The sequence below is a fragment of the Actinotalea fermentans genome (assembly GCF_007991475.1).
Taxonomy (GTDB): Bacteria; Actinomycetota; Actinomycetes; order Actinomycetales; family Cellulomonadaceae; genus Actinotalea; species Actinotalea fermentans.
This window is the reverse complement of record NZ_BJYK01000002.1, coordinates 55,931-112,559: the sequence shown is the minus strand read 5'-3', so window position 1 is coordinate 112,559 and position 56,629 is coordinate 55,931. Positions and strand designations below refer to the sequence as shown.

54 protein-coding genes (2 of these 54 cut by a window edge) are annotated in these 56,629 nt (G+C 73.7%); 39 read left to right on the top strand and 15 right to left on the bottom strand.

Translation table 11 applies throughout. The features are described from left to right. A protein-coding gene (locus tag AFE02nite_RS06945) for a DNA recombination protein RmuC (RefSeq protein ID WP_034247753.1) crosses the window boundary here: on the bottom strand, positions 1–465 show its start. The gene continues 825 nt to the left of window position 1, outside the view; only the first 465 of its 1,290 coding nucleotides appear in the window; it begins with the start codon at positions 463–465; its stop codon lies off the left edge, out of view. Positions 466–561: 96 nt separating this feature from the next. Then, complete coding sequence (locus AFE02nite_RS06940; RefSeq protein WP_146819330.1) at positions 562–2,013, bottom strand: HNH endonuclease signature motif containing protein; 1,452 nt, start codon at positions 2,011–2,013, stop codon at positions 562–564. Between the two features lie 111 nt (positions 2,014–2,124). On the opposite strand from AFE02nite_RS06940, the gene ychF reads away from it, so the two are divergent. Both ychF and AFE02nite_RS06930 read left to right on the top strand, forming a co-directional pair. Beyond that, entirely contained in the window at positions 2,125–3,219 is a 1,095-nt protein-coding gene (ychF, locus tag AFE02nite_RS06935) for a redox-regulated ATPase YchF (RefSeq protein WP_034247356.1), read from the top strand. 42 nt (positions 3,220–3,261) lie between these two features. Next, complete coding sequence (locus AFE02nite_RS06930) at positions 3,262–3,996, top strand: tyrosine-protein phosphatase (protein ID WP_034247354.1); 735 nt, start codon at positions 3,262–3,264, stop codon at positions 3,994–3,996. Positions 3,997–4,046: 50 nt separating this feature from the next. Here AFE02nite_RS06930 and AFE02nite_RS06925 read toward each other — a convergent pair whose 3' ends face one another. Then, positions 4,047–4,448, bottom strand: coding sequence for a DUF7715 family protein (locus AFE02nite_RS06925; protein WP_052113819.1), 402 nt, complete (start codon positions 4,446–4,448; stop codon positions 4,047–4,049). A gap of 237 nt (positions 4,449–4,685) precedes the next feature. Between AFE02nite_RS06925 and AFE02nite_RS06920 the strand changes: the two genes are divergently transcribed. Beyond that, positions 4,686–5,561 (top strand): AraC family transcriptional regulator, encoded by an 876-nt coding sequence (locus AFE02nite_RS06920; protein ID WP_034247349.1) that lies wholly within the window; start codon positions 4,686–4,688, stop codon positions 5,559–5,561. Positions 5,562–5,580: 19 nt separating this feature from the next. On the opposite strand, the gene AFE02nite_RS06915 is transcribed toward AFE02nite_RS06920, so the two are convergent. Together AFE02nite_RS06915 and AFE02nite_RS06910 are read right to left on the bottom strand one after the other, a co-directional pair. Then, entirely contained in the window at positions 5,581–6,171 is a 591-nt protein-coding gene (locus AFE02nite_RS06915) for a DinB family protein (RefSeq protein WP_034247347.1), read from the bottom strand. Positions 6,172–6,276: 105 nt separating this feature from the next. Continuing rightward, on the bottom strand, positions 6,277–6,624 hold the full coding sequence (locus tag AFE02nite_RS06910; RefSeq protein ID WP_034247345.1) for a DUF952 domain-containing protein: 348 nt from the start codon (positions 6,622–6,624) through the stop codon (positions 6,277–6,279). Between the two features lie 496 nt (positions 6,625–7,120). Between AFE02nite_RS06910 and AFE02nite_RS06905 the strand changes: the two genes are divergently transcribed. From AFE02nite_RS06905 to AFE02nite_RS06895, 3 genes are all read left to right on the top strand, one after another. Next, a complete protein-coding gene (locus AFE02nite_RS06905; RefSeq protein ID WP_034247343.1) occupies positions 7,121–8,971 on the top strand; it encodes an ABC transporter substrate-binding protein in 1,851 nt (616 codons plus the stop codon). Positions 8,972–9,177: 206 nt separating this feature from the next. Further along, the gene (locus tag AFE02nite_RS06900; RefSeq protein WP_186814488.1) at positions 9,178–10,809 is read left to right on the top strand and encodes an ABC transporter permease; all 1,632 of its coding nucleotides are present in this window, start codon (positions 9,178–9,180) and stop codon (positions 10,807–10,809) included. Then, on the top strand, positions 10,806–11,888 hold the full coding sequence (locus tag AFE02nite_RS06895; RefSeq protein WP_146819329.1) for an ABC transporter permease: 1,083 nt from the start codon (positions 10,806–10,808) through the stop codon (positions 11,886–11,888). Before AFE02nite_RS06900 ends, AFE02nite_RS06895 begins: the two co-directional genes overlap by 4 nt. Positions 11,889–11,922: 34 nt before the next feature. Here AFE02nite_RS06895 and AFE02nite_RS06890 read toward each other — a convergent pair whose 3' ends face one another. After that, on the bottom strand, positions 11,923–12,543 hold the full coding sequence (locus tag AFE02nite_RS06890; protein ID WP_034248571.1) for a PH domain-containing protein: 621 nt from the start codon (positions 12,541–12,543) through the stop codon (positions 11,923–11,925). Between the two features lie 106 nt (positions 12,544–12,649). Here AFE02nite_RS06890 and AFE02nite_RS06885 point away from each other — a divergent pair, with 106 nt between their 5' ends. The 5 genes from AFE02nite_RS06885 to AFE02nite_RS06865 all read left to right on the top strand — a co-directional run bounded on the left by AFE02nite_RS06885 (position 12,650) and on the right by AFE02nite_RS06865 (position 20,645). Beyond that, on the top strand, positions 12,650–14,524 hold the full coding sequence (locus AFE02nite_RS06885) for an ABC transporter ATP-binding protein (protein ID WP_146819328.1): 1,875 nt from the start codon (positions 12,650–12,652) through the stop codon (positions 14,522–14,524). 113 nt (positions 14,525–14,637) lie between these two features. Beyond that, positions 14,638–16,548, top strand: coding sequence for a translational GTPase TypA (gene typA / locus AFE02nite_RS06880; RefSeq protein WP_034248570.1), 1,911 nt, complete (start codon positions 14,638–14,640; stop codon positions 16,546–16,548). Beyond that, complete coding sequence (mshB, locus tag AFE02nite_RS06875) at positions 16,545–17,528, top strand: N-acetyl-1-D-myo-inositol-2-amino-2-deoxy-alpha-D-glucopyranoside deacetylase (RefSeq protein ID WP_146819327.1); 984 nt, start codon at positions 16,545–16,547, stop codon at positions 17,526–17,528. The genes typA and mshB overlap by 4 nt, the downstream gene beginning before the upstream one ends. Before the next feature lie 10 nt (positions 17,529–17,538). Then, on the top strand, positions 17,539–17,937 hold the full coding sequence (locus AFE02nite_RS06870) for a hypothetical protein (protein ID WP_052113907.1): 399 nt from the start codon (positions 17,539–17,541) through the stop codon (positions 17,935–17,937). 47 nt (positions 17,938–17,984) lie between these two features. Continuing rightward, entirely contained in the window at positions 17,985–20,645 is a 2,661-nt protein-coding gene (locus AFE02nite_RS06865; RefSeq protein ID WP_052113906.1) for a VanW family protein, read from the top strand. Here AFE02nite_RS06865 and AFE02nite_RS06860 read toward each other — a convergent pair. Beyond that, positions 20,642–20,872, bottom strand: coding sequence for a putative acetyltransferase (locus AFE02nite_RS06860; RefSeq protein ID WP_034247778.1), 231 nt, complete (start codon positions 20,870–20,872; stop codon positions 20,642–20,644). The two genes, AFE02nite_RS06865 and AFE02nite_RS06860, sit on opposite strands and share 4 nt — an antisense overlap. Before the next feature lie 96 nt (positions 20,873–20,968). Between AFE02nite_RS06860 and fdxA the strand changes: the two genes are divergently transcribed. The 3 genes from fdxA to AFE02nite_RS06845 all read left to right on the top strand — a co-directional run bounded on the left by fdxA (position 20,969) and on the right by AFE02nite_RS06845 (position 23,975). After that, positions 20,969–21,295 (top strand): ferredoxin, encoded by a 327-nt coding sequence (gene fdxA, locus AFE02nite_RS06855; protein ID WP_034247777.1) that lies wholly within the window; start codon positions 20,969–20,971, stop codon positions 21,293–21,295. 8 nt (positions 21,296–21,303) lie between these two features. Then, a complete protein-coding gene (dapC, locus tag AFE02nite_RS06850) occupies positions 21,304–22,431 on the top strand; it encodes a succinyldiaminopimelate transaminase (RefSeq protein WP_034247776.1) in 1,128 nt (375 codons plus the stop codon). Between the two features lie 245 nt (positions 22,432–22,676). Then, entirely contained in the window at positions 22,677–23,975 is a 1,299-nt protein-coding gene (locus tag AFE02nite_RS06845; protein ID WP_034247775.1) for a citrate synthase, read from the top strand. A 13-nt stretch (positions 23,976–23,988) separates the two neighbouring features. Here AFE02nite_RS06845 and AFE02nite_RS06840 read toward each other — a convergent pair whose 3' ends face one another. Together AFE02nite_RS06840 and dapD are read right to left on the bottom strand one after the other, a co-directional pair. Continuing rightward, positions 23,989–25,035, bottom strand: a complete 1,047-nt coding sequence (locus AFE02nite_RS06840; RefSeq protein WP_146819326.1) for a hypothetical protein — start codon at positions 25,033–25,035, stop codon at positions 23,989–23,991. 12 nt (positions 25,036–25,047) lie between these two features. After that, positions 25,048–26,037 (bottom strand): 2,3,4,5-tetrahydropyridine-2,6-dicarboxylate N-succinyltransferase, encoded by a 990-nt coding sequence (gene dapD, locus AFE02nite_RS06835; RefSeq protein WP_146819325.1) that lies wholly within the window; start codon positions 26,035–26,037, stop codon positions 25,048–25,050. A gap of 77 nt (positions 26,038–26,114) precedes the next feature. On the opposite strand from dapD, the gene dapE reads away from it, so the two are divergent. From dapE to AFE02nite_RS06805, 6 genes are all read left to right on the top strand, one after another. Next, positions 26,115–27,230: a succinyl-diaminopimelate desuccinylase gene (dapE, locus tag AFE02nite_RS06830; protein ID WP_052114012.1), complete on the top strand. Its 1,116-nt coding sequence runs from the start codon at positions 26,115–26,117 to the stop codon at positions 27,228–27,230. Between the two features lie 44 nt (positions 27,231–27,274). Then, positions 27,275–28,159, top strand: a complete 885-nt coding sequence (locus AFE02nite_RS06825; protein ID WP_052114013.1) for an LOG family protein — start codon at positions 27,275–27,277, stop codon at positions 28,157–28,159. 2 nt (positions 28,160–28,161) lie between these two features. Beyond that, positions 28,162–29,100, top strand: a complete 939-nt coding sequence (folP, locus tag AFE02nite_RS06820) for a dihydropteroate synthase (protein WP_052114014.1) — start codon at positions 28,162–28,164, stop codon at positions 29,098–29,100. Further along, complete coding sequence (locus tag AFE02nite_RS06815) at positions 29,097–30,362, top strand: hypothetical protein (protein WP_146819324.1); 1,266 nt, start codon at positions 29,097–29,099, stop codon at positions 30,360–30,362. The genes folP and AFE02nite_RS06815 overlap by 4 nt, the downstream gene beginning before the upstream one ends. A 93-nt stretch (positions 30,363–30,455) precedes the next feature. Next, positions 30,456–30,623 (top strand): DUF3117 domain-containing protein, encoded by a 168-nt coding sequence (locus AFE02nite_RS06810; protein ID WP_146819323.1) that lies wholly within the window; start codon positions 30,456–30,458, stop codon positions 30,621–30,623. 36 nt (positions 30,624–30,659) lie between these two features. Further along, positions 30,660–32,204, top strand: coding sequence for a leucyl aminopeptidase family protein (locus tag AFE02nite_RS06805; protein WP_146819322.1), 1,545 nt, complete (start codon positions 30,660–30,662; stop codon positions 32,202–32,204). A 19-nt stretch (positions 32,205–32,223) separates the two neighbouring features. Here the strand turns inward: AFE02nite_RS06805 and AFE02nite_RS06800 are convergent, their stop codons facing one another. Next, complete coding sequence (locus AFE02nite_RS06800; protein WP_146819321.1) at positions 32,224–32,856, bottom strand: O-methyltransferase; 633 nt, start codon at positions 32,854–32,856, stop codon at positions 32,224–32,226. 282 nt (positions 32,857–33,138) lie between these two features. Here AFE02nite_RS06800 and sigE point away from each other — a divergent pair, with 282 nt between their 5' ends. From sigE to AFE02nite_RS06765, 7 genes are all read left to right on the top strand, one after another. Continuing rightward, the gene (gene sigE, locus AFE02nite_RS06795) at positions 33,139–33,750 is read left to right on the top strand and encodes an RNA polymerase sigma factor SigE (RefSeq protein ID WP_052114112.1); all 612 of its coding nucleotides are present in this window, start codon (positions 33,139–33,141) and stop codon (positions 33,748–33,750) included. Beyond that, a complete protein-coding gene (locus AFE02nite_RS06790) occupies positions 33,747–34,742 on the top strand; it encodes a hypothetical protein (protein ID WP_034249398.1) in 996 nt (331 codons plus the stop codon). Before sigE ends, AFE02nite_RS06790 begins: the two co-directional genes overlap by 4 nt. Positions 34,743–34,987: 245 nt before the next feature. Then, the gene (locus AFE02nite_RS06785) at positions 34,988–36,235 is read left to right on the top strand and encodes a S1C family serine protease (RefSeq protein WP_261765519.1); all 1,248 of its coding nucleotides are present in this window, start codon (positions 34,988–34,990) and stop codon (positions 36,233–36,235) included. A gap of 28 nt (positions 36,236–36,263) precedes the next feature. Beyond that, positions 36,264–36,665: a Sec-independent protein translocase family protein gene (locus tag AFE02nite_RS06780; protein ID WP_146819318.1), complete on the top strand. Its 402-nt coding sequence runs from the start codon at positions 36,264–36,266 to the stop codon at positions 36,663–36,665. Positions 36,666–36,732: 67 nt separating this feature from the next. After that, positions 36,733–37,824, top strand: coding sequence for a tryptophan--tRNA ligase (gene trpS, locus AFE02nite_RS06775; protein ID WP_052113637.1), 1,092 nt, complete (start codon positions 36,733–36,735; stop codon positions 37,822–37,824). Further along, entirely contained in the window at positions 37,821–38,363 is a 543-nt protein-coding gene (locus AFE02nite_RS06770) for a 2'-5' RNA ligase family protein (RefSeq protein WP_034245741.1), read from the top strand. The genes trpS and AFE02nite_RS06770 overlap by 4 nt, the downstream gene beginning before the upstream one ends. A gap of 304 nt (positions 38,364–38,667) precedes the next feature. After that, positions 38,668–39,582, top strand: coding sequence for a hypothetical protein (locus tag AFE02nite_RS06765; protein WP_146819316.1), 915 nt, complete (start codon positions 38,668–38,670; stop codon positions 39,580–39,582). 178 nt (positions 39,583–39,760) lie between these two features. Here AFE02nite_RS06765 and AFE02nite_RS06760 read toward each other — a convergent pair whose 3' ends face one another. The 4 genes from AFE02nite_RS06760 to sdhC are packed head-to-tail and all read right to left on the bottom strand — an operon-like array spanning position 39,761 to position 43,258. Next, positions 39,761–40,588 (bottom strand): succinate dehydrogenase iron-sulfur subunit, encoded by an 828-nt coding sequence (locus tag AFE02nite_RS06760; protein ID WP_146819315.1) that lies wholly within the window; start codon positions 40,586–40,588, stop codon positions 39,761–39,763. Next, positions 40,588–42,366: a succinate dehydrogenase flavoprotein subunit gene (sdhA, locus tag AFE02nite_RS06755; protein ID WP_034245738.1), complete on the bottom strand. Its 1,779-nt coding sequence runs from the start codon at positions 42,364–42,366 to the stop codon at positions 40,588–40,590. The genes AFE02nite_RS06760 and sdhA overlap by 1 nt, the downstream gene beginning before the upstream one ends. Positions 42,367–42,422: 56 nt before the next feature. Then, complete coding sequence (locus AFE02nite_RS06750; RefSeq protein WP_034245735.1) at positions 42,423–42,878, bottom strand: succinate dehydrogenase hydrophobic membrane anchor subunit; 456 nt, start codon at positions 42,876–42,878, stop codon at positions 42,423–42,425. After that, positions 42,878–43,258: a succinate dehydrogenase, cytochrome b556 subunit gene (gene sdhC / locus AFE02nite_RS06745; protein WP_146819314.1), complete on the bottom strand. Its 381-nt coding sequence runs from the start codon at positions 43,256–43,258 to the stop codon at positions 42,878–42,880. Before sdhC ends, AFE02nite_RS06750 begins: the two co-directional genes overlap by 1 nt. Before the next feature lie 242 nt (positions 43,259–43,500). Between sdhC and AFE02nite_RS06740 the strand changes: the two genes are divergently transcribed. The 12 genes from AFE02nite_RS06740 (at position 43,501) to deoC (ending at position 56,459) form a co-directional block, all read left to right on the top strand. Further along, positions 43,501–44,595: a mannose-1-phosphate guanylyltransferase gene (locus AFE02nite_RS06740; RefSeq protein ID WP_052113639.1), complete on the top strand. Its 1,095-nt coding sequence runs from the start codon at positions 43,501–43,503 to the stop codon at positions 44,593–44,595. A gap of 80 nt (positions 44,596–44,675) precedes the next feature. Next, entirely contained in the window at positions 44,676–45,893 is a 1,218-nt protein-coding gene (locus AFE02nite_RS06735; RefSeq protein WP_261765523.1) for an amidohydrolase, read from the top strand. A 271-nt stretch (positions 45,894–46,164) separates the two neighbouring features. Next, a complete protein-coding gene (locus AFE02nite_RS06730; RefSeq protein ID WP_146819313.1) occupies positions 46,165–47,280 on the top strand; it encodes a BMP family lipoprotein in 1,116 nt (371 codons plus the stop codon). 125 nt (positions 47,281–47,405) lie between these two features. Next, positions 47,406–48,926 carry an ABC transporter ATP-binding protein gene (locus AFE02nite_RS06725; RefSeq protein WP_034245727.1) on the top strand — a complete coding sequence of 507 codons (1,521 nt, stop codon included), beginning with the start codon at positions 47,406–47,408 and terminating at the stop codon, positions 48,924–48,926. Beyond that, complete coding sequence (locus AFE02nite_RS06720) at positions 48,923–50,233, top strand: ABC transporter permease (protein WP_146819312.1); 1,311 nt, start codon at positions 48,923–48,925, stop codon at positions 50,231–50,233. The genes AFE02nite_RS06725 and AFE02nite_RS06720 overlap by 4 nt, the downstream gene beginning before the upstream one ends. Further along, a complete protein-coding gene (locus AFE02nite_RS06715; protein ID WP_407643082.1) occupies positions 50,230–51,525 on the top strand; it encodes an ABC transporter permease in 1,296 nt (431 codons plus the stop codon). Before AFE02nite_RS06720 ends, AFE02nite_RS06715 begins: the two co-directional genes overlap by 4 nt. A gap of 35 nt (positions 51,526–51,560) precedes the next feature. Beyond that, positions 51,561–51,959: a cytidine deaminase gene (locus tag AFE02nite_RS06710; RefSeq protein WP_034245744.1), complete on the top strand. Its 399-nt coding sequence runs from the start codon at positions 51,561–51,563 to the stop codon at positions 51,957–51,959. Beyond that, positions 51,956–53,245, top strand: coding sequence for a thymidine phosphorylase (locus AFE02nite_RS06705; RefSeq protein WP_146819311.1), 1,290 nt, complete (start codon positions 51,956–51,958; stop codon positions 53,243–53,245). The genes AFE02nite_RS06710 and AFE02nite_RS06705 overlap by 4 nt, the downstream gene beginning before the upstream one ends. A gap of 3 nt (positions 53,246–53,248) precedes the next feature. Further along, positions 53,249–54,106 (top strand): hypothetical protein, encoded by an 858-nt coding sequence (locus AFE02nite_RS06700; protein WP_146819310.1) that lies wholly within the window; start codon positions 53,249–53,251, stop codon positions 54,104–54,106. Positions 54,107–54,244: 138 nt separating this feature from the next. Further along, positions 54,245–54,619 (top strand): hypothetical protein, encoded by a 375-nt coding sequence (locus AFE02nite_RS06695; RefSeq protein WP_146819309.1) that lies wholly within the window; start codon positions 54,245–54,247, stop codon positions 54,617–54,619. Continuing rightward, on the top strand, positions 54,616–55,740 hold the full coding sequence (locus AFE02nite_RS06690; protein ID WP_034248239.1) for an adenosine deaminase: 1,125 nt from the start codon (positions 54,616–54,618) through the stop codon (positions 55,738–55,740). Before AFE02nite_RS06695 ends, AFE02nite_RS06690 begins: the two co-directional genes overlap by 4 nt. Further along, positions 55,737–56,459, top strand: a complete 723-nt coding sequence (gene deoC, locus AFE02nite_RS06685) for a deoxyribose-phosphate aldolase (RefSeq protein ID WP_052113969.1) — start codon at positions 55,737–55,739, stop codon at positions 56,457–56,459. The genes AFE02nite_RS06690 and deoC overlap by 4 nt, the downstream gene beginning before the upstream one ends. A gap of 59 nt (positions 56,460–56,518) precedes the next feature. On the opposite strand, the gene AFE02nite_RS06680 is transcribed toward deoC, so the two are convergent. Beyond that, positions 56,519–56,629 carry the 3' portion of a phospho-sugar mutase gene (locus AFE02nite_RS06680; RefSeq protein WP_034248237.1) on the bottom strand. The gene runs 1,692 nt beyond the window's last position, so 111 of the gene's 1,803 nt are visible here — the last part of the coding sequence; its start codon lies off the right edge, out of view — the gene reads right to left on this strand; it ends in the stop codon at positions 56,519–56,521.

Here is a 56,629-nt window from a genome sequence, read left to right as displayed (position 1 = left end):
CAGGAGCTCGGAGGACTCACGCATCGATCGCAGCTGCTCGGCGAGGGCGGCGGCCGCGTCCGCGCGCGCCCGCTCGGCCGTGCTCACCTCCTGCTTCACCTGGTCGAGCGTGCGGGTCAGCGGCTCGACCAGCCGCCGCACGGCGTCCTGCTGCTGCGCCAGTCCAGACGCACCCGCGGCCTGGGTGCGGCCGAGCCGCTCCTCGGCGACGACCAGGAACTGCTCGGAGTTCGCGCGCAGGGCGTCGGCCGCGAGCGCCCGGAACTGCTCGCTCAGACGCGCCCGGTCCTCCTGGGCCGCGGCCACGCGCTCTGCGGACACCCGGCGCTCGGCCTCGAGCAACGCGCGTGCCTCGGCGACGCGTACCGCCGCTCGCCGGATCCGGGCCTCCGCCCGGACGATGCCGAGCACCCACCCGCCGACGACGCCCACGAGCAGTGCCACGAGCCCGATCACGATCTCCATGCCCCGACCCTCCCAGCCGACACCGACACCGACCTCGACACCGACACCGCACCGCACCGCAGCGCGCCGCCGCAGGTCACAGGCCCGACGCGCGCGTCAGCACGCCACCCGCTCGCACCTCGCCCGCTCCTGCGCGGCCGAGTCTGCGCCGGCCGCATCAACCGCCCCCTTCCCGGGGACCCATGCACGCATCGCCGCTCCGACCCGTCCGCCGACGTCGTCCTCGGGGCGGCCGTCCGCGAGAACGCGGCCACCGGGGGTCGCGACGACGTACCGTGTCCGGCTCTCGCCAGGCCCGCATGCGGCGCCGGGAACGGTGTACCTGGTCACCGCCAGATCCAGCCGGTGCAGCTCGTGGTGGTGGAACGAGCAGGCGAGGGCGCCGTCGACGACGTCGGTCTCCCCGCCGTCGCGGTCCCACCAGACGAGGTGATGTACCTCGCACCACCTCGTCGGCGTCCCGCAGCCTGGCCAGAAGCAACCGGCGTCGCGCACCGTGACCGCACGTCGCTGACCGGCCGTGTACTGACGCCTCGTGCGGCCGAGGTCCAACGGCTGCCCGTCGGCGTCGATCACGACGCGCGTCAGCTCGCAGTCGCACAGCAGTCGGGCGAGCTCGCTCGGTGGCAGCGCGACACCGTCGTAGGTGGCGGGCGGTGCGTTCTCCAGGCGCGCGCCCGTGACCGGCCCCGACGCCGGCGCGGTACCCGCCTCCCCGGCAGCCCGCTGCTCCTCCCGGAGCGCCGCCCAGGTCTCCTCGCGCATGACGAAGGACACCGTCGCCCTGGGACCTACCGGCACTCCGTCCGCCGACGTGACGCCCAGCGCCACGTCGGCCAGGCTCGCGAGTGCGTCAGCCCTCCTCTGTTCGGGCGTGCGATCGTCGTCGGCAGGCGGCTTGCCGGCCATGGCCTCGAGGGCGAGCCGCACCCGATGCCCAGTCACCGCGTCGAGCTGGCCGCTGATCCGTGTGCCGTCGGGCGTCTCGGCGAGGTGGAGGAACCGCCTGCCGCGCTGCACCTGGTGCCCGCGCTCCAGCGCTGCCCGGTCGAGTGCGGCGGCCCACAGCGCCGCGGCCTTGGCGAACCGTCCCGCGTCGACGCGCCCCGCCATCGCCAGCAGCTCCGCCTGCCCCTCCGGTGAGGCCAGGGCAGCACGCACGGGGGCGGACGCGCCGGCCGCCGTGCGCGCGACGACGTCGACGTGCTCGACGGTCACGCGTCCGTCGTCGACGGCGTCCCGGACGGCGGGCATCGACGCCAGCGCGTCGCCGCGACGCACCTCGGTCGCCGCGGCGCGGGCGCCCGTCCGGGAGGTCCGCGCCCGCCACGCCTCGAAGCTGGGGTCGCCGTGCGCGCGCCACGCCCCGCTGTCGCGCTGTGCGACGAGGACCGACGCACGGGCGGTCGTGAGTCGCGCGACCGCCGCGTCGATCCCCGCGACGAGACGTGCGCGCTCGTCGGGAGGCAGCTCGCGGGCGCGGAGCGTCGCGTCGGCGACCGCGCGGACGGCGTCGTCGAGCGCCGCCTGCGCCGCCGCCGTCGTCATGCCGCCTCCAGAATTGGAACTGATGTGCTAATGCTAGCGGAGATGCAGCGAGGAATCGGGACAATTCGCCCACGGCGAACACCCTCCCGGCGGCCCGTAGACTTGCCGCCCGTGGCGCTCACCATCGGAATCGTCGGCCTCCCGAACGTCGGCAAGTCGACCCTCTTCAACGCCCTCACCCGTAACCAGGTGCTGGCTGCGAACTACCCGTTCGCCACGATCGAGCCGAACCTCGGCATCGTCGCCCTGCCCGACCCGCGCCTGCAGACGCTCGCGGACCTCTTCGGCTCCGAGCGGATCGTCCCCGCGACCGTCTCCTTCGTCGACATCGCCGGCATCGTGCGCGGCGCGTCCGAGGGGGAGGGGCTGGGCAACAAGTTCCTCGCCAACATCCGCGAGGCCGACGCCATCTGCCAGGTGGTCCGCGCGTTCGCGGACGACGACGTCGTGCACGTCACCGGCCGCGTCGACCCTGCCGACGACATCGAGACCGTCAACACCGAGCTGATCCTCGCCGACCTCCAGACGCTCGAGCGCGCCATCCCCCGGCTGGAGAAGGAGGTCCGCGGCAAGAAGACCGACGCCGCCGTCCTCGCCGCGGCGCAGGCCGCGAACGCCGTCCTCGAGGAGGGCGTCACCGTCTTCGCCGCGCGTGAGCGCCTCGCCAAGCAGGGCGTCGACGCGACGGCCCTCCGCGACCTCCAGCTCCTCACGGCCAAGCCGTTCATCTTCGTCTTCAACACCGACGACGCGGGCCTCGCCGACGTCGACATGCAGGCGCGCATGCGCGCGCTCGTCGCCCCCGCCGACGCGATCTTCCTCGACGCCAAGTTCGAGTCGGAGCTCGTCGAGCTCGACCCCGACGACGCCGCCGAGATGCTCGCGGACTCCGGTCAGTCCGAGCCGGGCCTGGACCAGCTCGCCCGCGTCGGCTTCCACACGCTCGGCCTGCAGACGTACCTCACGGCCGGTCCGAAGGAGGCCCGCGCCTGGACGATCAAGCAGGGCTGGACGGCGCCGCAGGCGGCCGGCGTCATCCACACGGACTTCGAGCGCGGCTTCATCAAGGCCGAGGTCATCAGCTTCGCGGACCTCGTCGAGGCCGGCTCGATCGCCGCTGCCCGCTCGGCAGGCAAGGCCCGCATCGAGGGCAAGGACTACGTGATGGCCGACGGCGACGTGGTGGAGTTCCGCTTCAACGTCTGAGGCACCCGGAGACCCGGGGGCGCGGGTTGTAGTGTCCGGTCGATGCGTGCCCTGACTGTCGATGGCCTGGTCAACGCCCGTGACCTCGGTGGCCTTCCACTGACCGGGGGCGGTACGACGCCCCGCGGTGTCTTCTTCCGCGGAGAGAACGTCGACGCCGTCACGACCCGCGGCTGGGACGAGCTGTACGCCCTCGGTGTGCGCACGGTGGTCGACCTGCGGCAGGACGCCGAGAGGGAGCGGGACCGGCGTCGTCGGCCCGGCTGGCTGGTCACCGCGCACGTCGACCTGGACGGCCTGGAGAACGCCGACTTCTGGCGGGACTACGCCGACAACGGGCTGTGGGGCACGGCCGTGTACTTCCTGCCGCACCTGGCGACGATGCCCGAGCGGGCAGGCGCAGCGCTCGCCGCGGTCGCCGACGCCGACGCGGGCGGCGTCCTCTTCCACTGCATGTCGGGACGCGATCGGACCGGTCTCGTCGCGATGCTCCTGCTCAGCCTGGTCGGCGTGGAGCCGGACGCGATCGTCGACGACTACCTCGAGACCGTGCGGAACGCCGACGCGCTCGCCCAAGCCACCGGGCGCGAGAACGACGAGCCGGTGCGCGACGCGATCCTGGCCCGCCGTGGATCGAGCACGGAGAAGGCGTTCCGCGAAGCGCTCGCTGGTCTGGACGTCGAGACGCTCCTCGCTGCGGCGGAGCTCTCGGAGAGCACCGTGCAGCGGTTGAGGACGTGGCGGGGCGCGCTCGTCGTCGACGACCTCTCCTGCTGACCCGCAACGGAATGGTGGAGCGCCGCTCCACCGTCTGACCGGCGTCCGCCTCACCGCGCAGCCGCGGGCTGTCGCACGTACTGTCGCCCGCGGTCCGTGCCGATCACGGTCCCGGCCGGGTACCGATCGGCGACCAGGAGCACCTCCATCACGGCCTCGACGACGACGGCGTGCACCTCCTCCTCCGTGCCACCGAAGTCCAGCCAGCCGCCCCGCGCCAGGCTGTCGCGGAAGGCCAGCACCACGTCGTCCAGGCTCGATGGCCACTCCGCGACCTGAGCGGTCGTCGTCGCGCGCTCGGAGTGCAGGCCGGCGAACGCGCGGCCACACCCGCACCCGCGTCCGGTCCCGCGCAGATCGGTCGCGCAGATCACGCCGAACATGACGAGCTCTCCGGGTGTCGCCCAGGTGTAGTCGTCCGCCCGGTCGCCCTGCGTCTCCTCTGTGGCCACCAGTACCCGCATCGTCGCGTCCTTCCTCGCCTGCGTCGGCCCCGCGCCGACGCTCGAACGCTAGTTCGATGGACCGACAGGCAGGGTTCTCGAGCGCTGCTCTGTGGACAGTCGGTGACGTCCCCACCGGCCAGCCGCTTCGGCCGCCCCACGCTGGAGTCGCCGATCGAATGCGGCCAGGATCATCGGGTGCTCGCCGTCGTCCGTCGGTGAGACTGGCCTGCCGAAGGGGGACCCGTGATCGGCACGCTCAACGCCCTGGTCGACCTCGTCGAGCAGCGCCACGACGCGCGCGTGGACGTCCCCGCCTTCGCCCGGGCCCACGCCACGACGGAGTACCACTTGCGCCGGATGTTCGCCGCGCTGGCCGGGATGCCGTTCTCGGAGTACGTGCGGCGTCGCCGGATGACGCTCGCCGCGGCCGACCTGGTGCGCGGGGAGCGAAGCCTGCTCGCCGTGGCCGTGCGCTACGGCTACGGCTCCGTCGAGGCGTTCACCAGGGCGTTCCGGTCGGTGCACGCCATCGCGCCGGCCGACGCGCGCCGCACCGGTGGGCCGCTCACCACCCAACCCGTGCTCAGGTTCCGCCTGAGCGTTGAAGGGAGCACCCCCATGGACGTGACGGTCACCGACCGGCCGGCCTTCCTTCTCGTCGGCCACGCCGTCGAGGTCCCGCTGGTGCACCAGGGCGTCAACCCGCACATCGCCGAGCACGTCGCCTCGATCGCGCCCGAGGAGCACGCGCGGCTCAAGGTTCTGGGCGCCACGGAGCCCGTCGGGGAGCCAGCCGGCATCCTCGCCGTCACGCTGGGTCCCGACCCCGACGCCGCGGAGGGCTCGCCCCTGACCTACCTGCACGGCGTGGCCGTGCGCGACGGCGCCCCGGTCCCGTCCGACCTCGACGCCATCCCCGTCGACGCCGGTACCTGGGCGGTCTTCGGCTCCAGCGGACCGTTCCCCGACACTCTCCAGCAGACCTGGGCCGCGACGGCGACCGACTGGTTCCCCTCGAACCCCTGGCGGCTGCGGCCGGGCCCGTCGATCGTCCGCTACCTCGAGCTCACCGCGACACGCGCCACGTGCGAGCTCTGGATGCCGATCGAGCCCGCCTGACCGGCCGCCGCCGCGGGCCTCAGGCGACGGCGTCGCGCGCGGCCCGCGCGACGCGCTCGCGGTAGGCGACCCACCACGCGTCGTCCACGCCGGGCAAGTTCTCGTTGCCGGCGCTGAGACCGGCGGCCCCGTCGATGAGCTCGCGCAGGATGTCGGCGTGCCCGGCATGCCGGTGCGTCTCGGCGACCATGTGCACGAGCAGCCGGTGCAGCGTCACGTCCTGCCCGCCGTCGCCCCACCACGCGACGTGCCCGACGGCGTCGAGCGGCAGCGCCTCGATGGTCGCGTCGGAGTGCGCCCACGCGCGCTCGGCGAGGCCGAGCACGTCGGCGCGCGTCACGTCTGCCGGGACCCAGAAGTCGGCGTTGGGCTCGGCGTCGTCAGCGAACCAGGGGAGCGGCTCGTCGAAGGGGCGCCCGAAGCACGCCCCGAAGTAGTCGACGTCCACGCTCGAGACGTGCTTGACCAGGCCGAGCAGGTTCGTGCCCGTCGGCGTGAGGGGGCGCCGCGCGTCGTACTCGGACAGGCCGTCGAGCTTCCAGACGAGCGCCTCGCGCGCGCTGCGCAGGTATCGGTGCAGGTCGGCCTTCGCGGCGTCGTCGATGCTCATCGGGCCAGCCTGCCCCCGGGGTGCGACATGCGCACGGGTACCGCGCGGGCGCGCGGGAGCCCAGGACGGCGCGGGAGAGCCCGGGCCCCCGCCGCCCGGAAGGCGTCAGTAGACGAAGCGTCCGGCGGCGTCGAACCGTGCGGGACGCACGTCGACGACCCAGGACCTGTCGATGGGCCCATAGATATGTGGATAGAGCTCCCCGTCCCCGCCGTCCTCGAGCTCCACCCGGACGCCGTCCTGGTGGATGAGGGACTCCTCCAGCACGAGGACGCAGAGGGGTTCGGGGTCGTCGCGGTAGACGAAGCCGGCCACGTCGTCGACCTGCTCGGGGTAGGACGCGTGGACGAAGCCCACCTCGTCGAGGCTGTGCCCGCGCGTGGACGTGCTGTACGTGCCGTCCCGCAGCGAGTCCTGCCAGTCGGCCCGGTGGGCGATGTGCAGCAGGTGCATCCGGCCACAGTAGGCCTGTCGAGAGGGGCGCTGCAGGCCGTCGGAACGCCGACCTGGGCCGTTTAGCGCGCCCTGCCACGGATCGCTCGCGACGTTCGACAAAGGCCGCCGGCGCGGGTCCGGAAGGGTGCGTTTGTCCGGTAGTCCGTGGAATGCCCGTTCGTGCGGTGCTCCGCCCAGTCCCGAGACGGGCCCGCGGCGCGGAGGGCCTTCATCGGCGGTTCCCGAAGGTCTGCGCCCGCCTGTCAACGGTTTTAGTGCCCCGATGACCTGCGAAAGCGCGCTGACCTGCGACGGCGCTGAGACGAGCCGTCCCGGATCATGAGATGTACCGGGTAGTATCGAAAAGGTAACGATCACCGGGGCCCCCCGGCTGTGTCCCGATTGCCGCAATCGGCCGCTGTACGCTCGCCCAATCCAAGGGTGGCTGTCCCTGGCAGTTCCCGCGTCCCCGAACGCGGCTGCGGGCCCTCACCTCATCCGTCAGGAGGAACTTGTGAAGATCAGGCGAATCGGCGCCGTCGGCGCCATCGTCGCGACGAGCGCGCTCGTGCTGAGCGCGTGCTCGACCCCGGGTGGGAGCGAGATCGTCGAGGACACTGCGGTCAACGTCGGCTGGAACCAGCCGTTCTACTCGCAGAACAACCTCACCTCGAGTGGCAACGCGACGACCAACTCGAACGTGCTGTACCTGACGAACGCCGCCTTCAACTACTACGACGGTGACCTGAACCTCGTGAAGAACGAGGACTTCGGCACCTACGAGAAGGTGTCGGACGACCCGCTGACCGTGAAGTACACGGTGAACGAGGGCGTCACCTGGTCGGACGGCACGCCCGTCGACGCGGCCGACCTGATCATGTACTGGGGCCCCCAGAACGACAACTTCGACACCGTCGAGGGCAGCTACGACGACGAGGGCAACATCCAGGAGACCGAGGGTGGCGTCTACTTCGACGGCTCCTCCGTCGCGATGACGCTCGTCTCCGAGTTCCCCGAGATCAGCGACGACGGCCGCTCCGTCACGCTCGTCTACGACAGCCCGCGCTCCGACTGGGAGGTCTCCTTCCAGCCGTCGCCGATCGCGGCGCACGCGATCGCGAACATCGCCCTCGGCATCGAGGACGCCGAGGAGGGCAAGCAGGCCGTCATCGACGCGTTCCAGAACAACGACGCCGAGGCGCTCGCCAAGCTCGCGAACGTCTGGAACACCGGCTTCGACTTCACCTCGCTCCCGGACAACGAGCTCCTCTACCTGTCCTCGAGCGCGTACGTGATGTCCGACTACGTCGAGAACCAGTACCTCACCGTCACGGCCCGCGACGACTACGACTGGGGCCCCGCGCCCAAGGTCGAGTCGATCACGATCCGCTACACCGAGGACCCGCTGGCGTCGGTGACCGCTCTGCAGAACGGTGAGGTCGACCTCATCCAGCCGCAGTCGTCGGTCGACGTCATCGAGACCCTCGAGGGCATCGACGGCATCACGTACCAGGCCGAGGAAGAGGGCACGTACGAGCACGTCGACGTGATCTTCAACAACGGTGGTCCGTTCGACCCCGCCACCTACGGTGGCGACGAGGACAAGGCCCGCGCCGTCCGCCTGGCGTTCCTCCTCTCCGTGCCGCGCGCGGAGATCATGGAGAAGCTGATCGTCCCGCTGAACCCCGAGGCCCAGGTCCGCAACTCGCACACCGTCGTGCCCGGCTCGCCGGCCTACGACGACGTCGTCGCCGGCAACGGCTCCGACTTCTTCAGCGAGGACGACGACGCCAACCGTCAGGCGGCCATCGACCTCCTGGCCGAGGCCGGCGTCGACACCTCGACCCCGATCGACGTCCGGTTCCTCTACGGCGCCTCGAACGTCCGCCGCGCGAACGAGTACCAGCTCATCGCCGCGTCGGCCGAGAAGGTCGGGTTCAACGTGCTCGACGAGGGTGACGACGCCTGGGGCGGCCGCCTCACGCAGACGGACACCTACGACGCGTCGCTGTTCGGCTGGCAGTCCACGAACACCTTCGCCCTCAACTCCGAGGCGAACTTCGTGACCGGCGGCCTGAACAACTTCGGTGGCTACTCCAACGCCGACATCGACGGCTGGTACGCCGACATGGCGTCCGCCTCCGTCGACGAGGAGAAGGAGCTGACCATCCAGATCGAGAAGCAGCTGAACGCTGACGGCTTCTCGCTGCCGATCTTCCAGTTCCCGGGTGTCGTCGCCTGGCGCGACGCTCTCCAGGGCGTGAAGATGATCCCGATCTCGCCGACGATCTTCTGGAACTACTGGGAGTGGGAGATCAGCGCCGAGGACACCCTCGACGCCCCGGCGGCCAGCACCGAGGAGTGATCCTCACCACTGACGAAGGTCAGTAGGTCTGCACGATCCGGTGGGGTACCGCGGCACCCGCGGTACCCCACCGGCATGCCGGGTCGGTGATCCCGACCGCGGTACCACGTCCAGCCGTCCTCGTGCCGGGTCCCCGGATCGAGGACCGTCCGTGGACGGACGCGTAGACTCACGCAGTCCATCCACTCGTGAAGAGGTCCCCCCACATGGCCACCTCAGTGACGAGCCTGCCGGCCGACGAGGCGACGACCGCCCCGCCGCAGCCGCAAGCTCCCTCCCGCCTCCGGCGGAGCGCGCCGATGCTGACCTTCCTCGGTCGGCGTCTGCTCTCCTCGGCGATCGTGCTGCTCGGCGCCACGTTCATCGTGTACATGCTGCTGGCGTACGCACTGGATCCCCTGGAGGACCTGTACGCCTCGAGCGCGCCCAACAAGGAGCAGCTGATCGAGGCCCGCATCAGGGACCTCAACCTCGACACCCCGCCCGCCGTGCGCTGGGTGCTGTGGCTCGGCGGCGTGGCCAGGTGCGGCATCGGCCAGTGCGACCTCGGCAACAGCTGGGTGACCAACGAGAACGTGATCGACATGCTCGGCACGGCGATCCCGTCGACGGTGCAGCTCATCGCGGCCTCGACGTTCCTGGCCATCGGGCTCGGCATCGTCGTCGGCATCGCGTCCGCGCTGCGGCAGTACACGGGCTTCGACTACACCGTGACCTTCATGTCGTTCGTGCTCTACTCGCTGCCCTCGTTCTGGGTCGCGGTGCTCCTGAAGCTGTGGGGCGCGATCGGCTTCAACGACTTCCTGCGTGATCCGACGCTCTCGACGCCGGCCGTGGTCGGCCTCGCCGTGCTCGGCGGCCTGATCTGGCAGGCCCTGGTCGCGGGCGACATCCGACGTCGGCTCAGCGTCTTCGGCATCGCCACCCTCGCCACCGGCGCCGCGATCTGGGGCATGTCCGCGACGGGGTGGCTCCTCGACCCGAACCTGACGATCGTCGGCGTGCTCGTGCTCGGCGTGGCCAGCGCCTACGCGGTCACGGCGCTGACGGCCGGCCTGCGCAACAAGCGCGCCCTGTACGCCGCGCTCACGACGGTGGCCGTCGGCGTCGCGCTCTACTACCCGCTGCAGTGGCCGTTCGCCGTCGCCAGCGCGTGGCTGATCATCGGCCTGGCCGCGGCCGCCGTCGCGAGCGGCATGCTCATCGGCTGGCTGTTCGGCGGCCCGGACCGCGGCGTCTCGATGCGGACCTCCGCGATCACCGCGGTCCTCGTCGGCGCGTTCATCTACATCGACCGCGTCATGGACGTCTGGAAGCTGTACTCCAACTCCAGCCGCATCGCGGGGCGCCCGATCGCGACGATCGGCTCGCAGACCCCCGGCCTGGCAGGCAACGACTACTGGGTGACGACGCTCGACACGTTCACGCACCTCGTGCTGCCGACGATCGCGCTGATCCTCATCTCGTTCGCGTCGTACACCCGCTACTCGCGGGCGAGCCTGCTCGAGGTGATGAACCAGGACTACATCCGCACGGCGCGGGCCAAGGGCCTGCCGGAGCGGGTGGTGACGGTGCGGCACGCGTTCCGCAACGCCCTCATCCCGCTCGCGACGGTGGTGCCGCTCGACATCGCGGCCCTCTTCGGTGGCGCGATCATCACCGAACGGATCTTCGCCTGGAGCGGCATGGGGACCCTGTTCCTCACGTCGCTCGGTGCACGCGACGCCGACCCGGTCATGGGGTACTTCCTCGTGGTCGGCACGATGCTCGTGCTCGCGAACATCGTCGTGGACTTCATCTACGCCGCTCTCGACCCCAGGATCCGGGTGAACGCATGACTGTCCCCACTCCCGACTCCGAGCCGATCGAGAAGCTCGACACGTTCGCCGGCGAGAAGGTCGAGAACGCGATCGAGCTCAAGGAGGTCGAGGGCCTCTCGCAGGGCCGCATCGTCCTCCGGCGCTTCTTGCGTCACCGCGGCGCGATGGTCGCCTCGCTCTTCCTCATCGCCATCGTGCTGCTCGCGGCCACCTCGATCGGCTGGGGGCCCATCCCCGGCTGGTGGGCGTACGGCCCGAACGACCTCGCGCCCGTCGTCAACCCCGGCGGCGCACCGACCATGTCGTTCGACGGCGGCGTCACGATCGGTGAGCACCCCTTCGGCCAGGACAACATCGGCCGGGACGTGTTCGCGCGCGTCATGGGCGGCACGCAGACCTCGCTGATGGTCATGACGATCATCGGCCTGCTCGCGACGACCATCGGCATCACGATCGGCTCTCTCGCCGGCTTCCTGCGCGGCCGCCTGGACAACGTCATCATGCGCTTCACGGACATGGTCATCACCATCCCCGTGATCATGATCGGCGCGATCCTCGGCGCCTGGGTGGCCAAGGCCAACCCGGTGCTCCTGGCGCTCGCCCTGAGCATGGTGACCTGGACGTCGATGGCCCGCCTCGTGCGTGCCGAGTTCCTCTCGCTGCGCGAGCGCGAGTTCGTCGACGCCGCGCGCGTCGCGGGCGCGAGCAACGCGCGGATCATGTTCAAGCACATGCTCCCGAACGCGGTCGGCGTGATCATCGTCAACACCACGCTGCTCATGGCCTCGGCGATCCTGCTCGAGACGGCGCTCAGCTACCTCGGCTTCGGCATCCGCTTCCCCGACGTGTCGCTGGGCACGCTCATCAGCGAGTACCAGACGGCCTTCGCCACGCGGCCCTGGCTGTTCTGGTGGCCGGGTCTGTTCATCGTGAGCATCGCGCTCTGCGTGAACTTCATCGGCGACGGCCTGCGCGACGCCTTCGACCCGCGGCAGCGGCGCATCCCGAGCAAGCGCGCGATGGACCGGGCAGCGGCCCGGGCCGCGCGCCGCGCCGAGGCGGCGGCCACGCCGGCGACGGACGCGGCCAGTGCCTGAGTCGACCCTGGCGCGCGTGGTGACGCGGTCGGGCTCAGCCGAGGCTGAGCGAGACCGCGGACGCCGCGACGAGCGCCGCGACGAGCAGCAGCGGACCGGGGTGCCAGTGCACCACCGGGCGCTGCCGCTCGAGCACCGGGTCGTCGAGGAAGCCGGCGTCGCGCAGCTTCTCCCAGCGACGGCGGATGTAGCCCGCGACGTCGCCGGAGGGGGTGCCCGCGAGGTCACCGGGGCGCAGGCCGGCGGCGGCGTAGGCGCTCTCGGGCTGGTGGTGCATCGTGGCCCGGGTCGCGTAGGCCGCACCGGTCCGGCCGGGCACGGGTGCCGCCCAGGCGTTGTACGGGCCGTAGGCCGTCTCCAGCGTGAGGGCGTACTTCGTCTCGATGCGCTGGATGGCCGGCCACGGCAGCTCGACGGTGCGCACGACGTTGCGCAGCGCCACGCCGCCGTCGCTGATGATCACCGCCGGGCGCCCGTAGAAGGCCCACACCGCGGCGGGCACGACGGCGAACACGGGCACGTAGCGCAGCGCCGCCCCGACGTCGTCGAGCGCGGTCAGGACGAGCGCGACGGCGGCCACGGCCGCGACGCCGATCGTCATGCCCCGCGCCGAGCCGGCCTGGTAGGTCACTGTCTGGTCAGCGGTGGACGACACCGCACCATGGTCTCAGAACGTCCCTCGCAGGCGGGGCCGGTCACCGCGGCCGGTCCCGTGAGCGAGGTCCCGCGCCGATGCGGCGCACGTCACGAAAGGGCACGGCGTGGTCACTGACGCAGCCGCCACCAAGGCACCGATCCTCGAGGCCCGTGGGCTCGGCGTCGACTTCTTCGTCGAGGGCGAGTGGTACCCCGCCGCCATCGACATGGACTACGACGTCCGCCCGGGCGAGGTGCTCGGCATCGTCGGCGAGTCCGGGTCCGGCAAGACCCAGTCGTCGATGTCGCTCATCGGGCTCCTCCCGCAGAACGGCCGTGCCCGCGGGTCGGCGAAGCTCGCCGGCAAGGAGCTCGTGGGGCTGACCCACAAGCAGCTCTCGCACATCCGCGGCAAGGAGGTCGCGGTCATCTTCCAGGAGCCGATGACCGCCCTGAACCCCGTCTACACGATCGGCTTCCAGATCGTCGAGACGCTGCGGACGCACTTCGACATCGGCCCGCACCAGGCCCGCGAGCGCGCCATCGAGCTGCTGCGCCTGGTGGACATCCCGGACCCGGCCCGCTCGGTCGACAAGTACCCGCACCAGCTCTCGGGCGGCCAGCGCCAGCGGGCGATGATCGCCCAGGCGCTCGCGTGCGACCCGAAGCTGCTCATCGCCGACGAGCCGACGACCGCCCTCGACGTCACCGTCCAGGCCGAGATCCTCAAGCTCATGCGCGACCTGCGCAGCCGCATCGACTCCGGCATCATCCTCATCACCCACGACATGGGCGTGGTCGCCGACCTCGCCGACCGCGTGCTCGTGATGAAGGACGGCCGGATCGTCGAGTCGGGTACCTCCGACGAGATCTTCAACCGGCCGACGCACCCGTACACCCAGCAGCTGCTCGCCGCGGTGCCGCACCTCGGCGCGACGGTCGGCGGGGACGCCGCCCTGGCCGAGGCGGGTGCCTCGGCCCCCATCACGGCGACGGGTGCCGCGACCACCGAGCCGCGGACCGAGCCGACCACCGCCGCGACGGAGAACCTCTTCGCGCTCGAGGCGCGTGACCTGGTGATCGAGTACCCGGGCCGGGGTCGCATCCCCGCCTTCCGGGCCGTCGACGGCATCTCGATGGACATCAAGCGCGGCGAGGTCGTCGGCCTCGTCGGCGAGTCCGGCTCGGGCAAGACGACCGTCGGCCGCGCCGTCGTCGGTCTGCTGCCGGTGACCGAGGGGTCGCTGAAGATCGGCGGCCACGAGATGGTCGGCATCGGCGCCCAGGAGCTGCGCGACCTGCGCCGGAGCGTGTCGATCGTCTTCCAGGACCCGGGCTCGTCGCTGAACCCGCGCCTGCCGATCGGCCAGTCCATCGGCGAGCCGCTCCTGCTCCGCAAGATCGCCCGCGGTGCGGCGCTGAACAAGCGCGTCGAGGAGCTGCTGGACCAGGTCCACCTGGCCAAGAGCATGCGCAACCGGTACCCGCACGAGCTGTCCGGCGGTCAGCGGCAGCGCGTCGGCATCGCCCGCGCGCTCGCGCTCAGCCCGAAGCTGCTGGTCGCGGACGAGCCGACGTCGGCCCTCGACGTGTCGGTGCAGGCGAAGGTGCTCGACCTGTTCCAGGAGCTGCAGCGCGAGCACGGGTTCGCGTGCCTGTTCATCAGCCACGACCTCGCCGTCGTCGAGATCCTCTCCAGCCGCATCGCGGTGATGCACAACGGCAAGCTCGTCGAGCAGGGCGCGCGGGACCAGATCCTGCGCTCGCCGCGCGACCCCTACACGCGGCGACTGCTCGCCGCGGTGCCCGTGCCGAACCCCGCCGAGCAGAAGATCCGTCGCGAGACCCGCGACCGGCTGCTCGAGGAGGAGCTGGTCAAGGCCGGCGTGCACCGCGCAGAGCCGGTGGACCGGTCCGACGTCGAGCGTGCCGAGAACGCCATGCAGGCGGAGACGATCACCCGCGGGACGACCCGTCAGGTCGGCCCCGGGGGTCAGTGAGACCGGCGCTTCGGCGCCCACGGCGTTCCGACGGCGGTCGGCGGGTAGAATCACCCGTCGGCCGCCGTCGTCCGTCTCCGGTCCATTCCCCCTCGAACGAGAAGAGTCCTCCTATGGCCGTGCGCGCCGACCTGCGCAACGTCGCGATCGTGGCGCACGTGGACCACGGCAAGACCACCCTCGTCGACGCCATGCTCTGGCAGTCGAACGCCTTCGGGGCGCACGCGCACGTCGCCGAGCGCGCCATGGACTCCGGTGACCTGGAGCGCGAGAAGGGCATCACGATCCTCGCCAAGAACACGGCGATCCGGTACACCGGACCGGCCGCGGCGGCGGTGGGGCAGCCCGACGGCGTGACGATCAACGTGATCGACACCCCGGGCCACGCCGACTTCGGCGGCGAGGTCGAGCGCGGCCTGTCGATGGTCGACGGGGTCCTGCTGCTCGTCGACGCGTCGGAGGGGCCGCTGCCGCAGACGCGGTTCGTGCTCCGCAAGGCGCTCGAGGCCCAGCTGCCCGTCGTGCTCGTCGTCAACAAGGTGGACCGGCCCGACGCGCGGATCGGCGAGGTCGTGCACGAGGCCACCGACCTGCTGCTCGGCCTGGCCTCCGACCTGCACGAGGACCACCCGGACCTCGACCTCGACGCGGTGCTCGACGTGCCCGTCGTGTACGCCTCGGCGAAGGCCGGCCGCGCGTCCCTCGAGGCGCCCGCCGACGGCACCCTGCCGGACAGCCCGAACCTCGCGCCCCTGTTCACCACGCTCCTCGAGCGCATCCCGGCGCCGACGTACGACGAGGCCGCGCCCCTGCAGGCGCACGTGACCAACCTCGACGCGTCGCCGTTCCTCGGCCGCCTCGCCCTGCTGCGCATCCACAACGGCACGATCCGCAAGGGCCAGAACGTCGCCTGGGTCCGCGCCGACGGGACGACGTCGAACGTCCGCATCACCGAGCTGCTCGCCACCCGGGCCCTCGAGCGGGTCCCGACGGCGGAGGCCGGGCCGGGCGACATCGTCGCCGTCGCGGGCATCGCGGACATCACGATCGGCGAGACGCTCGCCGACCCGGACGACCCGCGGCCGCTGCCCCCGATCACCGTCGACGACCCCGCGATCGCGGTGACGATCGGCATCAACACGTCCCCGCTCGCCGGCAAGGGCGGCAAGGGGCACAAGGTCACGGCGCGCCAGGTCAAGGACCGCCTCGACGCCGAGCTCGTCGGCAACGTGTCCCTGCGCGTGCTGCCGACCGACCGCCCCGACACCTGGGAGGTCCAGGGCCGCGGCGAGCTGGCCCTGGCGATCCTCGTCGAGCAGATGCGCCGCGAGGGCTTCGAGCTCACGGTCGGCAAGCCGCAGGTCGTCACCAAGACGATCGACGGCGTCCGCCACGAGCCGATGGAGCACCTGACGGTCGACGTGCCGGAGGAGCACCTCGGCACGGTCACGCAGCTCCTCGCCGCGCGCAAGGGCCGCATGCTGACGATGGCGAACCACGGCACCGGCTGGGTCCGGATGGAGTTCATGGTGCCGGCGCGGGGCCTCATCGGCTTCCGGACCAGGTTCCTCACGGAGACCCGCGGCACGGGCATCGCGGCGTCGATCGCGGAGGGCTACGAGCCGTGGGCGGGCCCGATCGAGGCGCGCGCCACCGGCTCCCTCGTGGCCGACCGGTCCGGCGTCGTGACCGCGTACGCGCTCATCCAGCTCGCCGACCGCGGCTCGTTCTTCGTCGCGCCCACCGAGGACGTGTACGAGGGCATGGTCGTCGGCGAGAACAGCCGCAACGAGGACATGGACGTCAACGTCGCGCGCGAGAAGAAGCTGACCAACATGCGCTCGTCGACCGGCGACGAGCTCGAGCGCCTCACCCCGCCGCGCCGCCTGACCCTCGAGGAGTCGCTGGAGTTCGCCAGCGACGACGAGTGCGTCGAGGTGACCCCGGAGATCGTGCGGATCCGCAAGGTGGTGCTGGGCCAGGAGGAGCGCGGCAAGCTCGCGGCCCGCGCCAAGCGGGCGTGACCTCCGCGTCCGACGGCGCCCGGGGCGGCCCAGCCGGCCCGCGGCTCCTGGCCGTGCACGCGCACCCCGACGACGAGACGCTCAGCACGGGTGCCCTGCTCGCCACGTGGGCGGCGTCGGGCGCCCCGGTGACGGTGGTGACCTGCACCCGGGGTGAGCGGGGCGAGGTCATCGGGCCCGCGCTCGCGCACCTGGAGGGCGACGGGCCCGCGCTGGCCGCGCATCGTGAGCGGGAGCTGGCCGCGGCGCTGGCGGCGCTCGGTGTGCGGGACCACGTCTGGCTCGACGCCGTGCCTGCGGCTGCGGCTGCGCGCGACGGTCTCGACCGCTACGAGGACTCGGGCATGGTCTGGTCCGCCCCGGGCCGCGCGGGCGCCGCGCCGGACTCCGGGCCGGCGGCCTTCGCGCGCGCCGACCTCGACGCGGCGGCCCTGCGTCTCGCCACGCTCCTGCGCGAGCGCCGGCCCGACGTCGTCGTCACCTACGAGCCGGGTGGCGGCTACGGGCACCCGGACCACGTCCGGGCCCACGAGGTGACCATGCGCGCGCTCGCGCTGGCCGGGACTGCGACGCCGTCGGGGCTGCCGATCGCGCCGGTGGTCCTGTGGGCCGCCGTCGACGCCGCGGAGCTCGCGACGGCCGTCGACGAGCTGACGGCCCTCCTGCGCGACGGCGGGGACGCGCCCGGGGACCTTCACCTGCCCGGGCCGGACCGCGAGGCTCCCTCGGTGGCCGTGCCGTCCGAGGCGGTCGCGCTACGGGTCGACGTGCGCCCGGTGCTCGACGCCGTGGTCGGCGCACTGCAGGCGCACGCCACGCAGGTCCAGGCCATCCGCACCTGGCCGGTCGCGACCGGGGCGAGCATCGGCTGCCTCGCCCTGAGCGACGGCGTCCGGCAGCCGCTCCTGTGCCAGGAGTCCTACCGGCTCGCGGCGGGCGACGCCACGCGCGTGGCCTGGCCCGACGGCATCACCCGATAGCCTGGCGCCCGTGTCCAGCCCCGTCGCACCAGGCCGCCCCGCGTCCGCGTGGCACGTGCTCGGCAGCGTGGCACTCGGCCTGGTGGTGGGTGTCGTGGGGACCGGTGTGCACCGAGCCAACGACCCTTGGGGGCTCGTCCTCGCGTACGGGACGGTCCTCGCCGCGGCCGTGCTCACGCGCGCGTGGGGGCGCGCACGGGCGATGGTCGCCTACACGCTCGCCCTGGCGGCCATGGTGCTGGCCATGGGCTTCGTGCGGCCCGGTGGTGACGTGCTCATCACCGACGAGGGCATCGGCTACGCGTGGCTCGCCGCTCCCGCGCTGGTGCTCGTGGTCGCCGTGCTGCCGGCGCGCTGGTTCAGCGATCAGCCCCGGGTCGGGCGTCGGGACCCGGAGCAGCCCTCGTAGAATCTCCGCGGCGGGTCCAGCCCGCCGTGGCTCAGCAGGGGAGACGCATGACCGACCGGCCGGACGAGGTCCTCGACGATGCGCGCACGGACGACCCCGGGCCCCTCGGGTCCGCGGACGAGGGCCCGGACGTCGCGGAGTCGGACGCGGCGGCGGACGGCGCTGAGGCGGCCGATGGCGCCGGGGTGACCGACGGCGAGGAGGCCGACGGCGCTGAGGTACCCGACGGCGCTGAGGTGCCCGATGGCGCCGAGGCGGTCCCGGCCGAGCCCGAGAGCACCGACGAGGACGGCGAGGCGCCCGACACGGAGGCCGGAGCCGAGGCCGAGGCCGAGGCCGGGCCTGAGGCGGAGACGACCGTCGAGCCCGTGGTGGTCGACGAGTCGCTCCCGGCCGAGCCGGTCGGTCAGGCCGACTCCGCCGAGCGCGCGGCTGACGAGCCGGTCGAGGGCGAGCCCGTCGTCGATGAGCCGGTGGTGGACGAGCGGGTCGTCGACGAGCCGCTCGCGGACGAGCCGGTCGCGGACGAGCCGGTCAGCGACGAGGTCGTGCCCGTCACTGCGGACGTCGCCGCGCCGACGCCCGAGGAGCCCTCGGCGGGGGAGGTGAGCGACGCGCCGGACTGGCTGGCCGACCGCGCGGCCTTTGCCGAGCGCCAGCGCGAGTGGGCTGCCGGCGATGCCGAGAGCACCGCCGTCGTGCCGCCGCTGGAGGACACGGGGTCCGCCGCCACGGAGCAGGAGACGGGCGAGCCGACCGACGAGCCGATCGACGAGCCGACGGACAGCGCCGACGTGGCAGGTCCGGTCGACGCGGTCGAGCCGGCCCCCCCGGCGGACGCCGCGACGACCATGGTGCTGCCGCCGCCGCCCGTGGTCGCGCCGCTCGGGGACGTCACGCCCGACGAGCCCGCCCACCGCGCAGAGCACGTGCTGCCCGGCGAGCACCCGCACCGCTCGGAGCACCCGCACCGCGCGGACCACCAGCACGGCACCGAGCGGGCGGGCGTGCAGGAGGCCCCTCGGCGGCGCCGTCGCCGTGGCCTGGTCGCGCTCGCCGTGAGCGCCGTCGCCCTCGTCCTCCTCGCCGGCGCCTACGTCGGCGCCCTGTGGCTCTGGTCCGACCGGGTGCCGCCCGGGACGACGGTCGCCGGCGTCGACATCGGCGGTCTGTCCGCGGACGACGCCGTCGCGACGCTCGACGAGCAGCTGCGTGCCGCCACGACCGAGGATCTCGAGGTCTCGGCCGGCGACCTGCGCACCGCGATCCCGCCGGCCGCGGCCGGCCTCAGCTTCGACGCCCGGGCCACCGTCGAGTCGGCCACGGGCTTCGGCCTGGAGCCGTCCCGGCTGTGGGCGCAGCTCTTCGGGGCGGACGCGGTCGCACCGGTGAGCGACGTCGACCGGGCAGCGCTGGAGCACGCGCTCGAGGACGTCGTGGAGACCCTGTCGGTGCCGCCGGTCGACGGCGGGATCCAGGTCGTCGACGGGACCGCCCAACCGTCACGGGCGACCGAGGGCGTGGCGCTGGACGTCCCCGCGGCCGTGGAGCTCCTCGCCACGTCGTGGCTGACCCAGGCCCGCCCGATCGAGCTGCCCACCACGGTGGACCCGCCCGACGTCGACGACACCGACGTCCAAGAGGCCCTGTCGACCCTCGTGGAGCCGCTGCAGTCGGCTCCCGTCCGGGTCGAGGTGGCGGGCCAGACGGCGGAGCTGCCCACTGACGTCCTGAGCTCGGCGGCGTCGTTCGTGCCCGAGGACGGCGAGCTCGCGCTCGTCATGGACGGCACCGTGCTCGTCGACGCCGTCGTGGTCCGCACGACGAACCTCCTCACGGCGGCCGAGGAGCCGACCTTCACGTTCGACGCGAACGGCCCGGTGATCGTGCCGGGGGCGCCGGGCACGACGCTGGACCCCGACGCGCTCGCGGAGGCGGTCGCCGCGGCGGCGACCACCACGGGCGACCGCACCGCTGCCGTGGAGCTCGTCGAGGCCGACCCCGCGGAGTCCGTGGCGGAGCTCGAGGCCCTCGGCATCTCCCAGATCGTCAGCGAGTTCAGCACGCCGCTGACCAGCGAGCCGCGCCGGACCCAGAACATCGCGAACGGCGCGTCGAAGATCAACGGGATGTTGATCCGGCCGGGAGAGGAGTTCAACCTCGGCGACGCGCTCGGACCGCTGGACGCCGCTCACGGCTACGTGCAGGCGGGCGTGATCCTCAGCGGCCAGCACACCGACGCCTGGGGCGGTGGCCTGTCGCAGATGTCCACCACCACCTACAACGCCGCGTTCTTCGCGGGGTACGAGCTCGTCGAGCACCAGGCGCACAGCGAGTGGTTCCGCCGGTACCCGGAGGGCCGCGAGGCGACGATCTTCACGCCGCAGATCAACATGCGCTGGCGCAACAACACGCCGTACGGCGCCCTCCTGCAGTCCTGGGTCGCGGACGGGCGCGTGTACGTGCGCGTGTGGAGCACGCCCTACTACACGGTCGAGACGACGACGAGCGGCCGGTCGAACGTCGTGCAGCCGACGACGGTCTACTCCCAGTCGCCGACCTGCGAGGGCCAGTCGGCGGGCAACCCAGGCTTCACCGTGACCGTGACCCGCACGGTGTTCCTCGACGGCGTGCAGCAGAACCACGAGTCCTGGACCACGCGCTACAAGCCGCAGAACGCGATCGTCTGCGGGGGGCCGCCCGCCTAGGCCTGGTCGTGGTGCGTCCGCCGCGGGCGGGCCGGCGGGACGATCTTGCCGATGGCGATCTCCGCCGCGGTGACGCGCACGTCGCCGGCGCGGGTGCGCACCAGGACGCCGTCTGGCCCGGTCTCGAGCAGGTCGCCGAGCACGTCCCCGAACATCCCGTCCGGCAGGCGTCGCCGGACGACGACGCGCACCCCGAGCGGCCAGGTCGTCCACAGTGCGTCGTCCACAACGCTCCTTCGTCCGCGCGTCGGCCACCGCACAGGTGCGACGCCGTCCGTGGGGGATACTAGGACGCGACCCACCCGGCAGTCGGAGGACCACCCGTGACCTACGTGATCGCCCAGCCCTGCGTCGACGTCAAGGACAAGGCGTGCGTCGAGGAGTGTCCCGTCGACTGCATCTACGAGGGCAAGCGCTCGCTGTACATCCACCCCGACGAGTGCGTGGACTGCGGCGCCTGCGAGCCCGTGTGCCCGGTCGAGGCGATCTACTACGAGGACGACGTCCCCGAGCAGTGGAGCGAGTACTACAAGGTGAACGTCGAGTTCTTCGACGTCCTGGGCTCGCCCGGCGGCGCCGCGAAGCTGGGCGAGATCGACCGCGACCACCCGATCGTCGCGGCGCTGCCCCCGCAGGCCGGTACGGCCTGAGCCCTCGCGTGGGCTTCCATACGGCCTCGCTGCCGGACTTCCCCTGGGACACGCTCGCGCCGTACGCGCGCACCGCGCGTGCGCACCCCGACGGCATCGTCGACCTGTCGGTCGGCACCCCGGTCGACCCGACGCCGGAGCCCGTCCGCGCCGCCCTGGCGAGCCACGCGGACGCGCCGGGCTACCCGACGACGCACGGCACGGCCGCGCTGCGTGAGGCCGCGTCCGCGTGGCTCGCCCGGCGACGGCGCGCGCCCGGCGTGGACCCGGCCGCCGTGCTGCCGACGATCGGCTCGAAGGAGCTGGTCGCTGGCCTGCCGTCGCTGCTCGGCCTCGGCGCCGGTGACGTCGTCGTGCACCCCGAGGTGGCGTACCCGACCTACGACGTCGGCGCGCGGCTCGCGGGTGCGCAGCCGCTCCCCGCGGACGACGTCGCGGCGTGGGCCGGCCGGGGCGACGTGCGGCTGGTCTGGCTGAACTCGCCCGGCAACCCCACGGGTCGCGTGCTCGGCGTCGAGCAGTTGCGGGCCGTTGTCGCGGCGGCGCGGTCGATCGGTGCCGTCGTGGCCTCGGACGAGTGCTACGGGCTGCTCGCCTGGACGCAGCCCTGGGCGAGCGAGGGCGTGCCGAGCATCCTCGACCCGCGCGTGTGCGACGGCGACCACACCGACCTGCTGGTGGTGCAGTCGCTGTCCAAGCAGTCCAACCTCGCCGGCTACCGCGCGGGCTTCGTGGCCGGGGACCCGCGTCGCGTCGCGGCACTCCTCGAGGTGCGCAAGCACGCCGGGATGATGCTGCCCGGGCCCATCCAGGCGGCCGCTGCCGTCGCCCTCGCCGACGACGCGCACGTGGACGCCCAGGTCGAGCGGTACCGCCGGCGCCGGACGGCGCTGCTGGGGGCGTTCACGGCGGCAGGCTTCGAGGTCGACGGGTCTGACGCGGGCCTGTACCTGTGGGTGCGGGCCGCCGGCGCGGGGCAGGACTGCTGGCAGACCGTCGCCGACCTCGCCGACCAGGGAATTCTCGTCGCGCCCGGCTCGTTCTACGGACCGGCGGGTGTCCGCCATGTCCGGGTCGCCCTGACGGCGTCCGACGACGCGGTGGCCCGGGCGGTCGCCCGCCTCGCCGGCGCCTGAGGTCGGACCGGGCTGGAGATTGACCAGCTCATGAGATCAGGGACACCGAGTGTCGCCGTCTGCTTTACTGTCGCTTGACCTCTTGTGAGGGTGTCCGTCGGGAGCCCGCATGGGGGGCCGCCGGTCCTCACCCCCGGGGCCGGGCTGCGTTAGGCAGGTAACCGCTCGCGCGAGTACCTTTCTCGCACACCTTGGCACGACGGCGGCCGGGTCTATCGCCCCGCGCCGGTCAGAAGGAGGAGGGCATGACCCAGACGACCACCGGTGCCGTGGAGCTCCGTGTCGACGAGAAGGCCCTGGAGCTCCCGCGCATCCCGGCCACGCTCGGCAACGACGGGATCGGCGTGTCCGCCCTCCTCAAGGAGACGGGCGTCGTCACCTACGACCCCGGCTTCATGAACACCGCGTCTGTCGAGTCCGCGATCACCTACATCGACGGTGACGAGGGCGTCCTGCTCTACCGCGGCTACCCGATCGAGGAGCTCGCGGCGCACTCGAGCTTCCTCGAGGTGTCCTACCTGCTCACGCACGGGGAGCTGCCCAAGCACGGCCAGCTCGAGGGCTGGGTCGAGCGCGTCGAGCGCCACACGCACCTGCACGACAACTTCAAGGCCCTCATCGGCGCGTTCCCCGCGAACGCCCACCCGATGGCCGTCCTCTCGAGCGCCGTGTCCGCCCTGCCGGGGTACTACCCGGAGAGCGTCGACCCGTTCGACCCCCAGACCGTCGAGCTCGCCACGGTCCTCCTGCTGGCCAAGGCCCCGACCATCGCCGCCTACGCCCATCGCCGGGCGCTGGGCCAGCAGATGATCGGCCCGCACCGCGGCATCGGCTACGTCGGGGACTTCCTGCGCATGGCCTTCCAGCCGAACGGCGCCCTGTACGAGGTCGACCCCGTCATGGTGAAGGCCCTCGACCTGCTCCTCATCCTGCACGCCGACCACGAGCAGAACTGCTCGACGTCGACCGTCCGGATCGTCGGGTCGAGCCACGCCAACCTCTACGCGTCGGTCTCCGCGGGCATCAACGCGCTCTCGGGCCCCCTGCACGGCGGCGCCAACGAGGCGGTGCTGCGGATGCTCACCGAGATCCGCGACTCCGGCGGCGACGCGAGCGACTTCATGCGCCGGGTCAAGGACAAGGAGGCCGGCGTCCGCCTCATGGGCTTCGGCCACCGCGTGTACAAGAACTACGACCCGCGCGCCGCCATCGTGAAGAAGATGGCCGACGAGGTGCTCTCCAAGCTGGGCAAGCGCGACGACCTGCTGGACATCGCCATGGGCCTGGAGGACATCGCCCTCAACGACGACTACTTCATCGAGCGCAAGCTCTACCCGAACGTGGACTTCTACACGGGCCTGCTCTACAAGGCGATGGGCTTCCAGACCCGCATGTTCACGCCGCTGTTCGCCGTCGGGCGGATGCCCGGCTGGATCGCCCAGTGGCGGGAGATGATGAAGGACCCGGCCACGAAGATCGGCCGCCCCCGCCAGGTCTACGTGGGCCCGCAGCGGCGCAGCTACACCGAGCTCGAGGACCGCTGACCCACGCGGCGGGTCACTGCGCCGGCGGCTCCGTGCGCAGCAGCACCGTCGCGTCGGCGAGCGGTGCGGCGTCGGCGGGCCGAGGGTGCCAGACGGCGCCCCGGTCCCAGACCATCGTCGCGTGCTCGACGGCGGCCACGTGCGCGCCGTCGGCTGCTGCGACGGCCCAGTGGGCCACGCCCCACGCGAGCCGGGCCGCCAGCTCCGGGTCCTGCGGCGCCAGCGGCGTCACGTCCACGAGCACGCCCTCGGGCGTGACGGTCGCAGTCAGGCCCAGGTCCCGCTGCACGCGGGCGACGATGGCGTCCGCGTCCGCGGCGCCCGACGCGTCCAGCGCGTCGAGCTCGCACCGCACGGCCCCGGCGGCGAAGCCGTAGAGCGCGTTCGCCCACGCCCGGGCACGCGCCTCGTGCTGGGCGTAGGCGTCCGGGAACGCCGAGCGCTGGACGGCCTGCGCCGCCTCGGTCACCGCCATGTCCTGGTAGCCGTCGACGCGCAGGAGCGCGTCGAAGAACGCGTTCGTCGAGTACACCGGGTCCAGGATCTGCTCCTGCGTGCCCCAGCCCTGCGACGGTCGCTGCTGGAAGATGCCGAGCGAGTCGCGGTCGCCGTGCTCGATGTTCGCCAGGTCCGACTCCTGCAGCGCCGTCGCGAGGGCGATCGTCAGGGCCCGCGGCGGGAGTCCACGCGCCAGCGCCTGGCCGGCGATCAGGGCGGCGACGTCGGCCTGCGCGGGGTCCAGGTACCAGTCCGTGCCGTCGAGCGTCGCGGCGCAGCGGCTCGGCTGCGTCGGCGACCCGTCCTGGCCCAGGAACGAGGCGACCCCCAGCGCACCACCCACGACGACGCCGCCGAACACCACCAGGGCGACGACGACGCGCAGCAGCCTCCGCAGGCCGCGGCGCGGACGGCGCGGTCCGGCCGGGGGGCCCGACGCCGTCCGGCCCGCCGCCGGTGGGCGCGCGGCCGCCGGGCGCGGTGCCGCGGGCGGCGTGCGCGAGCCGCTGACCGGCTCGAACGGCGCGCCCGACCGGCGGACGGGGGTGGGACGGGACGGCATGCGCGGGGCCCGTCAGTTGGCGTGCAGGTCCGGGTTGAGCTCGATCCCGACCCCCGGTCGCGGCACCGCCTCGACGGCGCCCGTCTGGGAGTGGCGCCGGAAGAGCAGCCCGTCGCGCCCGGAGAGCTCGCGCGCGGCGACGACCTGCGGGGCGTCGCCGGAGCCCTTCGCCGGCAGCAGCGTCACCTTGGTGCCGGCCGTGACGTACAGGCCCGCCTCGATCACGCAGTCGTCGCCGAGCGAGATGCCCAGCCCGGCGTTGGCGCCCACCAGCGACCGCCGGCCGATGGAGATCGTCACCTTGCCGCCGCCGGACAGGGTCCCCATGATCGAGGCCCCGCCGCCGATGTCGCTGCCGTCGCCGACGACGACGCCCTGGGAGATCCGCCCCTCGACCATCGAGACCCCGAGGGTGCCCGCGTTGAAGTTCACGAAGCCCTCGTGCATCACCGTGGTGCCCTCGGCGAGGTGCGCGCCGAGCCGCACGCGGTCCGCGTCGGCGATCCGCACGCCCGTGGGCAGCACGTAGTCCACCATCCGCGGGAACTTGTCGACGCCGTAGACCGTCAGGGCGCCGCCCGACGCGCGGACCCGGCCGCGGACCTCCTCGAACCCCTCCGGCGCGCACGGCCCGCGGTCCGTCCACACGACGTTCGGCAGGACGGCGAAGACCCCGTCGAGGTTCAGCCCGTGCGGGCGCACGAGCCGGTGCGAGAGCAGGTGCAGGCGCAGGTAGGCGTCGGCGGTGTCGGCGGGTGGGGCGTCGAGGTCGATCTCGACGGTCACGACCTGCGTGACGACGCCGCGGACGTCGTCGGTGCGGGCGGCCCGCTCGACCAGGGCGAGGCTCGCCCGGTCGGCCTCGGCCGCGGTCGCGTCGTCGTGCGGACGTGCGCCCAGGGCGGGCCGGGGGTACCAGACGTCGAGCACGCCGCCCGCGTCGGTGACGGTGGCCAGGCCGTGGCCCCAGGCCGTCCGTGGCTGGCTGACGGGGGCGGTCATGTCGCCAGCCTAGGGTCCGGTGACCGCACCGCAGGCAGACCCGCCGCAGGGTGGGACGTCCTCGCTAGGGTCGGCGCATGGCCGACGTGAGCGCCCTGCCCGACCGTCCCGACGAGCTCGACCTGTCGGGGGACCTGGTCGACCTCGTGCGGGCCATCTGCGACATCCCGTCCGTGTCGGGCGAGGAGGCGCGGCTCGCGGACGCGGTCGAGCGGGCCCTGTGCGCGCTGGGCCACCTGACGGTCCTGCGCGACGGCGACGCCGTCGTCGCGCGCACCGACCTGGGCCGGGCCGAGCGCGTCGTCGTCGCGGGGCACCTCGACACCGTGCCGGTCGCGGCGAACCTGCCGACGAAGCTGGTCGGGGAGGGCGAGGCCGCCGAGGTCTGGGGCCGGGGCACCGTCGACATGAAGGGCGGCGTCGCGGTGCAGCTCGCGCTCGCGGCGGCGCTGACCGCGCCGACGCGCGACGTCACGTGGGTCTTCTACGACCAGGAGGAGGTCGAGGCCGAGCGCAACGGGCTCGGCCGCCTGGCCCGCACGCGACCGGAGTGGCTCGCGGGCGACGTCGCGGTGCTGTGCGAGCCGACGTCGGCCGGCATCGAGGGCGGCTGCAACGGGACGCTGCGCGCCGAGGTGCACCTGCACGGGGTCGCCGCGCACTCCGCGCGGTCCTGGCGCGGGGTCAACGCGGTGCACGCCGCGGCGCCGGTCCTGGCGACGCTCGCCGCCTACGCACCGCGCGTCGCCGAGGTGGACGGCCTCGCGTTCCGGGAGGGCCTGAACGCCGTGGGCATCCGGGGCGGCATCGCCGGGAACGTCATCCCGGACGCGTGCGTGGTCACCGTGAACTACCGGTTCGCGCCGGACCGCTCGCCCGAGCAGGCGGAGGCGCACGTGCGGGAGGTGCTCGCCGGGTACGACGTGCGCATCGTCGACGTCGCCGGTGGTGCGCGCCCGGGGCTGGACCGGCCCGCGCTGGCCTCCTTCGTCGAGGCGGTGACCGCCGCCTCCGGGCGCGTGCCCGCCGCCAAGCTCGGCTGGACGGACGTCGCGCGGTTCGGCGAGCTGGGCATCCCGGCGGTCAACTTCGGCCCGGGTGACCCGCTCCTCGCGCACGCCGACGACGAGCGCTGCGCCGTCGCGCACCTGACCGCCTGCTACGAGGGGCTGCGCGCCTGGCTCGCCGGCTGACCGGCGCGGCGTCCTTCGGTCCACGGACCTCCTAGAGTCGGTCCATGAGCACGGAGCACGGCCCGGTGGCCGACGACCCTCGCCGCACCTACCGGAAGGGGCCCGTGATGCTGCGCGGCCACCAGGTGCCGCGGACCACGTCCGACCAGCGCCTGCTGGCGCCCAACAACGACACGTCCTGGCTGAGCGGCGACCCCTGGCGCGTGATGCGGATCCAGAGCGAGTTCGTCGAGGGTTTCGGCGCGCTCGCCGAGGTCGGCCCCGCCGTCAGCGTGTTCGGTTCGGCGCGGACCAAGCCGCTCGCCCGCGAGTACGCGATCGCGATGGAGGTCGGCAAGGGGCTGGCGGAGGCCGGCTACGCCGTCATCACCGGTGGCGGACCAGGGATCATGGAGGCCGCGAACCGTGGCGCGCACGAGGCGGGCGGGCTCTCGGTGGGCCTCGGCATCGAGCTGCCGTTCGAGCAGTCCATGAACGAGTACGTCGACCTCGGCGTGAACTTCCGGTACTTCTTCGCGCGCAAGACGTGCTTCGTGAAGTACTCGCAGGGCTTCGTGGTGCTCCCCGGGGGCTTCGGCACGTTCGACGAGCTGTTCGAGTCGCTCACCCTCGTCCAGACGCACAAGGTCACCGAGTTCCCCATCGTGCTCGTGGGCAGCGACTACTGGCGGGGGCTGCTCGACTGGCTGCGCGACTCGGTCGTGGCGCACGGGAACATCCACGAGGTCGACCTCGACCTCATCCGGCTCGTGGACGACGCGGAGGAGGCGGTGCACGTGGTGCTCGAGCGCGGCGCCGAGCTCGCCGCGGAGGAGCGGGCCGCGGTCGCGGCCAACGCCCAGGCCGAGCAGGCAGCCGAGCGCGCGTCGGAGCCGGCGACCCCGTCGGTGCCGCCGGTGCCGGGCGACGCGTCGCTCAACGGCTGGTGACGATGCCCGCCGGCGCTGCGGGCCGCGAGGGTGTCCCGCGCAGGGGCGTGCCGCTGCGCCTGCGCGGCCGCGTGCTGGCGCCGGACCGGCCCGCGGTGATGGCGGTCGTCAACCGGACGCCCGACTCCTTCCACATCGCCTACGACCACGACGACGCGGCCCGGGCCGCCGTTGCCCGGGCCGTCGCCGAGGGCGCCGACCTGGTCGACATCGGCGGGATCCGGGCCGGACGCGGGCCGGAGGTCGACGCCGCGGCCGAGATCGAGCGGGTCCTGCCGCTCGTGCGCTGGGTGCGCGCCACGTACCCGGACCTGCCCATCAGCGTGGACACGTGGCGGGCGGAGGTCGCCGAGGTGGTGCTCGACGCCGGTGCGGACCTCGTCAACGACACGTGGGCGGGCCACGACCCGCGGCTCGTCGAGGTGGCGGGGGTGCGCGGGGCCGGGGTCGTGTGCTCGCACACCGGCGGGCTGCCGCCGCGGACGGACCCGCTGCGCCCGCAGTACCCGCTGCGCGACCCCGCGCCGGGGGCGGACGGGCGGGACGGCGTCGTGCAGGACGTCCTGGCGACCGTGCGCGCCTCGGCCGAGCGGGCCGTCGCGGCGGGGGTGGCGCCCGACTCGGTGCTCGTCGACCCGACGCACGACTTCGGCAAGTCGACGTGGCACTCGCTGCACCTGACGCGGCACACCGCCGACCTGGTCGAGCTCGGGTACCCCGTGCTCATGGCGCTGTCCCGCAAGGACTTCGTCGGAGAGGCGCTCGGGCTGCAGGTCGACCAGCGGCTCGAGGGCACGCTCGCCGCCACGGCGGTGGCGGCCTGGCTCGGTGCGACCGTCTTCCGGGCGCACGACGTCCTCGCGACGCGGCGCGTGGCCGAGATGGTCGCGGTGCTGCGCGAGGACCGGCCACCGACGCGCACGGTGCGCGGACTGGCGTGAGCCCGGCCGACGTCGGCGGCGTGCGCGCCCGGGTGCGCCGCCGGAGCGTGGCGGGGCCGGGCTGGCCCCACGCCTGGTGGGCACGCGTGCTCCTCGTCTGGCTGGGGGCGCGGGCCCTGTCCGCCCTCACCTTCCTGGTGGTCGCCCGCACGCAGGAGGCCACGCCCTGGACCGACGCGGCGCCGTCGTACGCGCAGTACACGGGACTGATGTGGGACGCGTCCTGGTACCGGCAGGTGGCCGAGGCGGGCTACCCGGCGGGACTGCCGCACGGGCCCGACGGCCAGGTCACCCAGAGCGCCTGGGCGTTCTTCCCGCTCTTCCCGATGCTCGCCCGCGGCCTCATGTCGCTCACGGGCGGGTCGTGGGAGGTCGTGGCGCCCACCCTGGCGCTGCTGCTGGGGACGGCGGCCGCGCTCGTCGTGCACCAGGTCCTGGCCGCTGCGGTCGAGCGCGGGCCCCTCGCCGGGACGGACGTCGGCCGGCGGCTGCCCCTGGCCGGCGTGGCCGTGCTCGGCCTGATCGGTGCGGCCCCGGTGCTGCAGGTGGCGTACACGGAGTCCCTCGCGCTGCTCGTGCTGGCCGGCGTGCTCTGGTGCCTCGTCGAGCGGCAGTACCTGCTCGCGGCCGTGCTGGCGCCGGTGCTCGGCCTCACCCGGGCCGTCGCGCTGCCCGTCGTCGTCGCCGTGGCCGCGCACGCCGTCGCCCGGCACCGCGCGGCCCGGGCCGACGGCGTCGCGCCGCGCCCGGGGGAGTGGCTCGCGATGGCGGCGCTCGCCGGGACGGCCGGCCTCTCGGGCTTCCTGTGGCCGCTGCTGGTGGGGCTGCGCACCGGCTCGCTCGACGCCTACACGCAGGTGCAGTCGGCCTGGCGCGGGCGCGGCGAGGTGGTGCCGCTGCTGCCGTGGGTCGACGTCGCCCGCTACTTCGCGGGCGCGTGGTGGCTGCCGGCGCTCGTCGTCGTGGTCGGTCTCGGCGTCCTGGTCGTGGCGACCCGGCCGCTCCGCCTGCTCGGGCCGGAGCTGTGGGGCTGGACGGCGGGCTACCTCGCCTACCTGCTCGTCGCGATCGAGCCAGGGACGTCGCTCGTGCGGTTCCTCGTCCTCGCGTTCCCGATCGCCGCCGTGCTGGCCCTGCTGGCGCTGCGGGCCGCCCGGTGGCGGGCTGCACTCGCGGTGCTGCTCGTCGTCGCCGCGCTCTCCCAGGTGGCCTGGGTGGCGACGGTCTGGCGCCTCGTCCCACCGTCGGGCTGGCCGCCGTGACGGGTGAGCGGGTGAACTAGACTGATCTCGGACATCGGCCCGCAGGCGCCTCGCGCTCGGGACCGGACGCGACCGACGAGGAGGACACGGCTGATGGCTGCGATGAAGCCGAGGACCGGGGACGGGCCGCTCGAGGTCACCAAGGAGGGCCGTGGCATCGTCATGCGCGTGCCGCTCGAGGGGGGCGGCCGCCTGGTCGTGGAGCTCAGCCCGGCTGAGGCGAGCGAGCTCGGCGAGGCGCTGACCGCCGTCGTCGGCTGAGTCTGCGACGGCACCGTGGCCCCATCCCACCGTGGCGTGACCACCGTCGTGGTCACGGCCGCCGACCTGCCGGCCGTGACGACCCTCGCCGGCGACGTGGCGACGTCGGACCTGCTCACGCAGGGCCTCGACGCGCTCCTCGTCCCGGTGGCGCCCGCGGCCGCTGACGCGGACGAGGGGGACGGCGTGCAGCCGCGCGCCGGTGCGACGGAGGCGGCCGTCCGGTACGGCATCGACCTCGGCGACCTGGCCGAGCGGGTGCGGGCGGACGGCTCGGCGGGCAGCGTGCACACGATCCAGCTGCCCCGGGGCGCCGGCGACGCCGCGCTGCCCTGGGCCGGCCTGCCGCCCCGCCTGGTGCTCGTGGGCACCGGCGCCGGGACGCCCGTCGCGCTGCGGCGCGCGGGTGCGGCCGTCGCGCGCGCGACCACCGGCCTGGGCCGGGTCGCGACGACCGTCGGCTCAGGGAGCGACGACGGGGCCCGCGCGTTCGTCGAGGGCTACCTGCTGGGCGCCTACCGGCACCCCAGCGCTGCGACCGGGGCACCCCCGCCCCCGCCGGCCGCGGAGCTCGTGCTCCTCGGCGACTACCCCGACGTCGAGGCCGTCCGGGTCCACGCCGCCGCCAGCTGGACCGCGCGCGTGCTCGCGGTGACGCCCTCGAACATCAAGTCCCCGGCGTGGCTCGCCGAGCAGGCAGTGGTCGCCGCCGGGCAGGCCGGCCTGACCACGGACGTGCTCGGGCCGGCGGAGCTCGCGGCGGCGGGCTTCGGCGGCATCGTCGCGGTGGGCGCCGGGTCGGCCAGCCCGCCGCGCCTCGTCGTCGTGCGCTACGTCCCGCCGGGGGGCGGCGGGCGGCACGTCGTCGTCGCGGGCAAGGGCATCACCTACGACACCGGCGGCCTCGCGATCAAGCCGCGCGAGTCGATGGTCGCCATGAAGACCGACATGACCGGGGCGGCCGTGGCGCTCGCCACCGTCCTGGGTGCGGCGGCGCTGCAGGTGCCCCACCGGGTGACCGCGCTGCTGCCGCTCGCCGAGAACGCCTTCGGGGCGTCCTCCTACCGCCCCGGTGACGTCGTCACGGTGTTCGGCGGGACGACGGTGGAGGTCGCGAACCCGGACGCCGAGGGCCGCATGGTTCTCGCGGACGCGCTGGCGTACGCCGCCGCCGAGCTCGAGCCGGACGTCCTGGTGGACGTCGCCACGCTGACCGGGGCCGCGACGCTCGGCCTCGGCAAGCAGCACGGCGCGCTGTTCACGCCCGACGACGACCTGGCCCGCGCCCTGACCGCGGCGGGGGAGGCGGCCGGCGAGCCCCTGTGGCGCATGCCGCTCGTGCCCGAGTACGAGAAGTCGCTGGACTCCGACGTCGCCGACGTCCGGCACGTCGCCGGACCGGGCGCGGGCGCCGGAGCCGTGACCGCGGCGCTGTTCCTGCAGCGCTTCGCCGGCGGGCGCACCTGGGCGCACCTCGACATCGCCGGGCCGGCGCGGGCCGCCAAGGCCGCGCACGAGCTGCCCGAGGGCGCGACCGGGTTCGGTGCGCGGGCCCTGCTCCGCTGGCTCGCGGACGCCTGAGGGCGAACGCGCGAGGCCGTCAGCGCTTGGCGGCCACCAGGACGCCGTCGCCGCTCGGCAGCAGCGCCGGGACGACGCGCTCGTCGTCGCGCAGGCGCCGGGCGACCTCGCGCAGGGCCGTCGTCACGTCGTCGCGCCGGGCCGGGTCGGGCACGCGGTCCCCGGCGAGGGCGTGCACGACGACGAGCACCCCGCCCGGCCGCAGGATCCGCAGCGCCTGCTCGACGTGCTCGGTCAGGTCGAGCGGGTCGTCGGCGGCCACGACGAGGTCGTAGGCCGCGTCGGCGAGCCGGGGGAGCACCTCGAGCGGGCGGCCGGTGATCGTCCGGATCCGGGTGGGTCGGACTCCGGCCTCCGTGAACGCCTCACGTGCGGCGCGCTGGTGCTCCGCCTCGGTGTCGATGGTGGTCAGGACGCCGTCGGCGCTCATCCCGCGCAGCAGCCACAGCCCCGCGACGCCCGCGCCGGTGCCGATCTCCACGACGGCCGTCGCGCGCGTCGCCGCCGCGAGGGTGGCCAGGAGGGCGCCCGTGCCGGCGGAGACCGTGTCCGCGCCGAGCTGGTCCGCGCGGTCCGCCGCGCGCAGCAGCGCGTCGTCCGTGGGGACGAAGGCCTCGGCGTGGGCCCAGCTCGCAACCTTGTCGCTGATGATGTCCTCCGATCCGCCGCCACGATGCTAGCGCCGGATCGCCGCGGACGCGGGAACACGGCGGGGCCCCGGCTCGTTGGTCATCTCGACAGCTGTCGAGGACACTGGTCGCGCGGGCGAGCGCCCGCGGGGAGGAGAACCGTGGGACGTCGACCGTGGCGCGCCGGTGGCGCAGCACAACCGACGCCGTCCGCGCACGCTCCCGGGGCACCGGTGGGCACCTCCGGACCGTCCGCCGCTGTCCCCGGCTCTGCGTCCGCCGTCGGGGACGCCGACCCGGTCGACGTGCCTGCCGGGGACGCCCCCGCCGGGCACGTGCCCGGCTGGGAGGAGATCGTCACCGAGCACTCCGCCCGGGTGTACCGCCTGGCGTACCGGCTGACCGGCAACCGGCACGACGCCGAGGACCTGACCCAGGAGACCTTCCTGCGGGTGTTCCGGTCCCTGAACACGTACTCGCCCGGCACCTTCGAGGGCTGGCTGCACCGCATCACCACGAACCTCTTCCTGGACCAGGTGCGCCGCAAGCGCCGGGTCCGCATCGACCCGTGGGGCGACGAGACCGAGCGGCTGCCGGCGGCGTCCTCGTCCACCCCGGAGCGCGGCTTCGAGCACGCGAACCTCGACTCCGACGTGCAGCGCGCGCTGGACGCGCTGCCCCCGGAGTTCCGGGCCGCCGTCGTGCTGTGCGACATGGAGGGGCTGTCGTACGAGGAGATCGGCGTGACGCTGGGCATCAAGCTCGGCACGGTCCGGTCCCGGATCCACCGCGGCCGGGCGCTGCTGCGCGAGTCCCTCGCGCACCGCGCGCCCGAGCACCTGCGAGCGGCGGCACCGGCCCGCACGGCCGGCTCCGAACCCGAGGTCGTCGGCGTCGTGGGGGTCACCCGGCCATGACGCACCTCGGCACGCAGATCAGTGCTCTCGCCGACGGCAGGCTCACCGGGGCCGCGCGCGAGCGGGCGCTGTGCCACGTGGCGGCGTGCGGGCCGTGTGCCGAGGAGCTCCGCGCGACGCGTGCCGCACGTGAGGCGCTCGCCGCCGCCGCCGACGTCGCACCGGCACCCGACCTCGCGTTCCGTCTGCTCGCGCTCGGCTCGACCGATGCCTGCCCGATCGACACGGCACCGCGCGGCGCCGCCCGTGCTGACACCGCGCCGGCACTCGGCGGGGGCCCCGTCCTCGGCGACGCCGTGGGCTTCGGTGCGGAGCCCTTCGGTGGGGGGCGGCTCGGTGGGGGGCGGCTCGGTGGCTCCGTGCTGGCCGGTGGCGCGGGCGCGCGGCCCGTACCCGTCCGGACCGTGGCCGTGCTCGGGGTGGGGGCGGCCGTCGTCGGTCTCTTCCTGCTCGGCGACGTCCGCGACGTCTCGCCGGACAGCCACCCCGCGGCCGATCTGGCGCTCCTCGCCGCGGCCGGCTCGGCCGGTGGCGGCACCGTCGCGGTCAGCGCGGCCGAGTCGACGACGGTGCCCGCCGTCACGGGCACCGACGTCGACCCGGGCGCGCTCGAGGCGGCCTGGCCCGGCGGCGTCCTCCCCGAGGGCTACACGGCCGTGGCGACCCACGCCGACGCCGGCTGGGCCGAGCTCGACCTGGACGGCCCGGTGGGCGCCGTCGTCGTGCAGCGGCAGGCCGGGCACCTCGACGACGACCTCGCGGCCCAGGTCCCGAGCGTGACGATCGGCGACCACGAGGTGCACGTGCTCTCCGACGTCCCCTGGCACGCCGTCTGGCAGTCCGGGGACGCCGTCGTCGGCGTGATCGCGGCGCACCGCTCGCGTGCGGTGGACGCGCTGGTCGCCGCCTACCCGCACGAGCAGGTCGACGGCGGGATCGCTGCGCGGATGTCGCGCGGCTGGCAGACAGTGGTTGGAGCATGGGCCCCGTGAGTCAGTCCGACCCCTTCGCGCCGCCGTCGCACCGTCCGGCCGCGACCGAGAACGCAGGCCCGAGCAGCCCGCCTGCAGGCGCGCCAGCCGGCGCGCCTGCGCCGTCCCCGACACCGGAGTCCGAGCCGGCCCCGGCGCCGGAGGCCGAGCCGGCCCCGGCGCCGCCGACGACCGCGTGGGAGAACCCCTTCGCGCCGCCGCTGGTCAGGCCGGCGGCGCCAGCGTCGGCGGACCCGGTGGTGCCGGTGTCGGCGGACGTGCCCGCGCCGGCGCCCGCGTCTGCCGTCGCGCCGGCGTCCGACGTCGTTCCGGACGGCCCCGGCACCGCGCCCGGTGACGGCTCGGTCGCCTTCCCGGCCGCCGTGGACAGCTTCGGCCGCCCGCCCCGGGCGCGGCGCCGTCGGCGGCGTGCGGTGCCGGTCTGGGCCCTCGTCCTCACCGTGGTCGCCTCGCTCGTGGCGGGCGGCGTCGGCGGCGTGCTCGGCACCCGCTGGCTCGACGACCGCCGCCCGGCCGACGCGCAGCTCCCGCTCGCCCCCGTCGCAGCCGGGGACGTCGAGCTGACGGGGGTGGCCGCCATCGCCCAGGCGGTGCTGCCCAGCGTCGTGGCGATCGAGGTCCGGACCGCCACCGGCGGGGGCACCGGCTCAGGCTTCGTACTCCGCGACGACGGCTACGTCCTGACGAACAACCACGTCGTCGACGCAGCCGCGGACGGCGGCGAGATCGTCGTCGTCTTCGCCGACGGCAGCGAGGAGGAGGCCGAGCTCGTCGGGCGCACCTCCGAGTACGACCTCGCGGTCATCAAGGTCGATCGCGAGGGGCTCACGCCGCTCGTGCTCGGCGACTCCGACGAGGTCGTCGTGGGCGAGCCCGTGGTCGCCATCGGCGCACCCCTCGGCCTGGCCAGCACGGTCACCACCGGCATCGTGAGCGCCCTGAACCGGCCGGTGACCGCGGGCGACCCGCAGGCACCCGCGTTCATCAACGCGATCCAGACGGACGCCGCGATCAACCCCGGCAACTCCGGTGGTCCGCTCGTGAACGTCCGTGGCGAGGTGATCGGCATCAACTCCGCGATCGCGCAGGCACCCGGCGCCACCCAGCAGAGCGCGGGCAGCATCGGGCTCGGGTTCGCGATCCCGTCCGAGCAGGCCCGACGCACGGCTGAGCAGCTCATCGAGACGGGCCACGCGACCTACCCGGTCATCGGGGCGCTGCTGGACCAGCGGTACGTGGGGGAGGGCGTCCAGGTCTCCGCCGAGGCTCAGGAGGGCACCCCGCCGCTGACGCCGGACGGTCCGGCGGACCGCGCCGGCATCGAGCCGGGCGACGTGATCCTTGCCATCGACGGCCGGCCCGTCACGGCCGCCGACGAGCTCATCGTGGCCATCCGCGCCAAGGCGCCGGGCGACGCCGTCGTGCTCACCGTCCGCGACGGCGACGGCGAGCGCGAGGTCCGCGTCGTGCTCGACGAGTTCACCGGCAACTGACGGTCGGCGCGCGGGCTAGCCTGGGCCGGTGTTCGGGATCAACGGCGGCGAGTTCGTCGTCCTCCTGCTGATCGCCGCGGTGGTGGTCGGCCCCGAACGGCTGCCGCGGTACGCCGAGCAGCTCGCCCAGTGGGTGCGCACCTGGCGGTCGACGCTGAGCACCACGAAGGAACGGCTGTCCGCCGAGCTCGGCGAGGACGACGTCGACTGGACGGCGCTCGACCCCCGTCGCTACGACCCGCGACGGATCGTCCGTGATGCCCTGCTCGAGCCCGAGCGTCCCGCCGCGGGTGCCGCCGCCGGCGCGGGCGCGGCCCGCGCGTCGGCCGGCGCAGGTGGCCTGGAGCGGGCGGGCGGCGCCGCGACCGCGCCGGCCGCCCCGCACGACGCGCCCGCGGGTGCGGCGCCGTACGACGACGAGGCGACCTGAGCCGACGACGGCGGCCGACCGGCGTATCGGTTCGAGGTGCGGCTGGGTACCTGCCAGAATGCTTCGCATGTCCACCCCGGTACCGACCGTTGCCGCGCCTGCCTCCGGGCAGGCCTCGCGCCCCCGCATCCTGTCCGGCATGCAGCCCACCTCGGACTCGCTGCACCTCGGGAACTACCTCGGCGCGCTGGTGAACTGGGTGGCCCTCCAGGACGACTACGACACCTTCTACATGGTCGCCGACCTGCACGCGCTGACGGTGGCGCCGGAGCCGCAGCTGCTCCGCGAGCGCACGCGGCGGACGGCGGCGCAGTACCTGGCCGGTGGCGTCGACCCGGCGCGGTCGGTGCTCTTCGTGCAGAGCCACGTGCCCGAGCACGCGGAGCTGTCCTGGGTGCTGTCGTGCCACACCGGGTACGGCGAGGCGTCCCGGATGACGCAGTTCAAGGACAAGTCGGCCAAGGCCGGCGCCGAGAGCACGAACGTCGGGCTCTTCACGTACCCGATCCTCATGGCCGCGGACATCCTGCTGTACGACGCGGCCCTCGTGCCCGTCGGTGAGGACCAGCGCCAGCACCTGGAGATCACGCGCGACCTCGCGCAGCGGATCAACGCGCGGTTCGGGGAGACGTTCGTGGTGCCGGAGGCGCACATCGTGCGCAGCACCGCGAAGATCTTCGACCTGCAGGAGCCGACGTCGAAGATGAGCAAGTCGGCGTCGACGCCGAACGGCATCATCGAGATGCTCGACGACCCGAAGGTCATCGCGAAGCGGATCCGTTCTGCGGTGACCGACACCGAGCGTGAGATCCGGTTCGACGCCGAGGCGAAGCCCGGCATCTCCAACCTCCTGTCGATCTACTCGGCGCTCACGGACCGGACCGTCGCCGATCTCGAGGCCGACTACGAGGGCAAGGGCTACGGCGACCTGAAGAAGGACCTGGCGGACGTCGTCGTCGAGGCCGTCACGCCGTTCCGCGAGCGGGTGCTCGGCTACCTCGAGCAGCCCGAGACGCTCGACGACGTGCTCGCGGAAGGTGCCGAGCGCGCCCGCGACGTCGCCCGCGCGACGCTCGCCCGCGTGCGGGACCACGTGGGCCTGCTGCCGGCGCGCGGCTCCGTGGCCGCCGGGGTGGTGCCTGCCGGGACCCGGCCGTGAGGCTTCCCGAGCGGGTCGGTGACCAGGTGAGGGTGGGGATCGCGCTCCTCGTCCCCGAGCCGTGGGGCTCGCAGCTGCAGGCGGCCCGGGCGTCGTTCGGCGACCCGTTGGCGTGCCTGATCCCGCCGCACGTGACCCTGCTGGGACCGACCGTCCTCGAGCCCGAGGAGCTGCCGGCCATGGACGCGCACCTCGCCGAGGTCGGGCGCCAGCAGCGCCCGTTCACGATCCACCTGCGGGGCACGGGCACGTTCCGTCCGGTCTCGGACGTGGTGTTCATCCAGGTCGTGGAGGGCATCTCCGAGTGCGAGCGCCTCGAGCGTGCCGTGCGCTCCGGCCCGCTCACGCAGGAGGTGCGCTTCAACTACCACCCGCACGTGACGGTCGCGCACGACGTGCCCGCGGACGCGCTCGACCGCGCCTTCGCCGAGCTCGAGGACTTCGAGGCGGTGTACGAGGTCGGCAGCATCCAGGTGTTCGAGCACGGCGACGACAACGTCTGGCGCCCGGTCCGCGAGTTCCCCCTCACGGCCCCCTAGCTCCCCTCGCACGGCCCGCGACCAGGGCCTTCGTCCCCCCGAGTGGAGCGTTCCTCCCGCGGGTGGAGCGTCTTCACGGACACGCGGGCGTGTCGCGTCGCTTTCGCTCCACAGCTGACCGGGGATCGCGGCCTCGACACAGGCCCGGCGGTCCCGGGAGTCGCTCGCGCCGACAGGCCGCGACGCTCCGCCCATGGTCATGGATGGTTCATTGCCCTGGACGGTTCGTACGAGTTGCTGCGACGAGCTCGGCATCAGCGGGCGTGTGCTTCGCGGGCCCGCATTCACACGGGTGCGCCGCGGCGTGTACGTGCCTGCCGGCGCCGATCCGTACTCGCCGGACAACCGCATCGCTGCGGTCGTCGCAGGGCTGCCCGTCCACGCGGCGCTCGGCGGGTGGGCGGCCGCGCGCATCCTCGAACGCGAGGCCGCGAGCGACGGGCTCGAGGTCTTTGACGGTGGTCGCTGGTGGGCCGAGGCGCCGACACAGCACTCAACGCTCGGCGTCGTCGTGCCGAGGCTTGGCGTGGCGGGATCGGGCGGGAGCGCGCCGATCCTGGTCTGCGCGGCTCGGGAGAGTCGCCTGGCCGGTCGGCCGGACGCGCGGATCTTCCGGAGCCCCGTCGCTGACGACGACGTGCTGTCGCTCGGTGACGCGCGCATGACCGCGCCTGTCCGAACGGCGTTCGACCTCGCGCGGTTGCTGCCGATTGGTCGCGCCGTGGTCGCGCTGGACCGGCTGGTCCACCTGGGCGTGGTGGCGCCGACCGACCTCGCGGAGTACGCGAAGGGTCGCAGGGGCTGGCGCGGTGCCTCGCGCGTCCATCGTGTTCTGCGGTTGGTCGACGGTCGCTCGGAGTCGCCGCAGGAGTCGGTCCTTCGCCTGGTCTGGGTCGCGTCGGGGATGCCACGACCGCGCGCGAACCTCGTCGTACGGACGGCGTCGCGCGAGTTCGTCGCGCGTGTGGACCTGGTCGACGAGGTGGCCGGCGTCGCGGGGGAGTACGACGGCGCGTGGCACTCGGGCGGCGACCGTAGGAGCCGGGACTCGCGTCGCCACGAGCGGTTGCTGGCCCTCGGGGTCGAAGTGGTCCGCGCGACCAGTGCCGACCTGGGGTCCGACGCGCGGGCAGCCGAGTGGCAGGGACGCCTGCGCGCGGCCTACCGCCGGGCTCGACGACGTCCGCACGCCCGCGCGTGGACCGTCACGCCGTCGTGACCCCCCGTGTGGACCGTCACGCCGTCGTGGCCCCCCGCGTGTGGAGCGGAATAGACGCGACACGCGGGCGTGTCGGTCGGAAACGCTCCACCCGCGCGGGAAACGCTCCACCCGCGCGAGAAACGCTCCACCGGGACGGGGGACGGGACGCGGGGGAGGGGGAGCGGGTGGCCGAGGGTCAGAAGGCGCGGGTGATCATCGCGCGCTTGACCTCCTGGATGGCCTTCGTGACCTCGATGCCGCGGGGGCACGCCTCGGTGCAGTTGAAGATCGTCCGGCAGCGCCAGACGCCCTCCTTGTCGTTGAGGATCTCCAGGCGCTGCGCGCCGCCCTCGTCCCGGCTGTCGAAGATGAAGCGGTGCGCGTTGACGATGGCCGCCGGGCCGAAGTACTGCCCGTCGTTCCAGAACACGGGGCACGACGACGTGCACGCGGCGCACAGGATGCACTTGGTGGTGTCGTCGTAACGCGCGCGGTCCTCCGGCGACTGGCGTCGCTCAGCCGACGGCGTGTTCCCGCCGGTGATGAGGAACGGCATCACCTCACGGTAGGAGGCGAAGAACGGCTCCATGTCGACCACGAGGTCCTTGACCACCGGGAGACCCTTGATGGGCTCGACCGTGATGGGCTTGGCCGGGTCGAGGTCCTTGAGCAGCGCCTTGCAGGCGAGCCGGTTGCGGCCGTTGATCCGCATGGCGTCCGAGCCGCAGATGCCGTGCGCGCACGACCGGCGGAACGTCAGCGAGCCGTCGATCTCCCACTTCACGGTGTGCAGGGCGTCGAGCAGCCGGTCCGTGCGGTTCGCGCGGACCGTGAACTCCTCCCAGTACGCGGTCGCGTCCTTCTCCGGCAGGTACCGGCGGATGCGCAGCGTCACGTCGAACGAGCCGTCGTCGGGACGCTCGCCACGGCCGCTGGCGACGGCGGCGGCCTGTGGCTCACGCACGGGCGCGCCGCCGGGCGCCTGCTCAGCGGACCCGGTCTCCGGGGCGATCTCGGTGCTCATCAGTACTTCCGCTCCATGGGCTGGTACCGGGTGATCGTCACGGGCTTGGCGCCCAGCTCGACCTGCGTGCCGCCGTCGGGCGCCTGGCGCAGGTAGGCCATCGTGTGCTGGAGGAACCGCGCGTCGTCGCGGGCGGGGAAGTCCTCGCGGAAGTGGCCGCCGCGCGACTCCTCGCGCGCGAGGGCGCCCACGACGACGACCTCGGCGAGGTCGAGCAGGAAGCCCAGCTCCACGGCCTCGAGCAGGTCGGTGTTGAACTGCTTGCCCTTGTCCTGGACGGCCACGGACGCGTAGCGCTCCTTGAGCGAGCCGATCGTCGCGAGCGTCGCCTCGAGGGACTCCGCGGTGCGGAACACCTGCGCCCCGGCGTCCATCGCCTCCTGCAGCTCCCGGCGCAGCACCGCGACCTTCTCGGTGCCGTCGCCCCCAAGGACGCGGTCGAGCAGCGCGGTGACCGCGGCTCCGGGCGACTCCGGCAGCTCCGGCAGCTCGGCGGCCGCGCTGTACTCGGCGGCGGCGATGCCGGCCCGCTTGCCGAACACGTTGATGTCCAGCAGGGAGTTGGTGCCGAGCCGGTTGGCGCCGTGCACGGACACGCAGGCGACCTCGCCGGCCGCGTACAGCCCGCCGACGACGGCGGTGTTCGTGCGCAGCACCTCACCGCGGATCGTGGTGGGTACGCCGCCCATGGCGTAGTGCGCCGTCGGGTAGACGGGCACGGGCTCCGTGTAGGGCTCGACGCCCAGGTAGGTGCGCGCGAACTCGGTGATGTCCGGGAGCTTGGCGTCGATGTGCGCGGGCTCGAGGTGCGTCAGGTCCAGCAGGACGTAGTCCTTGTTCGGTCCGCAGCCGCGTCCCTCGCGTACCTCGTTCGCCATCGCGCGCGCCACCATGTCGCGCGGTGCGAGGTCCTTGATGGTCGGGGCGTACCGCTCCATGAAGCGCTCGCCCTCGCTGTTGCGCAGGATGCCGCCCTCGCCGCGCGCGGCCTCCGACAGCAGGATGCCGAGGCCGGCGAGCCCTGTCGGGTGGAACTGGAAGAACTCCATGTCCTCCAGCGGGATGCCCTTGCGGTAGGCCAGCGCCATGCCGTCGCCGGTGAGCGTGTGGGCGTTCGACGTCGTCTTGTAGATCTTGCCGGCCCCGCCGGTGGCGAGGATCACGGACTTCGCGCGGAAGACGTGCAGCTCGCCGGTGGCCAGGTCGTGCGCGACGACGCCGGCGACCTTGACCTCCTCGTCGGCGGGCACGTCGCCGGCCATGAGGTCGTGGGTGAGGAGGAGGTCGAGGGCGTAGACCTCGTTGAAGAACGCGACGTCCTGCTTCACGCACTGCTGGTAGAGCGTCTGCAGGATCATGTGGCCGGTGCGGTCGGCCGCGTAGCAGGCCCGACGCACGGCCGCCTCGCCGTGGTTGCGGGTGTGCCCGCCGAAGCGGCGCTGGTCGATCTTCCCGTCGGGCGTGCGGTTGAAGGGCAGGCCCATGTGCTCCAGGTCGAGGACCGCGTCGATGGCCTCCTTGGCCATGACCTCGGCGGCGTCCTGGTCGACGAGGTAGTCACCGCCCTTGACGGTGTCGAAGGTGTGCCACTCCCAGTTGTCCTCCTCGACGTTGCCGAGGGCGGCGCACATGCCGCCCTGGGCGGCGCCGGTGTGGGACCGCGTCGGGTACAGCTTGCTCAGCACCGCGGTCCGCGCGCGCGTCGACGACTCGAGCGCGGCCCGCATCCCGGCCCCCCCGGCCCCGACGATGACGACGTCGTACTGGTGGGTCTGCATCTGGGCCTGTCCTCCGGTGGGTCGTGGCTGGCTCGTGGCTGGTGCTTCGTGCGGGGTCAGGCGGTGCAGAACGACGGCAGCAGGTTCGCGGGCGCGTCCGGCGGGCACGGGTCGAACGTGAAGATGACGAGCGTGCCGAGGACGACGACCACGGTGAACGCCAGGTACAGCGCGACCTTGAGCACGATCCGCGTGCCGTCGCGCTCGGCGTAGTCGTTGATGATCGTGCGCACGCCGTTGGTCCCGTGGATCATGGCGAGCCAGAGCATCAGCAGGTCCCAGACCTGCCACAGGGGCGACGCCCACTTGCCGGCGACGAAGCCGAAGTCGATCGCGCTGATGCCCTCACCGTCGATGAGGTTCATGAACAGGTGCCCGAAGATCAGCACCACGAGCAGGACGCCGGACGCCCGCATGAACACCCAGCCGTACAGCTCGTAGTTCGTGCGGCCGGTGGTCCGGCGGGTGGTCCGCGTCCGCGGCGCGCGCGGTGCCTCGATGGAGACGGCCATCAGTGCCCCCCGAAGACGTTGCCGAGGTGGCGGGGCAGGAACCCGGCCATGGTGACGACGAACAGACCGATGACGATCCAGAGCATCACCCGCTGGTACCGGGTGCCCTTGGACCAGAAGTCGATGAGCGTGATCCGGATGCCGTTGAACGCGTGGTAGACCACCGCGGCGACGAGGCCGGCCTCACCGAGCCCCATCACGGGGTTCTTGTACGTGCCGATGACGGCGTTGTAGGCCTCGGGGGACACGCGCACGAGCGCCGTGTCCAGGACGTGGACCAGGAGGAAGAAGAAGATCGCGAACCCGGTCACGCGGTGCGCGAGCCAGGACCACATGCCCTCCCGTCCGCGGTAGAGCGTGCCGGCCGGTGCCTCGGGCACGGGAGCCTCCGTTTCGACGACCGTGTCGACTGACGTCGCAGTCCTGATGCGCTTCGGGTGCTCGACGCCGATTGCTTGACGTCGAGCGATCCACGGCCACTCTACGGCCAGGCGACCAGTGCCTCCCACCAGGCGTGACCGAGATCACGCCTGGTGGGTGGGGCAGACGCAGGACGAGGGGAGGCGCCGGCTGGGCCACGGGTCCGCCCGGAGCGCAGGACGTGCCTGGCAGGATGGCGGCCATGCTCGACTCGTTCCGCGCGATCGTCCCCGCCGGCGGCGCCGGGACGCGGTTGTGGCCCCTGTCGCGGGCCGGCTCCCCGAAGTTCCTGCACGACCTGACGGGCTCGGGCCGCACGCTGCTCCAGGCGACCGTGGACCGGCTCACGCCGCTCACCGGGCCGGGCGGCGTCGTCGTCGTGACGGGGGAGCGGCACGCCGCCGCAGTGCGCGCGCAGCTGGAGCTGCCCGCGGCCGCCCTGCTGACCGAGCCGTCCCCGCGCGACTCGATGGCCGCCATCGGGCTCGCCGCGGCGGTGCTGGCCGAGCGCGAGGGCGACGTCGTGGTCGGCTCGTTCGCGGCCGACCACGTGATCAGCGGGGACGGCTTCGCGCTCGCCGTCGGGCAGGCCGTGGCGGCCGCGCGCGCCGGGTACGTCGCGACGATCGGCATCCGCGCGACCGGCCCGTCGACGGCGTTCGGCTACATCCGCTCGGGGGGCCCGCTCGGCGTGCCCGGTGCGCCCGACGCGCGGCACGTGGCCGGCTTCACGGAGAAGCCCGACGCCGCCACCGCTGCGGCGTACCTCGCCACGGGTGAGTACGCGTGGAACGCCGGGATGTTCGTCGCGCGCGCCGAGGTGCTGCTCGGACACCTCGAGCGGCTGCACCCGGCGCTGCACGACGGGCTGCGCCAGGTCGCGGCGGCCTGGGACACCGACGCGCGCGGCGAGGTCCTGGGGCGGGTCTGGCCCGGGCTCGCGCGCATCGCCATCGACCACGCGATCGCCGAGCCGGTCGCCGCCGAAGGGGGCGTCGCGGTGGTGCCGGCGACGTTCGCGTGGGACGACGTCGGCGACTTCGCCTCGCTGGCCGGCCTGGTGCCGGCCGGTGCCGAGGGCGTGCGGGTGCTGGGGGACCCGGACCGCGTGCTCACGCTCGGGGCGCCCGGTGCCACCGTGGTGCCCGGGGGCGACCGGTTGGTCGCGGTCCTCGGCATCCCGGACGTGGTGGTGGTCGAGACCCCCGACGCCCTCCTGGTCACGACCAAGGACCGCGCCCAGGACGTGAAGGCGCTGGTCGACGCCGTCCGCGCCCGCCGCGCCGACCTGCTGTGAGCGCCGATCTGTCGTGACCGCCCGGCCCGGCGCGACCGGGCGCCGGCCCCGCACGCCGAGCCGCTAGTGTCGGTGGGGTGCTGGAGGGTCGGGAGAGCGCGGTCGTCGAGCGGATCCGCGCCCTGGTGGACGCACACCTCGACGAGCTCGTCGCGCTGCGGCGCGACCTGCACGCGCACCCGGAGGTGGCGCACACCGAGGCCCGGACGACCGCGGTCGTCGCGGAGCGTCTGCGGGCCGCCGGCCTGACCCCGCACCTGCTGCCGGGGACGGGCCTGACGTGCGACATCGGGCCGGGCGTGGTCGACAGCGGCCGCAAGCTCGTGGCCCTGCGCGCGGACCTGGACGCACTGCCCGTGCCGGACACCTGCGGCGAGCCGTGGCACTCCACGGTGCCCGGTGTCTCGCACGCGTGCGGGCACGACGTCCACACGACGGTGGTCCTCGGCGCCGGGCTCGTCCTGGCCGCGCTCGCCGACCAGCTCCCGGTCGGCGTCCGGCTCATCTTCCAGGCGGCCGAGGAGGTCCAGCCCGGGGGAGCGACGGCCGCGATCGAGGCCGGCGCGATGGACGGCGTCGGGCACGTCTTCGCCCTGCACTGCGACCCCAGGGTCGACGCGGGACGGATCGGGTCACGGCCGGGGCCGATCACCGCCGCCTCGGACCCCGTGTCGGTCACGCTCACCGCGGAGGGCGGCCACACCTCCCGCCCGCACCTGACCGGGGACGTGGTCTTCGCGCTCGGTCAGGTGATCACGCAGGTCCCGGCGGTGCTCGGGCGGCGCCTGGACCCACGCGCGGGCGTCAACCTGACCTGGGGCCACGTGCACGCCGGGTCCGCCGGCAACGCGATCCCGGCCACCGGGACCGTCCGCGGCACGCTGCGCTGCCTCGAGGCGCGGGCGTGGGAGGAGGCGGGCGCCGTCCTGCGCGAGGCGGTCGAGCACGTGGTGGCGCCGTACCGCGTGCAGGTCGACGTGCAGCACCTGCGCGGCGTGCCGCCCGTGGAGAACGAGCCGCACGCGACCCGGCTGCTCGAGGCCGCGGCGCGCGACGTCCTCGGGCCGGACGCGGTGGAGGCGACCGAGCAGTCCCTGGGCGGCGAGGACTTCGCCTGGCTCCTCACGCGCGCGCCCGGCGCCATGGCGCGGCTCGGCACGCGGGTCCCCGGCGGCCGGTCCTTCGACCTGCACCGCGGCGACTTCACGGTCGACGAGGCGGCCATCGCGACGGGCGCCCGGGTGCTGGCCCGGGTGGCGCTGCTGGCGGGGGAGCACCCGGCCCCGGGCGTCACGTGACGGGCGCCTGACCTGCCGCTGAAGCGCTCCTGACGCACCCCGCCGGTGGGTGCGTTTCCATGCCCGACCAGCGGCTTTCGCACAGGGTTGCGCAACATTCCGAATGCGTAACAGAGCCGTTGCAGACCTACTCGGCGGTAACAACCACGGTGGGCGCGACAGTACTGTTCTTGTACATCCAGCCGACCGGGTGCTGGCCCTCCCGCCGCGATGGCGCGACGTGAGCCGCGGGCCTGGCGGCACATGCGTGGCGACAACACAGGAGTGGCACGTGAAGAAGACGATGAGGGCAGCGGTGCTCGCCACCGCGGCGGCGCTGGTGCTTGCGGCGTGTGGCGCGGCTCCCGAGGACGAGAACGAGGCGACCACCGAGCCCGGTGCCGACGAGACCACCCCGGCCGAGACGATCGACTACAAGGCGTGCATCGTCTCCGACGCCGGCGGCTTCGACGACAAGAGCTTCAACCAGCTGAGCTACGAGGGCACGAAGAAGGCGGCCGACGAGCTCGGCGCCCAGTTCGCCGAGGTCCAGTCCGACTCCGAGACGGACTTCCAGCCCAACATCGACTCCCTGGTTGCCGAGGGCTGCAACACCATCGTGACGGTCGGCTTCGCGCTCTCCGCCGCGACGGTCGAGGCCGCCACGGCGAACCCGGACATCGAGTTCGTCCTCATCGACGACGCTGCCGACAACGACTTCAACGGTGAGAAGGACGCGGAGAACATCAAGCCGCTGCTCTACGACACCGCGCAGGCCGCGTTCCTCGCCGGCTACCTGGCCGCGGGCTACTCGGAGAGCGGCAAGGTCGGCACCTTCGGCGGCCAGCCCTACCCGACCGTCACGATCTTCATGGACGGCTTCAAGCAGGGCGTCGACTACTACAACGAGGTCAAGGGCACGAGCGTCTCGGTCATCGGCTGGACCGGGTCCGACGAGGGCTCGTCCTTCACCGGTGGCTTCGAGGCCAACGACACCGCCAAGAACACCGCTGCGGCGATCATCGACCAGGGCGTCGACGTGCTGCTCCCCGTCGGCGGCCCGATCTACCAGTCGGCCATGGACGCCATCGCCGACTCCGGCCGCGAGATCGCGCTCATCGGCGTGGACGCCGACTTCTACGAGACCGACCCCAGCACGCAGGACCTGGTGCTGACCTCGATCCTGAAGAAGATGGACGTCTCGGCCTACGACGCAGTCATGGCCGCGGGCCAGGGCGACGTCGACTACGAGGCCTACGTCGGCACGCTCGAGAACGGCGGCGTCGGCATCGCCCCGCTGCACAACTTCGAGGGCAAGGTCGACGCGGCGCTGTGGGCCGAGGTCGAGGCGCTCCAGGAGCAGATCATCGCCGGTGAGGTCGAGGTCACCTCGTACCTGAACCAGTGATCCTGGCGCAGTGAGCACCGTTCCCGGGGAGGCCGCCTCGGCCTCCCCGGGAACGCGCGCGCCCCGGGTGCCGTCGGTGCCCGCGCCCCTTCCCCCGTCCCACCTGCCCCAAGGATGATCGTGCGATGAAGCTCGAGCTCCGAGACATCACCAAGCGCTTCGGCTCCCTGGTCGCGAACGACCACATCTCGATCACGGTCGAGCCGGGCGAGATCCACTGCCTCCTCGGGGAGAACGGCGCCGGCAAGTCGACGCTGATGAACGTGCTCTACGGCCTGTACACCGCCGACGAGGGCGAGGTGCTCCTCGACGACGTCGTGCAGCACTTCCGCGGGCCGGGCGACGCGATGGCCGCCGGCATCGGCATGGTGCACCAGCACTTCATGCTGATCCCCGTCTTCACCGTCGCGGAGAACGTCATGCTCGGCAACGAGCAGACCCGCTCCGGCGGCCGCCTCGACCTCGAGGCCGCGCGCGCGAAGGTCAACGACATCGCGTCGCGCTTCGGCTTCCACGTCGATCCCGACGCCGTCGTCGAGGACCTGCCGGTCGGCGTGCAGCAGCGGATCGAGATCATCAAGGCCCTGTCGCGCGACGCGAAGGTGCTCATCTTCGACGAGCCCACCGCCGTGCTGACGCCCCAGGAGACCGACGAGCTGATGGGCATCATGCGCCAGCTCAAGGAGTCGGGCGCCGCCATCGTCTTCATCACGCACAAGCTGCGCGAGGTCCGCGAGGTCGCGGACCGGATCACCGTCATCCGGCGCGGCGCGGTGGTCGGCGAGGCCAGCCCGACGTCGACCGACGCGGAGCTGGCCGCGATGATGGTCGGCCGCGCGGTCGAGCTCACCGTGCAGAAGGGCGAGCCGACCTACGCGCCGTCGTCCCTCGAGGTCACCGGCCTCGAGGTGACCGACGCGCGGGGCGCCGTCCTGGTCGACGACGTCAGCTTCACCGTGCGCGGCGGCGAGGTGCTCGTCGTCGCGGGAGTCCAGGGCAACGGTCAGACCGAGCTGACGGAGGCCCTGGTCGGGCTCGCCGCCGGGACCGTGGCGGGCAGCATCAGGCTCGACGGCACCGAGCTCGTCGGCAGGTCCGTGCGGGGGATCCTCGACGAGGGCGTCGGGTTCATCCCCGAGGACCGCAGCACCGACGGCCTGGTCGGCGCGTTCAGCGTCGCCGAGAACCTCATCCTCGACCGCACCAACGCGCCGCCCTTCGTCCGCCGCGGCGTGCTCCAGCTCGGCCTGCGCGACGAGTTCGCGACGAGGTCGGTGGAGGAGTTCGACATCCGCACCCAGGGCATCGACGAGCCGGTCGGCCAGCTGTCGGGCGGCAACCAGCAGAAGGTCGTGGTGGCGCGCGAGCTCTCGCGCGACCTGCGGCTGCTCGTGGCGGCGCAGCCGACGCGCGGCGTCGACGTCGGCTCGATCGAGTTCATCCACAAGCGGATCATCGCCACGCGCGACGCGGGGGTCCCCGTCGTCGTGGTGTCCACCGAGCTCGACGAGGCGGTCGCCCTGGGCGACCGGATCCTCGTCATGTACCGCGGCCGTGTGGTCGGGATCGTCCCCGCCGACACCCCGCGCGACGTGCTCGGCCTGATGATGGCCGGCATCCCGGCCCATGGGACGGAGGCGGCATGAGCGTCGACGACAGCCAGCTCGGCGGGACGTCGGTGGCTGCCCCGCAGCACGTGGGCGACGAGCCCCCGGTGCGCCCGGCCGGCACGAAGGCGCCCGACGACGGCGACCGCTGGCGCGAGGCGCTCCGCCGCGTGACGTCCGGCGGCTGGGCGGTCTCGCTCGGCGCCGTGGTGCTCGCGGTGCTCGCCGGATCCGTCATGATCGCCGTGACCGACAAGGGCGTGCAGGACGCCTCGGGCTACTTCTTCAGCCGGCCTCAGGACACGTTCTCGGCCATCGGCAGCGCCGTCGGCGGTGCGTACGCGGCCCTGTTCCGCGGCGCCGTCTGGGACTTCCGCGCCGACGACTTCGCGGGTGGCATCAAGCCGTTCATGAGCTCGCTGAACTTCGCGACGCCGCTGATCGGCGCCGGCCTCGGCGTGGCCCTCGCGTTCCGCGCCGGCCTGTTCAACATCGGTGGTCGTGGCCAGATGCTCGTGGCCGCGGCCGCGGCGGGCTGGGTCGGCTTCGGCGTCGACCTGCCGATCGTCCTGCACCTCGTCGTCGCCATGACCGCGGGCATCGCGGCGGGTGCGATCTGGTCGGGCATCGCCGGTCTGCTGAAGGCGGCGACCGGCGCCCACGAGGTCATCACGACGATCATGCTGAACTACGTCGCGTTCTACCTGATCTCGTACATGCTCGCGACGCCCGGCCTGCTCCAGGCGCCGGGCTCCTCGAACCCGAAGACGCCTCCCATGGCGGACACGGTGATCATGCCCCGGCTGCTGGGTGCCCAGTACAAGCTGAACCTCGGCTTCGTCTTCGCGCTCGTCGCCGTCGTCCTGGTCTGGTGGCTGCTCAACAGGTCGCGCCTCGGCTTCGCGTTCCGGGCCGTCGGCGAGAACCCCGACGCCGCGCGCGTCGCCGGCATCGACGTCCGGCGCACCACGGTGTCGGTCATGCTCGTGGCCGGTGGGCTCATCGGCCTCGCGGGCACCACGCAGGTGCTCGGCACGGTCACGACCGGGTTCTCCTCGGACATCGACGCGGGCATCGGCTTCGACGCCATCACCGTCGCGCTGCTGGGTCGCTCGACGCCGTTCGGCGTGCTGGCCGCCGCGATCCTGTTCGGTGCGTTCAAGGCCGGCGGCTCGGTGATGCAGGCGTCCGAGAACGTCCCGATCGAGATCGTGCTCGTGATCCAGTCCCTCATCGTCCTCTTCATCGCGGCGCCGCCGCTCGTGCGCGCGGTCTTCCACCTGCCGCAGCCGGGCGCCCGGCCGAAGAAGCGAGCCCGCCGTCAGCCGAAGGAGGTGGCCGCGTGAGCACCGCCGTCGAGACGCCGTCGTCGGCGCCGATGTCCACCGACCTGCGGCGCGTCGCCGTCGTCAGCGCCAAGTCGGCGATCGCCTACACGGCCGTGACCGCGGCCATGGCGCTCCTCCTGCTCCTCGTCCCGCGCGACGGGGACGTCAGGTACCGCATGGGCGCCGAGGGCGACGCCGTGCGCCTGCCGGACGTCGCCCTGCCCGGCATGGCGGTGGCCTGGGTGTGCGTCGCGATCGCGGCGCTCGTCTCCGTCGCCGCGTGGGCGTTGCTGCGTGTCCAGCGCAAGCCGTCCGTCTGGCTCGGCATCCTCCTCGGCGTCGTGCTGCTGGTGGCCTTCCTGTCGTGGTCCGGCGCCGGCAGCCAGCAGGACCTGCCCGTGACCCGCCTCGTGGGCGGGGCCGTGCTGCTCTCGGTCCCGATCCTCTTCGGCGCCCTCGGCGGTGTGATCGGCGAGCGGGCCGGCGTCGTGAACATCGCGATCGAGAGCCAGCTCCTCCTCGGAGCGTTCGCGGCGGCGATCACCGGCTCGCTCACGGACAGCCCCGTCGCCGGGCTGGTGGCGGCGATCGTCGCCGGCATGCTCGTCGCCGTCGTCCTCGGCGTCTTCACCATCACCTACAAGGTCGACCAGGTCATCGTCGGTGTGGTGCTGAACGTGCTGGTGGTCGGCCTGACGAGCTTCTTCTACTCCGAGGTGCTCGTGCCCAACGCCGAGCGGCTCAACGACACGGAGCGCTTCAAGCCGATCGCGATCCCGGTGCTCTCGGACGTGCCGATCTTCGGTCCGGCGCTGTTCCGCCAGTCGCTGCTCGTCTACCTCGCCTACCTGGCCGTGCCCGTCGTCTGGTTCGCGCTGTACCGCACGCGCTGGGGCCTGCGTCTGCGGGCCGTCGGGGAGCACCCGCAGGCCGCGGACACGGTCGGCATCAAGGTCGAGCTCACCCGGTACCGCGCGCTGCTCATCGCGGGCGGCGTGGTCGGCCTCGGCGGCGCCTTCTACACGGTCGTCTCGGTGTCGTCCTTCGGCAAGGAGATGACGGCGGGCGCGGGCTTCATCGCCCTGGCCGCGGTGATCTTCGGCAAGTGGGACCCGGTCCGCGCGGCCATGGCGGCCCTGCTGTTCGGCTTCGCGGCGAACCTCAAGGACATGCTGAGCCTGGTCGGTGCCCCGGTGCCGAGCCAGTTCATGCTCATGCTCCCGTACGTCGTCACGCTCTTCGCGGTCGCCGGTCTCGTGGGCAAGTCCCGCGCGCCCGCCGCCGACGGCGAGCCGTACATCAAGGAGTGACCGGGCGGACCACGCCCCTGGACGAAGGAGTGGACGTGCCCGAGGTGGACTGGGAGTCGTTGCGGTCCGCCGCACGGGAGGTCATGACGCACGCCTACGTGCCGTACTCGCACTTCCCGGTGGGGGCGGCGGCGCTGGTGGACGACGGCCGCGTCGTCGTCGGCTGCAACGTGGAGAACGCCTCCTACGGCGTGACGCTGTGCGCGGAGTGCGGCCTCGTGAGCGCCCTGGCGGCCTCCGGCGGCGGCCGGCTCGTCGCGTTCAGCTGCGTCGACGGGCACGGGAACGTCCTGATGCCCTGCGGGCGGTGCCGCCAGCTGCTCTACGAGCACGGCGGCCCCGACCTGCTGCTGGAGACAGTGAGCGGCGTCCGGAGCATGCGGGAGGTGCTGCCGGACGCCTTCGGACCTGCGGACCTGGAGGAGCGGGCATGAGCGAGCGGTTCGACGCCGTCGACATCATCCGGACCAAGCGCGACGGCGGGCGCCTGTTGCCCGAGGAGATCGACTGGGTCGTCGACGCGTACACGCGGGGCGTCGTCGCGGACGAGCAGATGTCCGCGCTCGCGATGGCCATCCTCCTCAAGGGGATGGAGCGCGAGGAGATCGCGCGCTGGACCGCCGCGATGATCGCCTCGGGCGAGCGCCTGGACTTCTCCTCGCTCTCGCGCCCGACGGCGGACAAGCACTCGACGGGCGGTGTCGGGGACAAGATCACGCTGCCGCTCGCGCCGCTGGTCGCCGCGTGCGGCGTCGCCGTGCCGCAGCTGTCCGGGCGGGGCCTGGGCCACACCGGCGGGACGCTCGACAAGCTCGAGTCGATCGCCGGGTGGCGCGCCGCGCTCTCGAACGAGCAGATGATCGCCCAGCTCGAGGACGTCGGCGCCGTGATCTGCGCTGCCGGGTCCGGGCTCGCGCCGGCCGACCGCAAGCTCTACGCGCTGCGCGACGTGACCGGCACGGTCGAGGCGATCCCGCTCATCGCGAGCTCGATCATGAGCAAGAAGATCGCCGAGGGCACCGGCTCGCTCGTGCTCGACGTCAAGGTCGGCAGCGGCGCGTTCATGAAGGACGTCGCGCAGGCCCGCGAGCTCGCGCGGACCATGGTCGACCTCGGTACCGACGCGGGCGTGCGGACGGTGGCCCTGCTCACCGACATGTCCACGCCGCTCGGCCTGACCGTGGGCAACGCGCTCGAGGTCCGCGAGTCGGTGGAGGTGCTCGCGGGCGGCGGCCCGGCCGACGTCGTCGAGCTCACCGTCGCGCTCGCGCGCGAGATGCTCGCCGCGGCCGGGCGGGGCGACGTCGACCCCGCCGATGCGCTGGCGGACGGCCGCGCGATGGACGCGTGGCGCCGGATGATCGCGGCCCAGGGCGGCGACCCGGACGCGCCCCTGCCGACCGCGCGCGAGTCCGAGCAGGTGCTCGCGCCGGCGGACGGCGTGCTCGTCGGGCTCGACGCCCTGGCGGTCGGCGTCGCGGCCTGGCGGCTCGGCGCGGGCCGCGCGCGCAAGGAGGACGCCGTCCAGTTCGGGGCGGGGATCGAGCTGCACGCCAAGCCCGGCGCGCTCGTGCGGGCCGGCGAGCCCCTGATGACGCTCTTCACCGACACCCCCGAGCGGTTCGAGCGGGCCCGGGCGGCGCTGGAGGGGGCCGTGACGATCGCGCCGGAGGGCTCCCGCGCGCCCGAGCGTCCGCTCCTCATCGACCGGGTGGCCTGATCGGTGGTCCAGCTCGGGGGTGTGCTGCGGCGGGTCGGCCTGTGGCGCCGGACGCCCCCGCCGTGGCGCGCCGGGTACGTCGTCGCCAAGGATCCGCCGGGCGCCGCGCCGTGGCGGCGCGCGCTCGCGGCCACGGGTGACCCCGCGGCGGCGGACGCCCTGGCGCGCGCCTGGGACGAGCTGACGCCGCGCGAGCGGGCGGCCGTGTGGGACCCGGTGACCGAGCTGGGCCGTGACGGCCGCCAGGCCACCGGCCGCACGTGCGGGGCTGCCGTCCTGACCATGCTCGCCGCGCAGGGCGACCCCCTGCTGGCGCTGTGGCTCGCGAGCGGGCGGCTGCTCGCGGCGGAGCGCCCGCCGGAGCTCGCCGGGGCACCCGACGACGTCCTGCGCCGCCTCCGGCAGGCTTCCACCCGGACCCGCTTCGCCGTCGTGCACCGTGTGGTGCACCGCCGGGCGACGCGGCGCGCCGTGGCCGGCCTGCCGTGGCCGGAGGCGCTCGGCACGCCGCCCTGGGCGCTGGCGCGCTCGGCGCGCTACCTCGGGGTGCTGTTCACGCACGCCGTCCTCGACGACTCCGACCCCGCCGCGCTCGAGGCCGGCCTGGTCCGCGTCGGGGCGGCGGTGGACGCCGGCATCCCGGTGCCGCTCCTGACCGGCGGGGACAGCTCGCGCGGCTGGGGCACGGCCGTGCCGCGGCACGTGGTGCTCGCCGTCGCCGAGCGCGACGGGGGGCTCGACCTGTGGGAGCCGGGTCGCGGCGCCGTCGTGCACGCGGACGCCGCGGTCCTCCGGGGAGGGGCGGCGCACCCCGCCCTCGGCAACTGGGCGCACCTCACGTGGGCGGTGCTGCCCCGCTGAGCGATGGCGGCGGGGAGGCCTGCCGTCGGCGACCATGATTGGCAGCCGCCACGGTGGGGGACAAGGATGGAGTGACGGCACGTGGCGCCCATGAGCTGCTCGGGCGTCCGCGCGATCGACGGAGGGGGAGGCAGTGCGATGAGCACGACACCCGAGGACAGCTGGGCCGACGCGGGGCTGGTCCCGCCCGAGGACGCCCGGATCCCGACGCCCGAGCGGGGGACCATGCCCGTCGACCCGGCGCGGCAGCCCGCGGCGCCGCGGCCCGACCTGGCGGCGGAGGCGGCAGAGGCCGCGGAGTACCGTGCCGACCCGGACGAGCCGGCCGACGCCGACGAGGTCCCGGCGGAGCTGCCGACCGACGCCGGCGAGGCGGACGCGCTCGAGCAGGCGCTCGGCGCGCGCGGGCTGCCGCCCGAGCCGCCCCGGGCGCGCGACGACGCAGCCGAGCACGACCTGATCGAGCAGGCGCAGGACGTGCCGGACGACGACGAGGAGTACCCGACCGCATGAGCACCGAGCTGTCGTTCGACGAGGTCCGGGCGCTGCCCAAGGTCTCGCTGCACGACCACCTGGACGGCGGGCTGCGGCCGGCGACGATCGTCGAGCTCGCGGCCGCGGTGGGCCACCGCCTGCCGACGGACGACCCCGACGAGCTGGGCCGCTGGTTCGTCGAGAGCGCGTCGGCGGGGTCGCTCGAGCGGTACCTCGAGACGTTCGACCACACGATCGCCGTCATGCAGACGGCCGACGGGCTCGCGCGCGTCGCGCGGGAGGCGGTGGCGGACCTCGCGGCCGGCGGCGTCGTGCTGGCCGAGCTCCGCTACGCGCCCGAGCAGCACCTGCGCGGGGGCCTCACGCCGCAGCAGGTCGTCGACGCCGTCCGGGGCGGCCTCGAGGAGGGCGTCGCGGAGGCGGCGGACGCGGGCCGGCGGATCGTCGCCGGTCAGCTGCTCACCGCGCTGCGGCACCTCGACTCCGGCGACTGGACGGCCGAGCTCGCCCTGGCCAACCGGGACTCGGGGGTCGTCGGTTTCGACGTGGCCGGTCCGGAGGCCGGCTACCCGGCGCTGCGCCACGAGAACGCCCTGCGCACGCTGCGCGACGCGAGCTTCCCCGTCACCGTGCACGCCGGTGAGGGCGCGGGCCTGGAGTCCATCGCCGAGGCGGTGCACCGCACGGGCGCCCTGCGGATCGGTCACGGGGCCCGGATCGTCGACGACATCGCCTTCGGCGAGCCGACCGACGACGACCGGCTCGGCCTGGACGGCGCGCAGCTGGGCCGCCTGGCCCAGTGGGTGCTGGACCAGCAGGTCCCGCTCGAGCTGTGCCCCCGGTCGAACGTGCAGACCGGCGCCGCGGCCTCGGTCGCCACCCACCCGGTGACCGCCCTGCTGCGGCTGGGCTTCGCCGTGACCGTGAACACCGACAACCGGCTGATGTCCGGCACGTCGCCGACGACGGAGCTGCACGGCCTCGTCGCGGACGCCGGCTGGACGCTCGCGGATCTGCGCGACGTCGCCCTGACGGCCGCCTGGTCCGCCTTCCGACCCTTCGACGAGCGGTCCGCGCTCGTCGACGACGTCATCCTTCCCGCCTACACCGAACCAGCGAACGGACGGCACCGCGCATGACCACCAGCCCCTCGTCGGCAACCCCGCAGCCCCTCGACGCGGCCGCGGTCGCCCAGATGGTCGACCACACCCTGCTCAAGCCGGAGGCGACGGCGGCCGACGTCGCCGCGTTCGTCGCCGAGGCGCGCTCCCTCGGCGTGTGGTCCGTGTGCGTCTCGCCCTCGATGCTGCCGGTCGACGGCGGCGAGGTCCGCGTGACCGCCGTGTGCGGCTTCCCCTCGGGCAAGCACCGCAGCGAGATCAAGGCGGCCGAGGCGACCCGGGCCGTCGGCGACGGCGCGGACGAGATCGACATGGTCATCGACGTCGGCGCCGCGGTGGCAGGCGACTGGGACTACGTCCAGGCCGACATCGCCGCCGTGCGCGCCGCGGTGCCCGAGCCGACCGTCCTCAAGGTCATCATCGAGTCGGCCGCGCTCACCGACGAGCAGATCGTCAAGGCGTGCGAGGCGGCCGAGGCCGCCGGCGCGGACTTCGTGAAGACCTCCACGGGCTTCCACCCGGCGGGCGGCGCCAGCGTGCACGCGGTCGAGCTCATGGCCGCGACCGTGGGCGGCCGTCTGGGCGTGAAGGCCTCGGGCGGCATCCGCACCGGCGCGGCCGCGCGGGCGATGATCGCCGCCGGTGCCACGCGCCTGGGGCTGTCCGGCACGAAGGCGGTGCTGGAGACCCTGGACGAGGCCGCCGCGGCCGACCAGCCGACCGGCTCGGGTTACTGAGCCCGAACGACGAAGGGTCCGCGTCCGAGGACGCGGACCCTTCGTCGTGTGCGGCGAGGTCAGCCCTCGAGCCCCAGGGCGGCGGCGACGTCGTCGCGCACCGCGTCCAGGCGCGCCCGGGCGGTGCGCCGCGCGTCGCCGACTGGGTCAGGGCCCTCGCCGGTCACCGG

Excerpts from the sequence above, each read along its gene's own strand:
- AFE02nite_RS06750 (WP_034245735.1), bottom strand. The coding sequence starts at position 42,878 with ATGGCCGTCTCCATCGAGGCACCGCGCGCGCCGCGGACGCGGACCACC.
- AFE02nite_RS06705 (WP_146819311.1), top strand. The coding sequence starts at position 51,956 with ATGAGCGAGCGGTTCGACGCCGTCGACATCATCCGGACCAAGCGCGAC.
- AFE02nite_RS06845 (WP_034247775.1), top strand. The coding sequence starts at position 22,677 with ATGACCCAGACGACCACCGGTGCCGTGGAGCTCCGTGTCGACGAGAAG.
- AFE02nite_RS06690 (WP_034248239.1), top strand. The coding sequence starts at position 54,616 with ATGAGCACCGAGCTGTCGTTCGACGAGGTCCGGGCGCTGCCCAAGGTC.
- trpS (WP_052113637.1), top strand. The coding sequence starts at position 36,733 with ATGTCCACCCCGGTACCGACCGTTGCCGCGCCTGCCTCCGGGCAGGCC.
- AFE02nite_RS06910 (WP_034247345.1), bottom strand. The coding sequence starts at position 6,624 with ATGCACCTGCTGCACATCGCCCACCGGGCCGACTGGCAGGACTCGCTG.
- AFE02nite_RS06695 (WP_146819309.1), top strand. The coding sequence starts at position 54,245 with ATGAGCACGACACCCGAGGACAGCTGGGCCGACGCGGGGCTGGTCCCG.
- AFE02nite_RS06825 (WP_052114013.1), top strand. The coding sequence starts at position 27,275 with ATGAGCACGGAGCACGGCCCGGTGGCCGACGACCCTCGCCGCACCTAC.
- folP (WP_052114014.1), top strand. The coding sequence starts at position 28,162 with ATGCCCGCCGGCGCTGCGGGCCGCGAGGGTGTCCCGCGCAGGGGCGTG.
- AFE02nite_RS06840 (WP_146819326.1), bottom strand. The coding sequence starts at position 25,035 with ATGCCGTCCCGTCCCACCCCCGTCCGCCGGTCGGGCGCGCCGTTCGAG.
- AFE02nite_RS06915 (WP_034247347.1), bottom strand. The coding sequence starts at position 6,171 with ATGAGCATCGACGACGCCGCGAAGGCCGACCTGCACCGATACCTGCGC.
- dapD (WP_146819325.1), bottom strand. The coding sequence starts at position 26,037 with ATGACCGCCCCCGTCAGCCAGCCACGGACGGCCTGGGGCCACGGCCTG.
- AFE02nite_RS06900 (WP_186814488.1), top strand. The coding sequence starts at position 9,178 with ATGGCCACCTCAGTGACGAGCCTGCCGGCCGACGAGGCGACGACCGCC.
- AFE02nite_RS06940 (WP_146819330.1), bottom strand. The coding sequence starts at position 2,013 with ATGACGACGGCGGCGGCGCAGGCGGCGCTCGACGACGCCGTCCGCGCG.
- dapE (WP_052114012.1), top strand. The coding sequence starts at position 26,115 with ATGGCCGACGTGAGCGCCCTGCCCGACCGTCCCGACGAGCTCGACCTG.
- AFE02nite_RS06725 (WP_034245727.1), top strand. The coding sequence starts at position 47,406 with ATGAAGCTCGAGCTCCGAGACATCACCAAGCGCTTCGGCTCCCTGGTC.
- AFE02nite_RS06720 (WP_146819312.1), top strand. The coding sequence starts at position 48,923 with ATGAGCGTCGACGACAGCCAGCTCGGCGGGACGTCGGTGGCTGCCCCG.
- AFE02nite_RS06760 (WP_146819315.1), bottom strand. The coding sequence starts at position 40,588 with ATGAGCACCGAGATCGCCCCGGAGACCGGGTCCGCTGAGCAGGCGCCC.
- AFE02nite_RS06810 (WP_146819323.1), top strand. The coding sequence starts at position 30,456 with ATGGCTGCGATGAAGCCGAGGACCGGGGACGGGCCGCTCGAGGTCACC.
- AFE02nite_RS06930 (WP_034247354.1), top strand. The coding sequence starts at position 3,262 with ATGCGTGCCCTGACTGTCGATGGCCTGGTCAACGCCCGTGACCTCGGT.
- sdhA (WP_034245738.1), bottom strand. The coding sequence starts at position 42,366 with ATGCAGACCCACCAGTACGACGTCGTCATCGTCGGGGCCGGGGGGGCC.
- AFE02nite_RS06790 (WP_034249398.1), top strand. The coding sequence starts at position 33,747 with ATGACGCACCTCGGCACGCAGATCAGTGCTCTCGCCGACGGCAGGCTC.
- AFE02nite_RS06865 (WP_052113906.1), top strand. The coding sequence starts at position 17,985 with ATGACCGACCGGCCGGACGAGGTCCTCGACGATGCGCGCACGGACGAC.
- AFE02nite_RS06740 (WP_052113639.1), top strand. The coding sequence starts at position 43,501 with ATGCTCGACTCGTTCCGCGCGATCGTCCCCGCCGGCGGCGCCGGGACG.
- AFE02nite_RS06895 (WP_146819329.1), top strand. The coding sequence starts at position 10,806 with ATGACTGTCCCCACTCCCGACTCCGAGCCGATCGAGAAGCTCGACACG.
- typA (WP_034248570.1), top strand. The coding sequence starts at position 14,638 with ATGGCCGTGCGCGCCGACCTGCGCAACGTCGCGATCGTGGCGCACGTG.
- deoC (WP_052113969.1), top strand. The coding sequence starts at position 55,737 with ATGACCACCAGCCCCTCGTCGGCAACCCCGCAGCCCCTCGACGCGGCC.